56 protein-coding genes, 1 tRNA gene and 1 riboswitch (1 of these 58 only partly in view) are annotated in these 57,671 nt (G+C 35.6%); of the genes, 5 read left to right on the top strand and 52 right to left on the bottom strand.

The window, feature by feature from the left end:
- The 7 genes from QMN76_RS07515 to QMN76_RS07485 all read right to left on the bottom strand — a co-directional run.
- A protein-coding gene (locus QMN76_RS07515) for an ExbD/TolR family protein (protein ID WP_051461904.1) crosses the window boundary here: on the bottom strand, positions 1-268 show its 5' portion. 188 nt of this gene lie to the left of the window's left edge; 268 of the gene's 456 nt are visible here — the first part of the coding sequence; it begins with the start codon at positions 266-268; its stop codon lies beyond the left edge, outside the window.
- Positions 265-1,206 carry a MotA/TolQ/ExbB proton channel family protein gene (locus QMN76_RS07510; RefSeq protein ID WP_282065942.1) on the bottom strand — a complete coding sequence of 314 codons (942 nt, stop codon included), beginning with the start codon at positions 1,204-1,206 and terminating at the stop codon, positions 265-267. The genes QMN76_RS07515 and QMN76_RS07510 overlap by 4 nt, the downstream gene beginning before the upstream one ends.
- Positions 1,207-1,326: 120 nt before the next feature.
- Positions 1,327-2,007 (bottom strand): energy transducer TonB, encoded by a 681-nt coding sequence (locus QMN76_RS07505; protein ID WP_034338022.1) that lies wholly within the window; start codon positions 2,005-2,007, stop codon positions 1,327-1,329.
- A gap of 64 nt (positions 2,008-2,071) precedes the next feature.
- Positions 2,072-3,203, bottom strand: a protein-coding gene (gene prfB, locus QMN76_RS07500) for a peptide chain release factor 2 (RefSeq protein ID WP_152534162.1) whose coding sequence is annotated in 2 segments (ribosomal slippage) — positions 2,072-3,133 and positions 3,135-3,203 — 1,131 coding nt in all. Because the reading frame shifts where the segments join, the coding sequence is not laid out codon by codon here.
- A gap of 71 nt (positions 3,204-3,274) precedes the next feature.
- Positions 3,275-5,803: a penicillin-binding protein 1A gene (locus tag QMN76_RS07495; RefSeq protein WP_034338023.1), complete on the bottom strand. Its 2,529-nt coding sequence runs from the start codon at positions 5,801-5,803 to the stop codon at positions 3,275-3,277.
- Positions 5,804-5,914: 111 nt separating this feature from the next.
- A complete protein-coding gene (locus QMN76_RS07490) occupies positions 5,915-6,829 on the bottom strand; it encodes an aldo/keto reductase (RefSeq protein WP_282023391.1) in 915 nt (304 codons plus the stop codon).
- Positions 6,830-6,888: 59 nt separating this feature from the next.
- The gene (locus QMN76_RS07485) at positions 6,889-8,430 is read right to left on the bottom strand and encodes a TerC family protein (protein WP_034338029.1); all 1,542 of its coding nucleotides are present in this window, start codon (positions 8,428-8,430) and stop codon (positions 6,889-6,891) included.
- Between the two features lie 144 nt (positions 8,431-8,574).
- Here QMN76_RS07485 and rdgB point away from each other — a divergent pair, with 144 nt between their 5' ends.
- On the top strand, positions 8,575-9,177 hold the full coding sequence (rdgB, locus tag QMN76_RS07480; protein WP_282023392.1) for an RdgB/HAM1 family non-canonical purine NTP pyrophosphatase: 603 nt from the start codon (positions 8,575-8,577) through the stop codon (positions 9,175-9,177).
- 20 nt (positions 9,178-9,197) lie between these two features.
- On the opposite strand, the gene QMN76_RS07475 is transcribed toward rdgB, so the two are convergent.
- Positions 9,198-11,801, bottom strand: a complete 2,604-nt coding sequence (locus QMN76_RS07475) for an MMPL family transporter (RefSeq protein WP_282023393.1) — start codon at positions 11,799-11,801, stop codon at positions 9,198-9,200.
- Between the two features lie 325 nt (positions 11,802-12,126).
- Between QMN76_RS07475 and QMN76_RS07470 the strand changes: the two genes are divergently transcribed.
- On the top strand, positions 12,127-12,420 hold the full coding sequence (locus QMN76_RS07470; RefSeq protein ID WP_282023588.1) for a carboxymuconolactone decarboxylase family protein: 294 nt from the start codon (positions 12,127-12,129) through the stop codon (positions 12,418-12,420).
- Positions 12,421-12,492: 72 nt separating this feature from the next.
- Here the strand turns inward: QMN76_RS07470 and ribH are convergent, their stop codons facing one another.
- The 4 genes from ribH to ribD form a co-directional block, all read right to left on the bottom strand.
- Positions 12,493-12,972 carry a 6,7-dimethyl-8-ribityllumazine synthase gene (gene ribH, locus QMN76_RS07465; RefSeq protein ID WP_282023394.1) on the bottom strand — a complete coding sequence of 160 codons (480 nt, stop codon included), beginning with the start codon at positions 12,970-12,972 and terminating at the stop codon, positions 12,493-12,495.
- Positions 12,973-12,999: 27 nt separating this feature from the next.
- Positions 13,000-14,274: a GTP cyclohydrolase II gene (ribA, locus tag QMN76_RS07460; protein WP_152534163.1), complete on the bottom strand. Its 1,275-nt coding sequence runs from the start codon at positions 14,272-14,274 to the stop codon at positions 13,000-13,002.
- Positions 14,256-14,876 carry a riboflavin synthase gene (locus QMN76_RS07455; RefSeq protein WP_282023395.1) on the bottom strand — a complete coding sequence of 207 codons (621 nt, stop codon included), beginning with the start codon at positions 14,874-14,876 and terminating at the stop codon, positions 14,256-14,258. The genes ribA and QMN76_RS07455 overlap by 19 nt, the downstream gene beginning before the upstream one ends.
- Positions 14,858-16,033 (bottom strand): bifunctional diaminohydroxyphosphoribosylaminopyrimidine deaminase/5-amino-6-(5-phosphoribosylamino)uracil reductase RibD, encoded by a 1,176-nt coding sequence (ribD, locus tag QMN76_RS07450; RefSeq protein WP_282023396.1) that lies wholly within the window; start codon positions 16,031-16,033, stop codon positions 14,858-14,860. Before ribD ends, QMN76_RS07455 begins: the two co-directional genes overlap by 19 nt.
- A riboswitch (FMN riboswitch) is annotated at positions 16,031-16,187 on the bottom strand. (Overlaps the previous gene by 3 nt.)
- Positions 16,188-16,419: 232 nt before the next feature.
- Between ribD and QMN76_RS07445 the strand changes: the two genes are divergently transcribed.
- Positions 16,420-16,494, top strand: a tRNA-Thr gene (locus QMN76_RS07445).
- A gap of 229 nt (positions 16,495-16,723) precedes the next feature.
- On the opposite strand, the gene QMN76_RS07440 is transcribed toward QMN76_RS07445, so the two are convergent.
- The 22 genes from QMN76_RS07440 to QMN76_RS07335 all read right to left on the bottom strand — a co-directional run bounded on the left by QMN76_RS07440 (position 16,724) and on the right by QMN76_RS07335 (position 37,758).
- Positions 16,724-17,857, bottom strand: a complete 1,134-nt coding sequence (locus QMN76_RS07440) for a hypothetical protein (protein ID WP_282023397.1) — start codon at positions 17,855-17,857, stop codon at positions 16,724-16,726.
- Positions 17,858-17,952: 95 nt separating this feature from the next.
- Positions 17,953-19,032, bottom strand: a complete 1,080-nt coding sequence (locus QMN76_RS07435) for a hypothetical protein (RefSeq protein ID WP_282023398.1) — start codon at positions 19,030-19,032, stop codon at positions 17,953-17,955.
- A 118-nt stretch (positions 19,033-19,150) separates the two neighbouring features.
- On the bottom strand, positions 19,151-19,669 hold the full coding sequence (locus QMN76_RS07430) for a hypothetical protein (RefSeq protein WP_282023399.1): 519 nt from the start codon (positions 19,667-19,669) through the stop codon (positions 19,151-19,153).
- A 143-nt stretch (positions 19,670-19,812) separates the two neighbouring features.
- A complete protein-coding gene (locus tag QMN76_RS07425) occupies positions 19,813-20,307 on the bottom strand; it encodes a phage neck terminator protein (RefSeq protein ID WP_408869463.1) in 495 nt (164 codons plus the stop codon).
- A gap of 364 nt (positions 20,308-20,671) precedes the next feature.
- Positions 20,672-21,370, bottom strand: coding sequence for a hypothetical protein (locus QMN76_RS07420; protein ID WP_235176780.1), 699 nt, complete (start codon positions 21,368-21,370; stop codon positions 20,672-20,674).
- On the bottom strand, positions 21,324-22,040 hold the full coding sequence (locus tag QMN76_RS07415; RefSeq protein ID WP_282023401.1) for a hypothetical protein: 717 nt from the start codon (positions 22,038-22,040) through the stop codon (positions 21,324-21,326). The genes QMN76_RS07420 and QMN76_RS07415 overlap by 47 nt, the downstream gene beginning before the upstream one ends.
- Positions 22,041-22,079: 39 nt before the next feature.
- Positions 22,080-22,238 carry a hypothetical protein gene (locus QMN76_RS07410; RefSeq protein ID WP_282023402.1) on the bottom strand — a complete coding sequence of 53 codons (159 nt, stop codon included), beginning with the start codon at positions 22,236-22,238 and terminating at the stop codon, positions 22,080-22,082.
- On the bottom strand, positions 22,225-22,638 hold the full coding sequence (locus QMN76_RS07405) for a hypothetical protein (protein ID WP_282023403.1): 414 nt from the start codon (positions 22,636-22,638) through the stop codon (positions 22,225-22,227). The genes QMN76_RS07410 and QMN76_RS07405 overlap by 14 nt, the downstream gene beginning before the upstream one ends.
- On the bottom strand, positions 22,619-22,867 hold the full coding sequence (locus QMN76_RS07400) for a hypothetical protein (protein WP_282023404.1): 249 nt from the start codon (positions 22,865-22,867) through the stop codon (positions 22,619-22,621). Before QMN76_RS07400 ends, QMN76_RS07405 begins: the two co-directional genes overlap by 20 nt.
- An 87-nt stretch (positions 22,868-22,954) precedes the next feature.
- Positions 22,955-26,572 carry a phage fiber-tail adaptor protein gene (locus QMN76_RS07395; RefSeq protein ID WP_282023405.1) on the bottom strand — a complete coding sequence of 1,206 codons (3,618 nt, stop codon included), beginning with the start codon at positions 26,570-26,572 and terminating at the stop codon, positions 22,955-22,957.
- Between the two features lie 203 nt (positions 26,573-26,775).
- On the bottom strand, positions 26,776-27,240 hold the full coding sequence (locus QMN76_RS07390; protein ID WP_282023406.1) for a hypothetical protein: 465 nt from the start codon (positions 27,238-27,240) through the stop codon (positions 26,776-26,778).
- A 3-nt stretch (positions 27,241-27,243) separates the two neighbouring features.
- Positions 27,244-27,741 (bottom strand): phage fiber-tail adaptor protein, encoded by a 498-nt coding sequence (locus tag QMN76_RS07385; protein ID WP_282023407.1) that lies wholly within the window; start codon positions 27,739-27,741, stop codon positions 27,244-27,246.
- A 21-nt stretch (positions 27,742-27,762) separates the two neighbouring features.
- On the bottom strand, positions 27,763-29,259 hold the full coding sequence (locus QMN76_RS07380; RefSeq protein ID WP_282023408.1) for a hypothetical protein: 1,497 nt from the start codon (positions 29,257-29,259) through the stop codon (positions 27,763-27,765).
- A gap of 11 nt (positions 29,260-29,270) precedes the next feature.
- Positions 29,271-30,116: a baseplate wedge 1 family protein gene (locus QMN76_RS07375; RefSeq protein ID WP_282023409.1), complete on the bottom strand. Its 846-nt coding sequence runs from the start codon at positions 30,114-30,116 to the stop codon at positions 29,271-29,273.
- On the bottom strand, positions 30,109-31,539 hold the full coding sequence (locus QMN76_RS07370; protein ID WP_034338083.1) for a baseplate J/gp47 family protein: 1,431 nt from the start codon (positions 31,537-31,539) through the stop codon (positions 30,109-30,111). The genes QMN76_RS07375 and QMN76_RS07370 overlap by 8 nt, the downstream gene beginning before the upstream one ends.
- On the bottom strand, positions 31,526-31,903 hold the full coding sequence (locus QMN76_RS07365; protein ID WP_282065941.1) for a hypothetical protein: 378 nt from the start codon (positions 31,901-31,903) through the stop codon (positions 31,526-31,528). The genes QMN76_RS07370 and QMN76_RS07365 overlap by 14 nt, the downstream gene beginning before the upstream one ends.
- Before the next feature lie 64 nt (positions 31,904-31,967).
- Positions 31,968-32,150, bottom strand: coding sequence for a YqaE/Pmp3 family membrane protein (locus QMN76_RS07360; RefSeq protein WP_034338086.1), 183 nt, complete (start codon positions 32,148-32,150; stop codon positions 31,968-31,970).
- A gap of 83 nt (positions 32,151-32,233) precedes the next feature.
- Positions 32,234-32,983 (bottom strand): Gp138 family membrane-puncturing spike protein, encoded by a 750-nt coding sequence (locus tag QMN76_RS07355; RefSeq protein WP_282023410.1) that lies wholly within the window; start codon positions 32,981-32,983, stop codon positions 32,234-32,236.
- Positions 32,980-34,083: a hypothetical protein gene (locus tag QMN76_RS07350; RefSeq protein WP_282023411.1), complete on the bottom strand. Its 1,104-nt coding sequence runs from the start codon at positions 34,081-34,083 to the stop codon at positions 32,980-32,982. The genes QMN76_RS07355 and QMN76_RS07350 overlap by 4 nt, the downstream gene beginning before the upstream one ends.
- Entirely contained in the window at positions 34,083-34,400 is a 318-nt protein-coding gene (locus tag QMN76_RS07345; protein ID WP_034338091.1) for a phage baseplate plug family protein, read from the bottom strand. The genes QMN76_RS07350 and QMN76_RS07345 overlap by 1 nt, the downstream gene beginning before the upstream one ends.
- 16 nt (positions 34,401-34,416) lie before the next feature.
- Positions 34,417-35,097 carry a phage baseplate protein gene (locus tag QMN76_RS07340; RefSeq protein WP_282023412.1) on the bottom strand — a complete coding sequence of 227 codons (681 nt, stop codon included), beginning with the start codon at positions 35,095-35,097 and terminating at the stop codon, positions 34,417-34,419.
- A gap of 75 nt (positions 35,098-35,172) precedes the next feature.
- A complete protein-coding gene (locus tag QMN76_RS07335) occupies positions 35,173-37,758 on the bottom strand; it encodes a hypothetical protein (RefSeq protein ID WP_282065940.1) in 2,586 nt (861 codons plus the stop codon).
- Between the two features lie 108 nt (positions 37,759-37,866).
- Between QMN76_RS07335 and QMN76_RS07330 the strand changes: the two genes are divergently transcribed.
- Both QMN76_RS07330 and QMN76_RS07325 read left to right on the top strand, forming a co-directional pair.
- A complete protein-coding gene (locus QMN76_RS07330; protein WP_282065939.1) occupies positions 37,867-38,337 on the top strand; it encodes a hypothetical protein in 471 nt (156 codons plus the stop codon).
- Positions 38,338-38,348: 11 nt separating this feature from the next.
- The gene (locus QMN76_RS07325) at positions 38,349-38,819 is read left to right on the top strand and encodes a hypothetical protein (protein ID WP_282065938.1); all 471 of its coding nucleotides are present in this window, start codon (positions 38,349-38,351) and stop codon (positions 38,817-38,819) included.
- A 286-nt stretch (positions 38,820-39,105) separates the two neighbouring features.
- On the opposite strand, the gene QMN76_RS07320 is transcribed toward QMN76_RS07325, so the two are convergent.
- From QMN76_RS07320 to QMN76_RS07235, 18 genes are all read right to left on the bottom strand, one after another.
- Complete coding sequence (locus QMN76_RS07320) at positions 39,106-39,693, bottom strand: hypothetical protein (protein WP_034338112.1); 588 nt, start codon at positions 39,691-39,693, stop codon at positions 39,106-39,108.
- Positions 39,694-39,781: 88 nt separating this feature from the next.
- Positions 39,782-40,300 carry a phage tail fiber protein gene (locus QMN76_RS07315; protein WP_034338113.1) on the bottom strand — a complete coding sequence of 173 codons (519 nt, stop codon included), beginning with the start codon at positions 40,298-40,300 and terminating at the stop codon, positions 39,782-39,784.
- Position 40,301: 1 nt separating this feature from the next.
- Positions 40,302-41,864 carry a DUF3383 family protein gene (locus tag QMN76_RS07310; RefSeq protein WP_282065937.1) on the bottom strand — a complete coding sequence of 521 codons (1,563 nt, stop codon included), beginning with the start codon at positions 41,862-41,864 and terminating at the stop codon, positions 40,302-40,304.
- Positions 41,865-42,037: 173 nt separating this feature from the next.
- Positions 42,038-44,818: a hypothetical protein gene (locus QMN76_RS07305; RefSeq protein ID WP_282023417.1), complete on the bottom strand. Its 2,781-nt coding sequence runs from the start codon at positions 44,816-44,818 to the stop codon at positions 42,038-42,040.
- 135 nt (positions 44,819-44,953) lie between these two features.
- On the bottom strand, positions 44,954-45,313 hold the full coding sequence (locus tag QMN76_RS07300) for a hypothetical protein (RefSeq protein WP_282023418.1): 360 nt from the start codon (positions 45,311-45,313) through the stop codon (positions 44,954-44,956).
- A 200-nt stretch (positions 45,314-45,513) separates the two neighbouring features.
- The gene (locus QMN76_RS07295) at positions 45,514-46,308 is read right to left on the bottom strand and encodes a LysM peptidoglycan-binding domain-containing protein (protein WP_282023419.1); all 795 of its coding nucleotides are present in this window, start codon (positions 46,306-46,308) and stop codon (positions 45,514-45,516) included.
- 222 nt (positions 46,309-46,530) lie between these two features.
- Positions 46,531-46,944, bottom strand: coding sequence for a hypothetical protein (locus QMN76_RS07290; RefSeq protein ID WP_051461909.1), 414 nt, complete (start codon positions 46,942-46,944; stop codon positions 46,531-46,533).
- Between the two features lie 169 nt (positions 46,945-47,113).
- On the bottom strand, positions 47,114-47,677 hold the full coding sequence (locus QMN76_RS07285) for a hypothetical protein (protein ID WP_282023420.1): 564 nt from the start codon (positions 47,675-47,677) through the stop codon (positions 47,114-47,116).
- Positions 47,678-47,687: 10 nt separating this feature from the next.
- Positions 47,688-48,131 carry a DUF4054 domain-containing protein gene (locus QMN76_RS07280; RefSeq protein ID WP_051461910.1) on the bottom strand — a complete coding sequence of 148 codons (444 nt, stop codon included), beginning with the start codon at positions 48,129-48,131 and terminating at the stop codon, positions 47,688-47,690.
- Complete coding sequence (locus tag QMN76_RS07275; RefSeq protein WP_282023421.1) at positions 48,128-48,487, bottom strand: hypothetical protein; 360 nt, start codon at positions 48,485-48,487, stop codon at positions 48,128-48,130. The genes QMN76_RS07280 and QMN76_RS07275 overlap by 4 nt, the downstream gene beginning before the upstream one ends.
- A 3-nt stretch (positions 48,488-48,490) precedes the next feature.
- Positions 48,491-49,561 (bottom strand): major capsid family protein, encoded by a 1,071-nt coding sequence (locus tag QMN76_RS07270; RefSeq protein WP_282023422.1) that lies wholly within the window; start codon positions 49,559-49,561, stop codon positions 48,491-48,493.
- An 11-nt stretch (positions 49,562-49,572) separates the two neighbouring features.
- Positions 49,573-50,103, bottom strand: coding sequence for a structural cement protein Gp24 (locus tag QMN76_RS07265; protein ID WP_282023423.1), 531 nt, complete (start codon positions 50,101-50,103; stop codon positions 49,573-49,575).
- A gap of 2 nt (positions 50,104-50,105) precedes the next feature.
- Positions 50,106-51,353 carry a DUF2213 domain-containing protein gene (locus QMN76_RS07260; RefSeq protein ID WP_282023424.1) on the bottom strand — a complete coding sequence of 416 codons (1,248 nt, stop codon included), beginning with the start codon at positions 51,351-51,353 and terminating at the stop codon, positions 50,106-50,108.
- A 50-nt stretch (positions 51,354-51,403) separates the two neighbouring features.
- Complete coding sequence (locus tag QMN76_RS07255; RefSeq protein WP_282023425.1) at positions 51,404-52,273, bottom strand: hypothetical protein; 870 nt, start codon at positions 52,271-52,273, stop codon at positions 51,404-51,406.
- A 100-nt stretch (positions 52,274-52,373) separates the two neighbouring features.
- Positions 52,374-53,747, bottom strand: coding sequence for a DUF1073 domain-containing protein (locus tag QMN76_RS07250; RefSeq protein WP_282023426.1), 1,374 nt, complete (start codon positions 53,745-53,747; stop codon positions 52,374-52,376).
- Between the two features lie 54 nt (positions 53,748-53,801).
- On the bottom strand, positions 53,802-55,262 hold the full coding sequence (gene terL / locus QMN76_RS07245) for a phage terminase large subunit (protein WP_282023427.1): 1,461 nt from the start codon (positions 55,260-55,262) through the stop codon (positions 53,802-53,804).
- A complete protein-coding gene (locus QMN76_RS07240) occupies positions 55,210-55,398 on the bottom strand; it encodes a hypothetical protein (protein ID WP_282023428.1) in 189 nt (62 codons plus the stop codon). The genes terL and QMN76_RS07240 overlap by 53 nt, the downstream gene beginning before the upstream one ends.
- Before the next feature lie 363 nt (positions 55,399-55,761).
- On the bottom strand, positions 55,762-56,739 hold the full coding sequence (locus QMN76_RS07235) for a GlxA family transcriptional regulator (RefSeq protein WP_282023429.1): 978 nt from the start codon (positions 56,737-56,739) through the stop codon (positions 55,762-55,764).
- Positions 56,740-57,671 lie beyond the last annotated feature (932 nt).

Here is a 57,671-nt window from a genome sequence, read left to right as displayed (position 1 = left end):
GTTGCTCATTCCAATAAATTTGTCCTTCTGCATTAACAGCAAGAACAATATTTCCTTGCTTTACCATCGTAAGATGACTCATGCGCTCAGGCAAATTAACTTGAACCGAATGTGTTGCCACAGGAATAGTAATCAAGAAAATAATCAATAAAACTAACATAATATCAACCAGAGGGGTTGTATTAATTTCAGAAACGATTTCGTTTTCCGCGCCTTCCATTCCCCCATAATCCCCACCACCACGGGGGCCACCTAGGTGAATGCTCATGAAGCGTCACTTTCCTTATTTAATGTATTTTTTTGTTGAGGATTTCCCCCAATTAATACACATTGAACATCAGCTGTAAAATTACGTGCTTGATCCATAACAACTTTGTTGCGACGGACTAAAAAGTTATATCCTAGAACTGCTGGAACCGCTGTTGCCAAACCAATTGCTGTCATAATCAATGCTTCACCCACTGGACCTGCCACTTTATCCAAAGTTGCCTGGCCGGCAATACTGATTGCAGAAAGCGCATGATGAATACCCCAAACCGTTCCAAACAATCCAACAAAAGGTGCCGTTGAACCAACTGTTCCAAGAAAAGCCAATCCACTTTGTAAACGCCCTTGAATTTGATCCAATGCACGATGCAAGCTCATTGAAACCCAGCTATATAAATCAATCGAATCTTGCAAAGCACCTTTGTGATGTTGTACTGCCTCAATTCCATTTTCTGTAATATAACGATATGGAGATTGTGCACCAAGCACTTCAGCACTTTGTTGTAAATTCTTTTGTTGCCAGAATTTTTTACGATTCACTTCTTTGAAAGCACCAGACACACGATTTTGTGCAATGACTTTGACGACAATCACATACCAAGAACCAATAGACATAATCGCCATAATTAATAAGGTAATCCGAGAAACAATATCTCCACTAGACCATAATGCTTTTAATCCATAAGGATTTTCCGCAGGTTGGGATATAACCGCTGGGGTTGCAGAAGCTCCTTGTTGCTCTGGTCCTGAGGCTATCGCTGATTGAGGTGCGGCAGGGGCAGGTGCCGTTGAAGGAGACGCCTGAGCAGCAGCAGGTTGTGCTGGGGCAGCATCTTTATTGGGTTGCTGTGCCATAGTTGTTTGATTAGCTGCCACAGCCATTGCCAACACAAAGGCAATAGGGGCAATACGATGAACAAAATGATAACGCTTACTCATAATTCAAAAATATTCCTCAACAAAACAAAAGCAAATGATTCAAAGATAATTTAATCTTAATATTAATTTAGCATACACAAAATGATTAATAGATTTCTAACAATATCAACCAACTCAACCTTATAACTTGAAGTTAATCGTATAACGGTGCCCTATCTCTTTAATCGGGGAGCCATTTTTAGTCGCTGGTCGATAACGTGCACTATTCACATATTTCAAAGCGGCTTGGACAAAAGATTGCCCCCCAGAAGAGCTGATTACATGGCAATTACTGGTAGAACCCGTCACCTCAACATCACAAGATACAATCACACGCCCCTCTTTTTGCGCTGCTTCCATATCAGGTGGATATTCAATCTGAGCTCCATTCAAAGGACGACTGCCAGCACTTCGATCTGGTTTGCCAACATTAGGATTCCCTGATTGTCCCTGTCCCTCTGTTCCAGTTGGTGCACTCGGAGCGGGAGCAACGGTAGTTTTAGGAGGCGCCTTCTTAGTCGGTTTTTTCATCACAGGTGGCGGTTTTGGCTGAGGAGGCGCTTCTGTATTAATCGGCGGTGGCTCTATTTCAGGTGGAGGCGGCACAATCATCTCGGGTGCTGGCGGTTGTGCCGCAGCAGCTGCGGATTCAGAAGACGCAACGTCAACGATTTGAACCTGAACAGGTAGAGTATCAGGTTGTTGTTTTTTAGGAGCTGATAAAAATACCACCAAAAGCCAGATTACCAGAATGTGAAATAAAACAACCCCAATAAATCCAACAATATGTTCAACTGGATGGCGTTCATTCAAAGTGACCATCAATCAATGCTTCCTATTCATTTGTATAAACATAACCATCCACCCTTATATAGTATAACCTTACCTATGATGCCTGAGCACTCGCCTCTGAACGTGTTGCCCCAACGCGTAATGCCAAAGCCGCTGCCATAAACTCATCAAGTTCACCATCCAAGACAGCTTGAGGATTAGTTTTCTCAACTTCTGTACGCAAATCTTTAACCAATTGATAAGGTGCCAATACATATGATCGTATTTGATGTCCCCACCCAATATCTGTTTTACCTGCTTCAGTCTCAGCCGCCGCCTCTTCTCTTTTTTTCAATTCAGCCTCGTACAATCGTGCCTTTAACATTTCCATTGCTGTGGCACGATTACGATGTTGCGAACGATCTGTTTGACAGGCAACTACAATCCCTGTTGGCATATGTGTAATTCGAATTGCAGACTCTGTTTTATTAATATGCTGTCCGCCCGCACCAGAGGCTCTATACGTATCTACCTTTAAATCAGATTCATTAATATCAATTTGAATCGAATCATCAATTACAGGATAAACCCACACCGAAGCAAACGATGTATGACGACGTTTTGCTGAATCAAAAGGAGAGATACGTACCAACCGATGCACCCCGGCCTCTGACTTTAGCCAGCCATACGCATTCATACCACTTATTTGCAAAGTCGCTGATTTAATTCCTGCAGTTTCACCTTGCGTACTTTCCATAAATGTTACTTTATATCCACGCTGTTCAGCCCAACGCGTATACATGCGCAGCAACATTTCCGCCCAATCCTGTGCTTCTGTACCACCTGCGCCAGAATTGACCTCTAAATAACAATCATTACGATCAGCTTCACCAGATAATAGGCTTTCAATCTCTAAACGCTTAACTTCTTTTTCTATTGCTTTTAGATTTTTCAAAGCATCATCAACAATACCCTGATCCCCCTCAATCTCAGCCAATTCAATCATCTCAAGATTATCTTTGCAATCTTGTTCTAGCTTACAAACCAACGCGACTTGATTGGCAAGAAACGTTCTCTCTTGCATCATTTTTTGCGCTTTATCAGCGTCATCCCATAAATTAGGATCTTCAATCTGATGATTTAACTCAGCAAGCCTATCTTGTGCGACATCCCAGTCAAAGATGCCTCCTCAGCAGCTCTAATGACTGCTCTATCACTTGATAAATGGCTTCGCTTTCTGTGGACATGACCCCTCTACTTCCAATTGCAAATAATTCTTAATGTTAATAACAATAATTTTTAATTAATACAAGCCCAATTAATACAAACCACCCATACCAATATTTTCACCAGGGGCAGACGCTGGAGAGGCAGTTTTTGGTTTAATTGTGCCACCTTCATTAACATAATCCCCAGAATATCCACCTCCCATACTCTCTTCTGAATCTGGAACATTTTCAGCACCTGTATCTGCAGCACTTAACGCACCTGTTGCTATACCTGGGCTTAGGTTAATACTGCCACCTGGGGTTTGACCATCTTTAAATGCATCAGTAACCATACCCTTGCTGGTGCTATAACTGGCCATAAAAACACCAGCAGGTTTGATAAATTCTCTTTTTGGATAGGTTGGTAGTACTTCTTTCATATAAGCATTCCAAACAGGGCCTGCAATCACACCCCCAGCCATACCTTTACCCAATGTCTTTGGAGAATCAAACCCAAACCATACAATCGTTACAACATCAGGTGAAAACCCTGCAAACCAAGCATCATTGAAATTCTGCGAAGTTCCCGTTTTCCCTGCAATCGGGGTATCAATACCTTTGCTGGCAGAAAAACCAGTTCCTCGGCGCATCACATCTTCCATCATTGTGATAATTTGATAAGCGCTTTGTTCAGATACTGCACGCTTTCTATTATCTGTAAAAGTTGGTAATTGATTAGGATCGGTTACATTATTCGCTTGAAACGCATCAGAACGCCAAATCACTTTTCCATTTCGATCTTGGATATAATCCACCGTAGTAGGTTTCACAATTGCCCCACCCGAAGCGATGCTGGCATAAGCCCCTGCATGCCGCAAAACTGTTGTTTCAACAGCACCTAGCACAGCAGGCAGGACTTTCGGCATAGAATCTACTTCACCCAAAGCAACTGATAAATTAGCGATCGCATCCATCCCAATTTGAGCGGCTAGACGAATAGTAATAATATTTCGAGAATAACGCAGGCCATTATGCAGCGCAGTTGGACCCCAAAAACTGTGTTCATAGTTATTAGGATGCCAATCCCCTACAGAAAACGGGGCATCCATAAAAATCTGTGATGGTAAAATCCCTTTTTCCATCGCAGCTAGATAAGCGATTGGCTTAAACGAAGAACCTGGCTGACGCAAAGCTTGGGTAGCACGATTAAATTGAGACTCTGCAAAAGACCAACCACCAAACATAGCCAAAACACGCCCTGTTCGAACGTCCAAAGAAACCAAAGCACCTTCAACTTGAGGAATTTGGCATAACTCAACCTGATTTCCTTCTGATTGAGGCTCAATCATAACGATATCACCGTCTTTTAACGGACGACGTTTTGACCAACTCAAACTTTTTGATAAAATTGTTCCTTGATGAGTTGTCGCATTTTTTCCGCCATCAACCCAGCCAACAGAACCCGTTTTGGCATTTAAAACAATTGCCAAACGCCAATTAGGTAACATCCCAGTAGGCAATTTCTGTTTTTTAAGATTTTCAACCCATTGTGATATAGCATCGTCACCAAGATGAGCCACAGCCCCACGCCAACCATGATTACGATCATATTTAATTAAAGCCTGACGCATTAATTTAGTAGCTAGGGCTTGGTTTTTTAGGTCCAAACTTGTATGAACTTCTAGACCACCTTGCATTGTCTTTTCAAGACCATAACGATCAATCAAATCACGACGAACAGCCTCGCCAAACCATTCTGTACCTGCAGTTGGCCCACGTCTGCCACTAACATTTTTAGAAGATAAAGGTTCATTTTGTGCTGCAACCTTTTCTTGTTGAGTAATCGCCCCTGTTTCAGCCATACGGCTTAATACAAAATCACGTCGTTGTTTGGCAGCATCTGGCTTACGAAATAAATCATAATTATAAGGTGATTTCGGTAAGCCGCCTAAATAAGCAGCCTCCGCAGTAGTCAGTTGATCTAAATTTTTATGAAAATAAATTTGCGCTGCAGCTGCAACCCCATAAGCCCCTGCCCCAAGATAAATTTCATTAAGATAAATCTCAAGAATCTGATCTTTGCTAAGGGATTGCTCTATACGCATTGCCAAAATGGCTTCTTTGATTTTGCGTTCCAGCTTTCGATCGTTATTTAACAACATATTACGAGCGACTTGCTGAGTAATTGTTGATGCGCCAACTAAACGCTTACCATGCACACGAAACACATCTTGAATAAGCGCCCTGGCAATTGCCATAGGATCTACACCACCATGAGTATAGAAATTTTTATCTTCTGTTGCAATGAACGCATCCCTGACTTTTTGAGGAATAGCACCAATAGGAACAAACAACCGACGTTCGGCAGCAAGTTCTGCAACCACGTGATCATCATTAGCGTATATTCTGCTCATCACTGGAGGAGAATAATTGCGAAGCCCCTCAATCGTAGGCAACCCCTTAACCGCACTTGAATATTTTATCCATACAGCCAGCCCGCCTCCAACAAGAACAAAGAGAAATAGCCCCGTAATACTGCCAATCAACAAGCGCCAAAACCGATAACGAGGGCGGGGCTGTATTGAAACGGGACGTTTACGTTTAGAGTTGGGTGGTATATCAGGGGTTTCAGGAGACATATGAATTAGGCTCTATTCTCAAAATAACGATTAAAATAATCCAGCTAATTGTCTTATATACAGATTTTCTTAAAAAATGAAAATAAGTCAAATAAAATGATCAGTGAAAAATTACTCATCCTTCAAATATAATTTGACCGAATCTTTCCTTTTCCCCCATATTTCTGCCCCTTCTTGGCTTAAATACTTATACTCCGCATCAGATAAATCAATATTGGCTGCTGCAACATTTTCCTCTAAATGCATAACCTTTCCGGTTCCCGGGATAGGAATCATAAAATCTCCACGCTTTAATAACCATGCTAATGCAACTTGACGTGCTGTTGCGTGCTTGGACTTCATAATTTCTTTTAACACATCGCCTTGTGTGAACTCCCCTTGATCCAAGGGCGCATACGGAATAAATGCAATATTATTATCTTGGCAATATTGCACAACAGCCTCTGATTCTCTGTTAATCAGATTATATTTATTTTGTACAGATACAACTTTAAAGAACTGTTGTGCTTTTTCAATCTGTTTAATTCCCACCGCAGATAACCCAACATGACAAATTAAACCTTCTTGCTGCATTTTAGCAATCGCTTCAAATTGCACTTCAGCTGGCGTATCTTCTGCCACACGGTGTAACTGCCAAAACCGAATTTCATTCAATTTTAATCGACGCATGCTCATTAAAACACACTGACGCAAATAATCAGGGCTGCCAATAGGACGCCAAATATCAGGGCCATGACGCGTATGACCACCTTTAGTGCCAATTAATAAAGAAGAAGGATAAGGATATAAAGCTTCACAAATTAAATCTTCACTGATAAAGGGGCCATAACTATCGGCTGTATCAATAAAATTTACACCTAACTCCACCGCACGTTTGAGCGTAGCAATAGCCTCATTACGATCTTCGGGTTCGCCCCAAACACCTTTACCAACAATACGCATGGCACCAAAACCCATACGATTAATTTCTATTTCGCCACCAATTTTATACGTGCCTGCTTTTGATATATCAATCGTTTGAAGCATTTCATTTTCCTCTTTTACAATATCTTGATCATCATTAATGCGTTAAGAGTAGTATGTTACTACTCATTTTCGTTCGATGCTTGTATTTTCGTAATGCGAACTAATTCAATACGATAATCCTTCATTTCTATAACTTCAAATCGTAACCCTTGAAATTCTATGATTTCACCGATGGTCAGAATTCTTTTATACTGTGCAAAAAGAAAACCTGCCAAAGAAACGTACTCTTCGTCATGATCAAAAAAAGCATCACAATTCAAAGTCATCATCACTGAATGAATATCCGTAGAACCTTTAACTAGCCAACTATCCCCATCTTTGATAATTTTCGACGTTTCATCTTCATCCAAAAACTCTCCAGCAATGGCTTCTAATACATCAACAGGGGTTGCAATTCCTTGAACCGTATCGAATTCATTAGTAATAACAACTAAACGTCCTTTGGCTTTTTTCAAAATTGGCAATAAATTAATAACGTCAATCATATCGGGAACGATAATCGGAGGATGCTGTGCTGCAAATTCTACTACGTCTTCTTTATTATTTACAACCATTAATAAATCTTTGGCTCTGACTACACCGATAATATTATCCAAATCCCCTCGGCAAACTGGAAAAATATTATGAGGTGTCTCTAGAATTTGTTTTTTTATTTCCTCTGGTGAATCTTCACAATCAATCCAAGAAACTTCAATTCTAGGGGTCATAATACTGCGTAAAGAACGAGACGCTAAGGTTAAGACCCCATTAATCATGTAACGCTCTTCTTCTGCAAAAACTTCTTGAGATGCTTTATCAGAGTTCCCTTCTTGTTGCTCTGAACGATTTGATCCAATTAAACGCAGAATTGTTTCAGCTGTACGATCACGAAATGGCCGCTTTGATTGGTTTTTAATAAAATTACGTCGTGCAATTTGGTTAAAGAATTCAATAAGCAAAGAAAAGCTAATCGCAGCATAAATATACCCTTTGGGAATATGAAACCCAAGCCCATCTGCAACCAACGTCACGCCAATCATCATCAAAAAACTAAGGCAAAGCACAACAATCGTCGGATGTGCAATGACAAAGCGCGTCAAAGACTTTGATGCATAAATCATCACCATCATAGAAACGATAACTGCTGCAAACATAATTGGCAGCTCGTCTACCATACCGACGGCAGTAATCACTGAATCCAACGAGAATACAGCATCCAAAATAATAATTTGAGTAATCACTACCCAAAATTTAGCATTGCCTTTACCTTGATTATCTTGATGCTCATGCCCTTCAAGGCGTTCATGTAGCTCTGTTGTGGCTTTAAATAGCAGGAAAATACCACCAATAATCAAAATTAAATCTCGAACTGAAAGCGTAAAGCCTCCATATTCAACTAGTGGCTTGGTCAGTGTTACTATCCATGAAATAATAGAAAGCAACCCTAGCCGTGTAATCATTGCTAAAACCAAACCTAATATTCTGGCTTTGTCTCGTTGATTAGCAGGTAATTTATCAGCAATAATTGCGACAAAGACAAGATTATCGATCCCTAGGACAATTTCTAAAACAATCAGCGTTATTAACCCAGCCCAGGCCGAAGGATCAAGTAAGAGTTCCATATATCTTTCTCATAATAGTAAAAAGGCAATTTCATTATTATTAACATAATAATACAAAAAAATATTTATATCTCTCTATAGACCATGCCAGTATGTTAAAAATAATCAAGTTGATTTTATTTATAGAATAAAGAAGAAATTTTTATGACCAATTATCGTAAAATAGAGCATGGTTCAAAACTGGTAGTTGCCACCCACAACGCAGGAAAAGCACAAGAAATCAGAAGCCTATTGGCCCCTTTTGAAATTCAAACCTATTCGGCTGGGGATTTAAACTTGCCAGAACCTGGGGAAACAGGATCAAGTTTTTATGAAAATGCAAAAATCAAAGCTTTGGCTGCTACGCAAAAATCAGGATTACCCAGCTTGGCTGATGATTCTGGTTTTTGCATTAATGCACTTAATGGAGATCCTGGAATTTATTCCGCGCGTTGGGCAGGCCCAAACAAGGACTATTCAATGGCAATGCGCACCATGTATGAAAAACTAGGAAAAAGCAAAGATCGCTCTTGTTATTTTATTTCTGTACTATGCTTGGCTTTTCATGATGGTGTTACTTTTGAATTCGAAGGAAAGATTGACGGAGAATTCATTTGGCCAGCAAGAGGGCAAAATGGCCATGGTTATGATCCTATTTTTCAACCCAAAGGATATTCTGTCACTTTTGCAGAAATGACAGAAAAAGAAAAGAACACAATCAGCCACCGTGGGTTGGCTTTTCAACAATTTATTAAAAACTGTTTCTAAGCCATTAATGTTCCTGCCCTTTATTTCTCGTCAATATCACGTTTCGGTAATAACGCGGGAACTAACCCCAATGTCACAGCTAACGTACATCCTAACGAAATCAACAATAGAACTCCCATACTGGCTGTTCCAGGGTGTGCAGAAGCTGCCAGTGCACCAAAAGCTGTTCCAGTTGTCAAAGCAGAAAATAAAACAGCTCTGGCAGTAGGGGACGCCAATGGCTCTTTTAATTGTTCACGCCAATTCATTACAAAATAAATATTGAAAGATACACCAACACCTAAAAATAACGGTAAAGTAATAATATTGGCGAAATTCAAAGGTTGACCAATCACAACAATCACAATGATCGCCATTAACCCTGATAAAATCAAAGGAACCAATACTAAAATCATATCTAACACACGACGTAATGCAATAAATAAAATAATTGCCAACGCAACAATAGCCATAATTGCCGCGATGATAAAAGAATGAACAACCGTTTGCGCACTTTCGACGATATCAACAACGGTGCCTGCTGCTTTTGGGGCTACAGTGCGAACTTGCTTAACAAAAGCAATAATTTGATCGGTTGTTAGATCAATACCTTTAGGATAAACTTCTACTCTTAATCTTCCATCTTTTGTTTTATATTGATCGGCAAGCTCAGCTGGAATATCTTTAGAAGTTGTCAATGTTGGTGTTAAAATCATTTGCAGTCGTTGCAATTGATAAGGCAAAAATTTTACCAAATTATCATTCATAGCAATTAATTGATCATCTGGCATTGTTTCAATTTTTTTCAAGGCAACTTGCATCCGAAGTAAAGGACTATCTTTAGGTAGATCGTTTTGAATTGAATCCAACTCTTGAACCATCTTTACAACAGATTGACGCAACTCTTGTGCTGTAGGTTTAGCCTTAGAGCTTTGTATAGACAATGTAGGTAGTAAAATAGAAGCAGCATCTTGTAGCATCAACATTTTTTGTTGTTGCTTCTCAGGAATAAACGAATCTAGCCAAACAACACTTTTAACTGTAGGAAGTTTTTTAAGCTTTTCAGCCATTTCTTTGGCTTCCTCAGGGGTATTGACAATAATATCTGCGGTATAAGGCGATGTATTAGGATCACCCATCATCTTTTTCAAAGCCATCATTCCTTCGGAACGAGGATCTTTGGTATGAAAAGGATCTGCATCAAAAACAACTTTTTGATCAACTAATAAGAAAATACCAATTGCTCCCAAAATGGCATATACGGTAATAATTCCAAAACGATATTGACGTATTTTTTTATCTAGAGGCTTCAACCATGGGAAACCAGCATCTTTTTGTACAACACTCGGACGTAACACTGAGAGTAACGCAGGTAAGAAAGTAACCGTGCAAACAAACGCAATGAACATCCCAATACCAGCAATCAAGCCTAGCTGCTTCACACCAATAAAGTTCGTTGGCGTAAATGCTAGGAAACCTGCCGCTGCTGCAACCGCTGCGGTAAAAATTTGATGTCCAGCCTCGTATCCTGTATGTGACAAAGCGTGGGTTAAACCATCTTTTTCATTCTTACTAATACGATCCTGCCCCCTAAAACGAACGCAAAATTGTATTCCAAAGTCAACAGCAATACTTACAAATAAGATAGCAAATGAAATTGAAATAAGATTTAACGTTCCCACCGCTATAGAGGCAAACCCCGTTGTCAGATCAAGACCAATAAACAATAACAGCAAAATTGGAATAATTAATCGCCAAGTGCGAACAGCCATAAACAGCCATCCTGCAACCAAAACAAAAGATACAAATAATCCAATAATCATCCCATGTAAAACGGTCGAGAACTCTTCATCATTAATCTGAGCATCTCCAGTCATGTAGACTTTGACAGCACCACTTTTAACATAAGGTAAATTATTCATTGCATTGCGCAAGATTTCCGAAGAAACCCCTGAAGGCCTAATTGAATTTAAATCCAATTTAGGTTTCGCAACAACCAATTGATATTTACCACCCAACTCTGACAATTTTCCTGAAAGACTTCTTTCCCAAGAAAACGGCTGGATACGGCCTGAGGCGTTTTCTGTTATAACATCTGCAAATCCATTTAACGCATCATTATATTGCGCCAGATCTATTTGTTTTTCTTTTACCCCTATGGTTACCATTCCCAAAGTATCAAATAATCCACGAGCAGACGGATCTGCGGAAAGGCTGCTTAAAAATGGTTGTGCTTGAATAATATTATTCAAAGTTGTTTCAAGCAATTTAGGAGGTAAAAATAACAGCCCATTTCGAACTAAAAACGGATCATTTTGTAAAGACTCTACGAAATCAAAATGTTTTTTATCATCTTTTAATTGTTTGACCAGCGCTTGAGCGCTTAACTCACCCTCTTCTGGTATTTTAGATTCAATTAATGCCACCAATAAATTTTCTCGTTGGGGAAAATCTTTACTCATCTGATCAGAACGTTTTTTCCAATCCATACTGGCAGAAAACATCTTGGTTGTATCGGTAGTAATCTCTAGGTTTTTATATGCTACTAAGGCAGAGGTTATTGCAATTACAATATAAAACAAGATAACAAACCAAGCATGGCGAGAACAAAAAGCCACCACACGCCCAATAAATGTGGACATCATTGGCAAAAAACCCCTTTAACCTCAATATCGATATAAAATTAATAAGCAGAAATAACCGCACAAGTTAGATATATAAAAAACAAAAATATCCTTGCCTTATTAAATAGAAATAAAAAGAAAATAAAACAACCATTATATCTACTCAATTTTAAAAAATAGCACAATTAAAATTAAATATATAACCAGTAATGATCTTATTTCATAAAAATGTTGAATATTCTATGACTAATTAAATATTCGTAACATTATTATACTATCATAATTATTCATTTAACAATAAAGTCGCCTTAATCACAGGTGGCTAGGAACTGAAGTTCAGACACAACTGGCTAGGAAAGGGCCCTTATTTGACTTTGCTCCAACGTTAAATCAATTTTTACGTGCCCATTTATTTGGTGATATTTTTATACGCGATGTTCTTAACCATCAGGACAGAGAAATTGCTACGATTGCAGCCTTGGCAACCATACAAGGTGCCGACGCACAGTTAAAAGCGCATTATGGAATTGCATTGAATACAGGATTAACACAAATACAATTACAAGAAATCACTCAAATTATAACTTCTAAAGTCAACGAAGATACAGGCAACTATGCTAAAAGGATTCTAAAACAGTAAAATTTTTACCATAAACAAAAAAACGGCCACGCTCATTAAAGGCCTGACCGTTTTTAAATAGACTGTTATATTTTAGATTTTTTGAAGTAACGCCAAGCTTTCAACACAAGCGGCAACGGCTTCACGACCTTTGTTTTCTTCATTATCTTCAGAACGATCTTGCGCCTGTTCTGAAGTATAAGTTGTCAAAATACCAAAGGTTATCGGTGTTTCAGTCGCTAGGGATGCTTGCATAATACCAATCGTTGCGCCAAGACTGATAAACTCGAAATGAGCCGTATCCCCTTTAATCACACAACCTAAACAAACAACACCATCATACTTCCCACTTTTCGCCAATTTTTGTGCAATTAATGGTAACTCAAAAGCACCAGGTGCATAAAATAGATCTTCTTCTGCGTTAAAAGGGATTTGATGTTCTGCTAACCATTCCTGAGAACCTTTAGCAAGACCACCCGTAACTCTTTTATTAAAACGACTGACCACAATAGCAATACGTGGCATTGTTTTAAATTCAAAATTCGTCAAAGACTGTGGTGCTTGTTTAATCATTTTAAAAGACTTTCGATATAATAAGAATTATTGATCAATTTTTTTAGAGGTCAAAGCATGTCCCATACGATCTCTTTTGGTTTTTAAATAAGATACATTATGAGGATTAGCTTCAATTTCAATCGCAACACGATTTCTTACAGAAAAACCTTGCTTCTCAAGCATTTCGACTTTGTCCATATTATTCGTAAGCAAATCAAGCCCTTTAATGCCTAACTTCTCTAAGATCGCTCCAGCAACTTTCCAATCACGCATATCCGCGGCAAATCCCAAGCGATGATTAGCTTCTACTGTATCTAGACCTTGGTCTTGCAAAGCATAAGCTGAAATCTTATTAAATAAGCCAATCCCACGCCCTTCATGTCCACGTAAATATATTACAACACCTTTGTCAGATTCACCAATCATCTTCATAGCCTTGTGCAACTGAGGACCACAATCACAACGCAAAGAACCTAATACATCCCCAGTCAAACATTCTGAATGCAACCGAACCAAGGGTATTTTAGCATCATCAGAGGAAAAATCCCCTTTCATAATGGCCAAATGTTCATTCCCTTTCAAGTCAACGAAAGACTGAACCGTAAAATCTTCCCCACCGTAATAATTCGGTAAATTAGCAACCTCTCCTGCCCTTACAAGTGCAATTAAAGGATCAACGGGTACCGCATCATATTGTTTACGCCATTCAATAATAGCAGATACGCTCACCAAAGGAATTTGGTGCAGTTCAGCAAATTCCTTTAAATCTGCCATTCTAGCCATTGTGCCGTCTTCATTTAACACTTCACAAATAGCAGCAACAGGTTTTAACCCTGCCATTTTAATTAAATCAATTGAGCCTTCTGTATGACCATCTCTCGCTAAAACCCCATTTGGATCAGCAACCAAAGGAAACATATGACCTGGACGAACAATATCGTTGGCTGTGACATCATCCTTCATCACGACTTCAAAAGTTTTCGCGCGATCATCAGCAGAAACACCTGTGGTAATTCCCTCTTTAGCTTCAATAGAAATCGTAAAAGCTGTTTCATGAGGTGACGTATTATGCTGTGCCATTTGATATAAATTAAGCTGTTGAGCTTTTTCAGCCAACATCGGCATGCACAAAATCCCTCGAGCGTGGGTAATCATGAAATTAATGATTTCAGGGGTTACAAACTCACCCGCAGCAACCAAATCACCTTCATTCTCACGACCTTCATCATCAACCATCAATACCATTTTACCTGCACGTAAGGTATCAACAGCAATTTTAAGCTCAGGACTTAACGTCTTGATCATTTCTGGACTAAACATAAATTCTCCACATACTTTGCAATAATATCTACTTCCACATTCACCATATCGCTAGGGAATAAATGCCCCAACGTCGTATGTTCCCAAGTATGGGGAATAATCATGATATGAATAATAAACTCATCTGAACCAGCTCTATCTGCACCAATTTCACCAACACCATTTAAGGTCAAGCTAGTACCATCAATCGCAATGGAGCCTTTTTCCACAACATATTTTCTTAAGGATGCAGGAAATGCAAAGAATACTTTATATGCATCCCCACTTTGTTCTGCTTTGATGAATCTAGCAGTCGCATCTACATGCCCTTGGACAATATGACCCGATAAACGCGTTGAAGGAGTTACCGCACGTTCTAGGTTAACACGCTTACTTTTTTGTAACTTTTCCAAATTGGTTCGGTTTAACGTTTCAGAGCTAATAAAAAATGTCGCACGCCCTTTATCATCATATTTAATAACCGTCAAACAAACACCATTCACAGCAACGCTTTCACCCATGGAAAGATCTGTAATACCCGTATCAACCTCAACGACTATAGCCTCAGGTTCATGCGTTACACTGTGAATCGTTCCCAATGATTCTATGATACCAGAGAACATAACTCTTCCTTTTTAAAATGGAACTGAACATCGGACAAAAGCTGACGTGTTGGGAAAGCCGTATGCTTGGAAATAATATTCACATCATCTTCACCTTGTGTTTGCTGGCGAATAGTCAACCATTCATCCCATAATTGACGTTGACGAAATTCTTGTAATAATAAGGGGCCAGCCTCTACCATTGCCCACATGACTTTATGTGCATATAGAAGCTCTGGCAATCTTTCCAAATCATTACAAAGCAGCAAAGAAAAACCATTTGCTTTGGCTTGCTCTATATATTGTTCAGACAAAGCATCTTCTAATTTTTCTTTGGCTTGGCTGCAAATTACCAATAAACGGGTTTTTTCTGGATGGTCAGGCACATGGCGAACGGTAAAAGATGGAATATCCATTTTAATCGTATTCACCCCTGTAATAATTGCTTCTGTCCCTCGACGCAGTTGATGTGCCAAAGTTAAAGATCTAGAAGAAGTAAAGGTTTTTTGACCTTTGGGTGGCACCATAGAGCCTGAAACGTTCAAAGCTTGTTTAACAGTAATCCAAGCTTTGTGTTCAAGCATAAATTTAGTAAATGGTGCCAACAAATCTACACATTGTTGATGCCAATATTGCGCCATTATTGAAAGGATATCTTCAAGTAAAAAGACCTCTTTACCTCCTTCTTGTAACCTTACGTGACCTGCTCCACAAACATATGGGTTAGGATCTTTTACCCCAATCCATATTCTTTTAGCAGGGCTTTGCAATAATGCTTCAGAACAAGGAGGTGTTCGCCCAGTATGGTTACATGGCTCCAAAGTTACAATAACATCAGAAATCCTATCCCACACTCCAAGATCTTTACATTGCTGCAAGGCCAAAGCCTCTGCGTGGAGTGTACCTGCTTGATGATGAGCTGCAACCGTTAAGAGATTCCCTTGTTCATCCAAAATAGCACAGCCTACGGGGGGATTGGGCGCAGTACGCCCTACATATTGCAAGGCTTCATTAATTGCACATTGAAACCCATTTACAATTTTTTCAGAAAATTCAACTTTATTGAATAAAGTAGAATGAATGCGTGCTTGCATTTTAAAATCAGTCCTTTGCTCTGGACGCACGCGGGCACATATGCCAAAACTCGTCGCATATTTTACTATGAACAGCCTCAGCATCGTTCTTTCTCATCCGGACTATGACCGTCGGCTTCGGAATTACACCGAAATCTGCTTGACCTTATGTTATTTCTTACATAAGCGCTCACGGGCTTAGAAATATTGCTATTTCATCACCGCCGGTGAGGAGTTTCACCTCGCCCCAAGAACGTCGTATTAATTTATATAATTAAGAGTCGTCATGACTCTTAATTATTAATCTAGGTTTATTTAGCCAAATGATCAATACTTATAGCTATAATTTGATTAAAAACGATCAAAAAAAATCGCTTCCCTCTCAATTTTACACTAAACTATAAAAAAAATTACTTTTTTATCATTTTTTACTTGTGTTCGAACATAAAATATTGCATAGAACAATCCAACAAGCGTTATAACGATGAAATGCCGGATTAGCACAGTGGTAGTGCAGCGGTTTTGTAAACCGAAGGTCGGGAGTTCAAATCTCTCATCCGGCACCATAAATTTTCCACCCCTTAAAAATATTATAATTTTACTTAAATATATTTTTCTCAAGCTTAATATAAAAATATCAGATTTGATGCTTATAAAACACAGCAGGTATTACGCCATATATACAGCATATCCTTAAAATTTCACTCTTTAGAACATCTCAATAATAAAATCAAAAAAAAGCCACTCCAAAAGGAATAGCTTTCTAAATATTTCATTTAATTTGGATAATTTAAATTAGTCTGGAATATAGACGATACCGACTTGGGCCTCAACATTCACATTTGTTCCTGGGCCAGTTGTACTTCTTCCTAATGGAAGCATCGCTTGAACAACACAATCACCATCATCCACATGAACGGGTAAGTTACTGTTCCCAAACGCATTCCCAACTACACTATCCCGACCATTACCAACGAGGGTAAAGTCAGAAATAATTGTAGATGTTGGCCAAAGTACTGCCGTTGGGTTAGGGGCTGAACCTATTCCGGCATGATCTTGTGTTTGAAAGCTCTTTGACAAATCTTGTCCTTGAGTATAATTTTTGAATCCAACTTGACAACTATTATTCTTTACAATAGCAGTTACATACCTTACAGACCAATCTCCCTTATTTTTAATATAAGTTCCTGATGCAGAAGCATTCCCATTAACTGAAAAGATAGTTCCTGGTCTAATCACACGATTACCTTTACCTGATCCACTTGAAACTGGGTAAACATTATAGGCATTAGCCCTTGCTTGTGCTGCGTAAGTATCTACGTCAAGAATAAATTCTCCACCTAATTGAACATGAACAGGCTCAAAAGAATATTTCAATTGAAGATCAGCTTTCATCGTATAAGGTTTACTTTTGAAATCAGTCCCATCAAAATAAACAACACCGCAACCACCATCTTTAAGATCAATTACTGTATCATAATGATTCATAAAATCAATATGATACACTTGCGTTGTATTCCCTTTGGTTTGTTTGACAATGCCTCCTAAAAGCGGTATATGATTGTCTGAACCGAAGTTATCCATAGTTAATACTTCCGCCCCTTCTTCAGGGACACATGTTTTTTTCAAAAACTCTACACTAAATAACGTTTCTGAATACGTAATTTCATTACCATTTACATCAAAAGTCGGCTGCGTTGTTGTTGAAAGTTGGCCTATTGCACCTTTAAATACAGGCGTCCCTGGTAAATTATCAGGGAACTTAAAAGGGAAAACCCATTTTTTTGTAAAATTATCCGTTGCTTTTGTCTGTTCTACTTTTACATCTAATGTGCGATAATGATCAGGAAAATCAATCGCCTTTGAAGCTGTAGAACCCAAAAATAAAGAAAAAGCGCATAATGCGCTTGTATATAGTAATTTATTCATAGTTTTATCCTTAAAAAAATAGCGTTTAATAACGCATTATAAAAAAAAGCCACCCCGAATGGAGTGGCTTAAAAAAAGTAGTAATTACAATTTATTTAGTCTGGAACAGTCCTTATATAAACCTGACTTTCCATATTCATGTTACTTCCTGATCCTGTTGTTCGATCTCCATAAGGAAGCGCTGCTTGCACAACACAATCCCCATCTTCAACATGAATAGGTAACTTTTGATTTCCATTGGCTTGTGCCATTATACTATCTCTATCTTTACCTGCCGAAGTAAAATCTGAAATAATGGTTACATCAGGCCAAAATACAGAGGATGGATTAGGATCATTACCTGTCCCTGTTTTATCATTCCAAAAAAACTTTGTAGGACCATGTTTCTTAAATGCAATTTGACAGCTATTTTTTTTATAAACTGCAGTTATATACCGGACAAACCAATTCCCTTTATTGTGAATAGAAACAGCAGAAGTCGCAACATTTCCATTTACAGCATAAATAGTTCCTGGTCGTAACACACCATAACCTTTACCTGAGCCACTCTTTACAGGTAAAACGATATATGCATTTAAAGCAGGATTTTTTAGATTATAAGCACCAATAATAAACTCTCCGTCTAGGCCGTTTGTTATTGGTTCAAATGTATATTTAAGTTGTAAATCCACTTTCATCGTATACGGATAACCTGTGAAATCCGTACCGTCAAAAACAACTATTCCACAACCTTTATCTCCAGTATTAATATGAATACCTATATCCTTAGGCAGCATATAATCTACATCAGATAGTTGTGTGCTATTTCCTTTTGTCTGTTTAATAATATTTTGCACTAAAGAATATCGGGTATATTTATTAGCTAAATCTTGATAACTTGATACTGCTTCTCCAACTTTGGGACAGTTATTTGAAGAATAATCAACAGCGAACAGTGTTTCTGAAGAAGTTATATCTTTACCATCCTTATCAAACTTAGCCTGAGTAGTTGTCGAAAACTGACCCTTTACCCCCTTAAAAACAGGCTCTCCTGGCAAATCATTAGGGAAATTAAAAGGGAAAAGATGCTTGACTTGAAAGCTTTTCGTCTGTTTTGTTAACTCAGCCTTTACATGCAACGTTCTATAATGTTCTTTAGGATTTTCTGCATTAACAGATGTTACCGAAAACAACATTCCAAAAAAAAGACTATATATATATAATGATTTTACCATAACGTCCTATTTCTCTTAATATTATAAGATAAATATCATGGACGAAAATTTAAAAATTAAAAAGAAATTCTTTATTTAACTAGGCATCAATTGCTTGCTGAAAGCGATCGACATTATCCTGCCAAACGGCTTTCCCTAGTGCTGTATTATAATATTTTTTATGATATTGCGCCATTGCAATGGCATCATTCCCCAAAGGTAATGCTGTTGGAAACCTAAGATAAAAAACTCTACACATAGCAGCTGCAAAAAAGATATTACCTGTCATTGTGGTTGGTTTAGGAATACCGTTTGCGTCCGTATTCCATTCACCCGCGATATTTTTGAGTAATGCTGCAAGATGGCTACGTTTAGGGCCAGCCAAAAAATTCTTCCAAATATCATTATAGGTTGCAGGTTCCATTTGCATCGCACCCACCGCAGGTCCTTTGCCAAGCTGTTTTAAATAAGTTGATCCACCAGCATATCCTTCTGCAAGGAATGTACCTGTAACTTGGTTAATCGCTCTGACGCCACCCAAACCTAAATAATCCAAGGCTGGTTGAATAATTTCATTTTTTAAATGAGGAATATAAATCCCTCCTGTGACTTTTGCCATTGTATATAATCCTTTTGATTTTAATAAAAAAAAGCCACCTATTTATTAGGTGGCTTTTGAAAGTTAGTATGACTAGTAATTTACGACGTCGAATTTAATACCTTGTAATTATATACAAGCTCTAAAATAATAAATAAAAGTTCTTAATCCACTATATCAACATCCATCACAACCTCTTTTGCACTTGCTGCACAAACACCAAGTTCTGGATGATATTCAAAATATGCATTAACCGAATATGCATCATCCACTTGATCTTCTGAGTTAATAATTTGACCTGCAGAGTTTACGTCATCACTATACAATGGAAAAAGAATATCGCTATATTGTTCAAACTGTTCGCTTGCCCAAGCATCATTAAAACGCATATCAAAAGCATGCGCCATTTCCAAGGCGGGGATTTTATCTGTACCCACAAATAAGATATGAACCGAAACCTGGGATCTGCACCATATGATTTTATATTTATCTGTATAACGTGTTTCACTGGAAGATAAGCGTTTCTTATCGGTAATTTTCAAAACTATGTAAGGGGGTTTAGGCGTTGATGTGCGGTTTTGAGAGTCATTAATAATTGATAATTTTTCCCCTTTGACAGGAATAGCTTTGCGCATAAACTTGGCAATTAAATTATAAATATCTTGGTGACTAAGGCTTTTTAATTTTGGAACGCCTTTATCCTTAGGGGCTTTTGCGGTTACTTGACTTGACTTTTTTTACCATTTTAATACTCGTGTTGATGTTGATGGGAAATTTATCCCTTAAGCGCAATTAGGGTGTTAAGTTGTTAAATAATTTTCTTTTTGAGGGGATATTGGGAAGTTACCCAAAATATTTAAAAATTTTAGGTAAAATAACGAAATTTTAATATAAAAATATTAACTTACTGTTAATTATCTTAGCTTTTATGAATAATTATCAATATTTTTTATAAAAACAATAATTTAGATAAAAAAAATACAACGAACATTATTTTTCTTTAAATAGAAATATAGACTGTAACTACTTTTCCTCTAGCTCTTTTTGCCTTTCTCTTGCTCGCAAATAAGGAGCATTTTTACGTACATATTCCTTCCATTCTTGTTGTTCTTTTTTACTATTAAACATCCCTATACCTATATTCGTAGCACAATCAGGATAATCTGCTGTTATACCCATAACAAAAATCCCCCGTCCATTTGTAGTATGAAGTGCAATCGGCGCATTAGCAACAGGATGAAAAGACAGCAACTCAGGAATTATAAAACCAAATTCCTTTTTTAATAATTTAGTATTAACACATTGTTTTTGATCTAAATCAAAACCAAAACCTACAACTTTCCAGCCAGCCTTTAATCTTATTTTAACCCCTACATCTTTTACGATTACACCATCTAATGTTCTATATGATCCTAATATATAAGATACAGAATTTTCACTTTGTTCCACAATACGCAATTGATTATTGAATATTTTTTGAATATTTTTTAATTTTACAGGTAAAAGTTTAGGTGTTACTCTGAGTAAATCAATAAAATTATAAGGTAAAATAGGATATTGTTTTAAAAATTTTTCTGACAAAGCGTTTTTAAACAAAGGTATTACTTTAGTATCTACTCTGGCATAAGAAGGCAAAGAAAGTGCCAAACTCAATACATAGAAAAAACAAATATTTCTATATTTTCCGGAATGCTTTAATAGCATCTCTACAACTATTCCCATAATAATCCTTATATTTTTGTGGTGGATTGGTGTTGCTGGTATATTTTTCTGAATATAAATCAGCAATTTTTCTTTTTGCTGTTTTCATATCATTTGTTCTTAATCCATCACGATAATATTGAATCATATCTATTCTTAGCGAATCAGGCTCTCTTGCTTCCGCAAAAATATCAATACAAGCTGTCTGTAAAATCTCTGCCCTAACAATAATCTGATTAACAATTGCATCAGCCTCTCCACCTTTACCTATCATATAGTTATCTATACAATTTTCAACAGAAGAAAAATTATATCCCTTAAAAAACAGAGCATGCCCCACTTCATGAGCAACAGACGACGTTGCCTGGGCGATAGTTGTAGCTTTATCTGATCTAAATTCAGAAGCTATGATAATTTTAGCCTCTAATCTCTGATCTTTATTCGGGCGTTGCGTTGTTGTACCTTTACCTGCTGCCCCCCATACAAATTGCCAATTATCATGTTTTAATTGTGTTACTTGCCTTATTAATGTTGGTGATTGTGAAACATAACGGTCAACATCACTTCCTAATCCTGTTGTAACGATAATTTTCAACTCACTTCTTCGGCGCGCCATTTCTTGAATGGCATCGTCTGAATCAGGATTGAACAATGGAGCATGACATTTTTTAGACATGTTTGGGCTGATCAAAATATCAATCTCCTCTATTAAATATATTTACTAAAATAATTATTTCCCTTTCCAAATTTTTATTACCGCACCAATCGCGCGAATAACAAAGGACAAAGGAATACATACAGCGACAACAGGAATAACCCAAGGATCGTGAATTTTAATCCATTCAGCATTACTTTCCCACCACCACCGCAAGATCTCAAAGAGATTCATAGTTTTTCTCTAGCCCCCGCAAAATTCTGGAAAGCGCATAGAGATTTATTGCCGAAAATATTCCCCAAGCAAGCAAGCTAAAGTGCCATTGCCCATAAATTGCAATATTCAATGTTCCCCATATTAACAAAGAAGAAGCAAAAAATGCAGCCAGCCCTCTGCCGAGTAAACTTTCACAATTCAATGCACAACATTGAAATAACCCAACGATAATAAAAAGGGATTCCCACAGATAAATTGGTATCACTTTGACAAACCCATCAATAAAGGATTGTTGAATTATAAAGTGATCTGGTGCACAAAACCCGTAAATTCCGACAGAAATTAACAGCATTGAACTCCACCATTCAGCAAACCAATGATCTCTTTTACGCAATCGTTTAACTAGACTTCCCCCCACTACCTTTCTCCTTCACTTCATCTGGTTTTTTAAAAGAGGCCAATACATGAAGAAACTGCCATAATTTATGACTTTTCCGATCCTGTGCTGGCTCTTTCCAAAACCTCATAATCAATGTACAAACTGTTACTATTACAGTCACCGCAGACACAATATTTCCTGTAATATCTCCAGGAATTATCCCCATAACATATTGAAACAGTTGCATTAATAAATCTGTATTTTCCATATTTTCCCTCATGTAAAAGGCATAAAAAAAGACGCTTATCGCGCCCCACTTTATGCCTCTTATAAATTTCTTTTACCCTAATTCTTTTTAAACTCTGTTAAATGCAAACTGAAACGAAAATGCAAGTGTTGCTTCAGTTAAAAAGTTTACTCTTTTTCCAGTTGTTGTATCAATAATTTGAACAATCACAGTTCCTTTTTCTTGGTTTTGCTGCCCACAAATAACACTATATTTAAAATATTCATCTGGAGCTGTATTCGGGATAATTAAATCAATATTATAAATCAATCCATTATAATCGTTTGCTTTATTAGTAAATAATGGAGAAGAGAGGATGACTGAATTTGTACCGTAAGAAATAGTAACATTTCCATAGCTAGGATAATTATCATTAAATCTTGGGATACTAGGTAACGTTCCAGCCACTGAAGCATTAATACCTATAACACCTGTAGCCACGATTCTACACAATGGGTTCCATACTTTGTTTGTATCATCATATACTCTTAAACCACCTTTATCATCCTTAGCAATAGCACCATCTTGTAAAATACAATCGTTAGTTAAAGCACTAACTTTACCTGGATTTAAAGACCCTGTCGTAATAATCGAACCATCATAATAAAAATTATTTAAATTTACATAATTATTTCTATTATAGAATTGAATCACATTATAACCAGTATATAAACCTACACTTTTTGAATCTGTGTAAGTTTTATTAGCTATTTTTTCTAATTCTGCTGCTTTCTTGGTTGCATCAGTAATTTCATTCGCTATTTCAGTTTCAATCGCTTTGCGTTCATCTGCGGTTCTTGATTTTTCAAAATATTTTATGGTAATGCCATTATTTTGTGTTCTACCACCATATTGCGCACCCCACATATTTGGAATACCAATACTACAATTCCAACTATCAATAAATTGAAAATTATATCCTTTTAACGAAGTAGCTACAACTTGCTCTCCTCTTTGACCATCAAAAAGAGGTTTATCCCAACTTTTTCCATTCCACCAAACAGGTTTTTTATCCGTTTGGTTATAAGACTGAGTGCCAATCACAATATTGGATGTACTAGGCAAAGTATCTTTTTTATCAGCAGGAATATAAGGAACACCTAATGTCCTTGCCTGCGCTGTATCATCTGTATTTGTATCCCAAATAACAGGAGTAACAAAACCATCTTGTTTTGTATCATCATCAGATCTAGTAAAATAGTTTGTTGATAACCCAATCGTTCCAGATAAATAACTGTTAGTTATACCTGAAACACCTAAATTTCTATTTAATTTAATATCAGACAGTTTATTTGGATTAATTCTTAAAGTTCTTGAGCCATAGTACCAAGGTCTTTCTGGGTTTATTGAAGACGCTCCTTGATAATTAACCGTATCATGCCCTAACAAACCTTCAGTACCAATAATACCCAAACGCTTGTTTACAGGAGAATTGTGCGTCACTAACTCCGTTTCTGGATCATATTCTTTAGATAGATAAGCTTCAAAAAGTAAGTTTAAACTATTATTATTATTTAATTCAGGTATACTCTCACTTCTTAAAAATATTTCATATTCTAGATCTAACTCTGGGTTTTGATAGAATATTCTATTATCGAGTATTTTCCATCCATACATAGAAACATAAGGTAGTTGCTTATAAAAAATCTCACCTACTTTATAATCTGTAGTATTTGTATATACACCGCCATTTTCTGATTTAAAATGCTTTGCCTGTAAATGTCCGTCACCATCTGACTTAATTTTATCACCATCTGATGATACTGATCCAGTTATTTTTAGATCATTAGACATGTTTACTGTAGATGCAATTATATTTAACATACCAGAACCAGCACTAGTTTCAGATGTTCTATCTTGTACCAAAAACCGCACATCGTAATCTAAAATATTTTTTGCATTTTGAGCATGAAAATTCATATAAGCAGATTGTTGACCATTACCTACATTATAATATTCAGCAAAAACATTATTAGCTGTTATACTTTTATTTACAGTAAGATTACCAACACCATCTGTTTTAACTAGACTTCCATCACTAGTAATAGTCTTTACGTTTAAATCAACAGTACCATCATTATCAAAACTTGATCCTCTGGGTATCCCAACATCAATAGTTACAATATCATCAACTGTATTCGTAATAAACGTCGCATCTTGTCCAACATCTAACGTTTTTACTTTTCCCGTTTTAATAATAGGTGTAAGGCCATCTTTACCTGGATTACCCTGAGGTCCTTGAGAACCCTGAACGCCCTGATTACCTTTTAAAAATCCAGAATTTTGCCAATCAGAACCATTAAAAACAAATAGCTCTTGTGTTGTCGTATTGACATAACAATCATGACCTTTAAAACAAGTAGATGTTATTGGATCTTGTTCTCCAAAAAACCATAAAGAGCCTCGCTCTCCTTGTTTTCCTTGTAAATTTGATATTTTGATCCATTGATTTTGACTGAAAGTATATAAATCGTTTTCTTCTGTATTAAAATATAAATCGCCAGTTTTATATTGATCATTATCAACAGGGTATACTTGACCACTATAAATAAAACTTCCTGCTTGGCCTTTTATTCCTTGTAACCCTTGATTCCCTTGAAGACCCTTATCGCCTTTATCACCTTTATCACCTTTATCACCTCGAGGGCCTTGTACACCTTGTGCTCCTTGTTCACCTTTGGCCCCTTTATCACCTTGTTGCCCTTTTACGCCTTGATCACCTTTATCACCTTGTTGCCCTTTTACGCCTTGATCACCTTTATCACCTTTAATACCTGCCTCACCTTTTAAAGAAATCGACTGTTGCCAACCGGTACCATTAAAAACAAATAGCTCTTGTGTTGTCGTATTGACATAACAATCGCGAGCTTTGTAACATTTAGAGGCTATTGGATCTCCTTGACCATAAAACCATAAAGAACCTCTTTCTCCTTGTTTTCCATGTAAATTCGATATTTTTACCCATTGGTTTTGACTAAAGGTAAACAAGTCATTACTGGATGTATTAAAATATAAATCACCATCTTTATAACTATTATTTGCTACAGGATAAACTGCACCATGATAAATAAAACTCCCTGCTTTCCCTTTTAAATTACCTAATTTGTTCCAGTATAATGTATTATTTTTATTCATTACCGTTTCATATAAATTACCAGTAATGTTATTTAACCAAATGACATTTCCCTTCACATCGTTTAAATCTGGATCTCGATTAAAAACTAAAATTTGAGTTCCATTTTCCCCTGCCTTACCCCTCTCTCCTTCAATACCTTGAATGCCTTGAGAACCAACAGGACCTGTATTACCAATTATATAATCACCAACCTCACCACTTTCTAAAATACCGGCGGGTGCTATCGGTAATGTTGCATCAAACTCTTGAATTGTATCAATATTTGTCGTGACTAAAAAACGAATACCAACTTTGGTATTCATTGGACCACCACTAACCCTTACTTTAAAAGTTTGTTTAGAATATGAAATTTGATCAATAACAACCTTGGGATCAACATCAGCTGGTTGTGCAGATACTTTGGTAATAACTTCACCACTATCTAAACGATTAACCATAGAAAATTGATAATACAATACCTCGGCGGGGGATTTACTTTGCATGTTGATTTCTTGATCACTCAACGAACCTGATGGAACAATAATGATGTGATCTCCTGAATTACTTGTCATTTTTTTGATATCCTCTTTAAATACAAAAAAACCGCCCAATATTTAGGACGGTTATAAAATATAGTTTATGTATTAAAATAATAATTTATATCTTAACTTAATTATCAGATATCGTAATGTATTTTAAAATACATTAATAAATAACTCAATTTATACATCTGATTTAGTAATATTTTTTTTTAGATATAATTAATTTTTTAATATTATACACCTGAGCCTTGCATTAATACTCCGCCATTTAACCATGGACTACCATCACCAGGATCACATGTTGGCAAATATTTAAACACCTCTTTTAAAGATTTTTGCAAAGCACTCGGTGCCATTGTTCCCAATAATTCTGGATCTCCAGAAGCTACACGAATAAATCCTTCATCCAACCATAGGCTTTTACCATCTGCTGGATCTGTACGGCTCATCACTTGAATTGCTTTTTCCATTATGAATAATGCAATATCAGGATCTAAATCATTGAAACTAGCTTTATAAATCTCTTGTCCGTTATTATTTACATTACGCAAAACTAAAATTTGATCTGTTGATAAAATTGTATTTGTCTTTTGCACGACTTGCGTTGCATTAGAGGATTCTGTATCACATGAATTTTGTTCACAGAATTCAAGATTACAAACGCCACTGCAATCTTCTTTAGATTTTGTAGTTAACATTGATTATACCATAATATATGAATTTTTATTATAAATTAAATAACGACCATCAATAGCCAAAGCATTTAAAGGTGGCCTAGGATCTGGATTATTACTTTCTTTATCTAACGCAATAAATTGATAATTTTGCTGAGATATATTATCAATGAAACAACCATATGTTGGTAAAATAATTTCTTGGAAAAACTCATTACCTTGATTTGTTTTGATAATAAAAGTTAAATAAAATGAACGATTTTCTTTTCCATCCGAAAGGAATACTGTTAACGAGTGCTCTTTAAAAAAAGAGGAATGAATTTGTATTCCACTATGATTACATAGAGTTTTTCCCTGTATAATAATTTCACCATCATTCATTTGGTTAGAAAAATCAACAGAGTAATCAAGATAAGAAGCAATATGTTTTGAAGGAAAAGTTGCAATCCCTTTTTTATTTTTAATACGCTTTGGAACCGTATAGATACGCAATGGATTTAAATTAAAACTTGATATAATTTCCATGATAATTTGCTATGCCTTTACTTAAATATGAGCTTGGACATAACAAGAAACCAACCCGACCTCTTCTGTTATTTTATTTTCTTTAGCTCGGCCAATAATAACATCATTTTTATCTTTACTGACAATTCCATACCCATCTTGACCAACAGTAATTTTATCACCGCATGTAACAACACCTTTGACCTTGACAGGAACTTTACCGTTTAATGCGATTAATACAGCATTTGGATCTTTTTCGGCCTTTCCATTCATTATATAAGCAGGGCAAGTTGAAATTACACCAAAAAAATTATCTAATTGATCAGAGTTTTTACACAATGTAACTTCACTATTTACCCCATGACACATCAACGTTCCTGGCTCGTAATCTTGACGGTCTGACTGGTAATACTCGGCCAAATCACCTTTTTCAACATTAAGAAATGATCCCCTAATAGCCTTAATATCACCATTTTCAGAAGATATCTCAAAAACTTCAAAAGAAGGAGAATCTTCAATATAACCTTGATTGAAAAAAGACATAATCAGATTTTTTGATGATTTATCTACTACTGTTGACCATGCAATCTTCTGATCTTTGGTTCTAAACATAAAAGGAACACCATCTACACTTGATGGAATATCCGTACTGAACCAACCTCCACTTGCAGTAATTGAAGATGCATTAAATTGACAAAAACTTTTATATAGTGGTTTATCATTTTCATCAAATCCCCAACCACCCAAGATAGATATAACAGGGTTTAAAGGGTTATCTTTCAGATTAAAATTCATTCGATTATCACAAAAAAAATCTATGGATTTTTCTTTTTGTGTGATGTATCCATCTCCTTCATCTGGTGAATTACAAAAACGATATTCTCCTGCTTTCATCGTTTTTGCATGGAAAGGAGTATCACAACTCCCTTCTTTAGCCGCTTTTGTACCAAGCTTATAATAAACATCACCAAAGGTTTTAATATTCTTTTCATCATTATATTCATCACTATTAATCATAACGATATGATTTTCGGCAGCTTTCAATCTTTTCTCTAAATCTGCAAAATCAAGTTTGACCCATCCATTATCTGGGCTGGTTGTTGTATTGGGATCATTCAAATTCGAATTAATTGTAGAGAACCATAATAAGGGCACCTCTATAGTTTCATTTTTTTCATTTTTCTCTATCTTTTTCCCCTGAAGCATCGCTCCTTTTGGGTACCCTTTTATTTTATCGCATAATGCTTTATTAAAAAATGCGCAACCACCAGCCTGCATCCATTGTATAGCATCAGTAATTTTACTAAGAATTTTATTATGATCTTGACCCCAAGGTGGAACACCACCTCTCATTGCTGATTTCATCGTAACTTCAGGAAAACCTTCTTCCATTGTAGCTCTCGCAGGATGGAATGGTTTGCCATTTTCATCTTTTGTTGTTTCTTTATCCTTTGCCAACTCTGGGATAAACTTAAATTTTTGCCCGTTTTCTGCCCATATTGTTATAAACGGAGTTGGTCCATTATCTGATGTTGTCATTATAGCCTCTTTTAACTTTCTTTAACTTGAATATCGATTTCATACATTTCAACGCCCGCAGGCCTGGACAACAATCCAGTATTATAAATGAGGGCTACTTCCCTTTTAGTTGGCGGCCAATTTAACTTTACGGTAAGGCTCATATTCAAATTATCTTGAATATAAATCGAGCGTTTCGTCTTACATTCTTTGCAACATGTTTCACAACTATTTACACAACAACAGCTCTCACCCAATAATGTCATCAGTAAATAATTAATCTTAGAAATGCTAAAATCACTAATATTAGCGTATGCTTTGGCCAGAATTAATTTCCGGAAATCATCATCATCAAATGTATGTTCCTGCATTAAGTCTTTACCAGCACCATCCGTTATATCTCCATCTTTGCCTTGAAGATCTCGAAACATACCCACAGCACCATAATATTCCTCGGGCTGTTGATTGTTTGGCAGGTTAGAATCATATAAAGAAGAATTATACCCCTCTATATCGTAATACGGTCTGGCAAGTAATAAGCTTTCTTCATAAAATCCCCAGTAAAACCCCATAAACGTACGTGCGGTACGGTTAACCCCAACAATAACTCCCCAAATATCTAGACCAAACCCTTGGGCAGTATTGACATTCCAAATGTTGCGATAAAAATTATCAAAAAAACCACAAACTTTAATCCTGTGATCAATACTATCCAGTAAAGCAAGCATTCTAGGAGAGTTAGAGTATTGAGCAATAACCGTTTTTTTATAGTCTAAACATGCTGGACCTTGTATTTTATCATCCACATCAGTGGTTTTACCGGTATTACCTTTGCAACAGTGACAACTTTTTTCTTGCTCAACTTCTTTATCACTCATTAAAAACATCCTTTTTCTCTTCTTCAAATGTCACATTAATATGCCTTGGGTCCAGAGTTGGTATTTGATTAATCGCAACTCGAATAACATCCTCTGTTGGATGTATTAACCCTGTTGAAGAACTTGGATCTGCTTGAAACTCTTTTTGATCACTTAAAAAGCCTACTTTGATACTAAGAATACCGATCCATTCACCTAAAGATTGTACTGGACAATAAAATTGAGATGCTAAAATTTGACTGCCAATCCGTGGTTTCCGAGCCCCATCTTTACCCATAAAAACACTATAAATTTTATTTTGAACAAGCGTTACAGGATCACCTGTTATAGGTTTTAATTTTGCAATATTAACTTCGATACAAATTGGTTTAGGCTCTGCAACATCAAAGTTAATGACATACTCAGGAGCAGTATCAGGACAATATAACAAATTACCATTTATATCTTTGGTATCATCCTTAATAACAACTGTTTCGTTCCCATTTAAAGCACAACCAGGTGGCTTTTTGCTCCATATTGATCTTGCAATTTGATACTTAATACTTTCCACTGAGCTGCTATTTTTGTTTGTGCTTTGAGTACGAAGAGAAACACAAACATAAACACTGTGTGGTTTTAACGTAATTGGAAGTTGAAATTTATTTTCTTTATCTTTTTCTAAAGCCTTGTCTATATAATTCTCGATAACATAAGCATCATCTACCACGTCTAAGTTAATTAATGCCGCCATAATACTATCAACACTATTTAAAGAATTATGGGCTACGGATTGGCGACGTCGTTGTTCAAATTGTGCTTGACTTTCATCTTCTATTCCGACAATTCCATCTTGTAAATTAGTAATAGATTCCCATCCTTGAATGACCTGATATCGTTCTGTTAGGGTCTTTATTGGACAGGTAATTGCCCCTTTTTTAAGACATTCAAAAACAATATCAACATAAGCATTTGATTGTTCATCTAGGTCTTTAATAGTGGCATCTGCTAAAGACTTATAAACATTTCCTTGCTGGTCTTTGACCATTGTTCCTTCTAGAATTTTAGTGTTAATTTTCCCATAACAACGGCCAACCACAGTTGTATTTGTAGCTCTTTTACGTTCAATAAAATAAATACGACCTATCCCATCTTGCATACGACCAACAGCATAATTAGGATCTATTTGATTCACATAATGGGCCAATAAACGGTTTCGATCAGAAATAATTGCGGCAATAGAAGTCACCAGTTGCCCTTGAGGTGTCGACAGTAAAAATTCACCATTTTCTTTTTTAAATTGCAGTTTGGAATCAAATGCATTTTGAAAATCTTGAATAATAGCATCCAGAATCTCACTTTCTTCAGGAAGCGTAATACCACTAGTGGTAAATTGTAGCTCTGCAAGGTTTGTTTTAAATGTATCATTTTGATTAGTAGACGACATTGATGGTTTCTCCACTGTTACTGGTTATAAAAATATTTCCATGCAACACGCGTGAACTGTCGATATACATATCTATATCGCTACGCATTACATTATCGACCCCATTTACTCGGGCTAATAAAATATTACGGATTAATCCTAAATTACTATTGATACCCAATATTTGCGCAAAATGAGGGGTTCCTTGAGAACGGTCATACCATCCTTCGCCTTCAAATAATTTAATTTCATTCGCAGCTTGTTGTGCAATGGAATAAGGTGCTTCACAAATAGCGATATTACCATTCACATCTACTTTTAAATCCCACAATTTTACATTCGGATCTACTTGTAAATCCTCATCCGTAGTTAATAATAAATCCATCACTTTACCCAATAAAAAAGCCACCCAATTTAGGTGGCTTGTTATTCTTATGTTCTCAATAAACTTATTGATACTTTCTTAATTTTTGATCCGTTCGCCAATTACTTAACGTATAAACAGCCCAAATTGCTGCTGGGATCCAACCGATTAACGTAATTTGTAATAATAAACAAAAGAACCCTTGAAAAGGCTTTCCTATTGTGAAAAACACCGTAAATGGCAATAAAAGAGCCAGTAATAATCGCATTATATTTCCCTTAAATAATAATATCGTTTAATTATAAGAATTAATTATTTTAAAAATCAAGTTTCTTTTTTCTATGGCAATTTTTAAGAGGCTATAGGTCCTTTTGTCGGTAGACCCTCTTCAATGACTTTATGCACATGTGTTGAAAAGGCAATTGTACCAATTGTCGCGTCACGGTTTATTGTTGCATCTTTACCAATCGTTGTATTTCCTGTGATTTCTACATCACCTTTAAGAGTAATTTTTGTAGACTCTATTGTTAAATTATTATTTTTAATAGTAATATTGCTTGATTTTCCACCGCTACCAACAGCAACATAAACACTATTTTTTGTTACTTTGATACTTGTGGCATCTTTGCCTGCATCAACATTTCCATCATTCCCTATTGTCGGGACATTGATTGATACAACATCTTTTGTTATTTCCATGTATGTCTTTGGCTCTTCATATAACAAAGACGCAATATACATACCATCAGACATAGAATGTTTTCTTAAACTTGCAGGTTTTGCTTTTCCTTTACTTTGCACGACATCAGAAATGTCGCGGGATGCAAAAACAACCAACCCTTTATCACCGACTTTTGGCTTAATAATTAACCCATACTCCCCCCCTTGCAAACGCGCATAGGGAATACCACTAATAGGAGCGTGCTCTACTGCATTTCCTTCGTTATCCAGCATATCAATCATTGGTGCGACATCAACGGTATGATTATCATAAACTTGAATAACAGTAACTGGCATCGCAGTCGAAACACTGCTTAACGCATTATCAATAATACCAACCAAAGTATTTAGGCTGCTATTCCCTTTATTTGGATTCATCATTGCTTTTTACTCAACTTTGCTTTTTCTTCTTCAGATATTTTAGATAACCCTATTGTTGTTGTCCAAGCACCATTGGGCGTAAAACAAGAAAGTTCATGTCGCATAGAGATCATATATTTCCATAAACCACACGCAGGTTCATAAACTGACTTAACCTCAATCTCTTCACCATATAAAAGATCGCCAGAAAATATAGAGCGTACAGTGATACCATCATTAGCATAAGCAGGATAACCAACCATTCCCGTCGCATTTGAAAATAATCGTGTTTTCATTTGCTTTATTTGTGTTTTGTTACCTGAACCTGATTGCGCCAATGCTGCATTCAAAGACATATGCATTGGCCAGATATATACTGTTCCATTTTGTACACTAAATCTTATATGTGCATCATTCGTACATTGACGAATTTGTTCAATCACATCTCCATGATAATTCGAATTATTTAGGGTCGCAGTAACCCCACAATCTTTTAATATTAAATATAATGGACTTTCAGGAGTTAACGATAATTTACGATGATAATTATCAATAATAGATTGAATGATCCCTGCTACAGAGCCTTTACCTCTGAAAGACAGAGATTTAGCTGGATGTAAATTTAACCCTGCCAAAGCCATTGCTCTTACATGAAAAACCACATCAGGCGCAGAACCATAATCTGTATATGCAACACTGATCCCTCCTTGAAATACTTTGGTAAAAACAGGGTTATCAGGATTTCCTGAATCATTACTGGCATAAACAATTAATTGATTGCCATATCCTTTTTCATTTTTTTGATATTGTCCTAGTGTCGTTAACTGGTTTGCTAGCGTTTCATCCATGTTATAAATCGTACAGTCACACTCTGGTAAACTGGTACCACCATTATAACTGATTGAAACAGTAGCTTGCAAACGTTCAATAGTGGCGATTATTGACCCTTTTTTTAAACCTGTTTGTTTATCTATTTCTGATTTTTTTTTTGAAAAATAAATTTGTTTACCGTTTTGATCTACACCACCAACAAACTCGAATTTAAGATAACGTTTTACAAATGAATGATGATGTATATTAGGTTTTGCAACAAAGTAATTTAAATCTGTACCATTAACCATTACATTCCTGCTCCATCATCATCTCCTTCTGCTAAATAATATAATAAATACCGAGAACCAAAACCTGTATAAACAGGATGCGTAAAGCCTTCTTGATCCACAAACATTAAATCTCCGGGAAAATTTAAATATGCAGAACGCACCAAACGCACCCGATCCAAACATAGTATCCCTGTTAATACGGGATCAACTCCATCATAAATATCTAAAAAAACACCTGCTTCACCTTTATCAAGCAAACGAAAATTATAAGCGATCCCACCTAAATTAGATGAGAATTCTTGAGCATCAATAGAGTTAAGAGATATGATTTTCATGATGATTATTCTTCTTTTATTGTTTTTTTTTGGCGGCCTGAAATTGACTGCCACTAGGTGTATTTGTTTCCAGCTGCCCTTGAGCTTTAGAGTTATTATAAGTATCAGTAGCGCCACTTAACTCCACTGTATTGAGCACAACCAATATTTCTTGGAATGTAATTTGATATTGCACCATTTGAGCACCTTGGCTAGGACTGCGATTAACAGAATATCCCGTAATCTTGATATTTTTCATAGTGCGCTCTGCAGTATGCAGCTCATATAAAGTCGTTGTACTTTGAGCTGTTTCCAAAGCTGTTTCAAAAAATTTACGTTGTTTTTCAGTCCCTGTAGAAACATAAGTAATTTGACCTTGTCGAGGTTGTTCAACAAGGTTGTAAGCCATCGTTCTACCGCCCTTTATTTGACCATCTGCGCTTTTACTGCTTTCAACAGGGGCTGTCGTAACATTATAATTTTTACTATAATTTAATGCAGTCACTCCACTTTCAGTTGAAGTATCTACACTTAACACCTTGAAATATTTTGCTAACCCTTGTAATTCGTCCGCACTTAATCCCTTTTCGTAAAACGCATTCCCTCTAGCATCAAAAATACCAAAACGGGAATTCGCATTAATCAGTTGATTCAGTGCTTTCCACCCAGCACTTTGTGCGTAGGAACTCAACACATTCCCTACCCCTATTTTTGCCATCTGGCCCTCCATAAAAAAAGCACCGTAAAAGTGCCTATTTAATTTATTCATTACCCACTAAAATTAATTAAAAAACTACTTAACTGTTGCCCTTTGCTCATATTTTCTATCTCCCATTCCACTCCCACATGTATGACGTTTTAATTGTTCACAAACTTGTTGTGCAATTTTTATTGGGTCTCCACTGGGTGGATTAACTGTAATTTTTACATCATATTTATAAGTATTACTCAAATTTTCTATATGAGAGCAGTCTTTACCCATTTTTACATCAGCTGCTGTAGGATTTTTACCGATATGTTGTTTTCTTTTTGCATCTAACTGATGGGGCTGTTTATCACCTGTTATACTTACTTCATTTACTTGCTGATAGGATTTGCTTACCTGCGCCGCTGGACTATTTAAATTAGTCTTGGGCATCCCTCGTTGTGCTTCAGCTGGAGCAGCGATTACACTTTTATTTTTCCCCTCTGATACTGTCTGATTTTTACTGATCTGTCGTTTTCTTTTTGTATTTAGCTGATTGGGCTGTTTACCAACTGTTATACTTACTCCATTTACTTGCTGAGACGGTTTGCTTAGTTGGATCGCTGGGCCATTCAAATTAGTCCTTGTCATCCCCTGTTGTGCTTCAGATGAAAAAGAAATAATGGTTTTATTTTTTCCTTCTGATACTATCGAATTTTCATTGATATATTGTTTTCTTTTTGCATCTAACTGATGGGGCTGTTTACCACCCGTTATACTTACTTCATTTACTTGCTGAGACGGTTTACTTACTTGGGTTGCTGAACTATTTAAATTAGTCTTTGGCATCCCCTGTTGTAATTGAGATGAAGAAGAAATAACGCTTTTATTTTTCCCCTCTGATACTTTCTGCTGATCGTCATTTATGTTCTTTTTGAAATTATAAACTTCACTCGATAAATCCTGCTCATTTTGCTTTCTTTTTGGTCCCCAATAATCCTCTTGCCATTGTGATTTTACAGCATTATCTACACCCCATTGAATATCATCAAAAGAGCCTTTTAATTTTTTGCCAATATCTGCAACCATCTTTCCTTGAGCAGTAAACAACCCAATCTCTAATGTTTTCGGATCCACATCAACCTTATATCCTGACCAAGTCTCTAACTGTTTAATTTTTTCCTGATTACCAGGGGCTCTTAATTCATTCACACGCTTCGTAAGATCCTCTAACCTTTCCCCTGAATTTCCAACGACTTTTCCTTGCTTATCACGAATATCAAATCGAAACATTTCATTATTATAATCGACATTCCAACCTTTTTTTTCTTTTAAGTAATCTAAGGTAACCTGATTTTCTTTTTTCTCTTTTTCACTATTGGCAAGCAATAACTTTTCTTTTTGCTCTTGAAGAGTATATTCTGGTGGTCTTTCACCATAAGGTTTCATTGCATAATTCAGAGCATTAGCCTCTGTAACCATTAATAACCCCGTAGCTTTGAGTCCTTCAACTGTTAAGCCCAAATATTTTGCAAAATCCGACATCCCCTCACTGGCTTTTCCAGCACTTCCACCTAACCCTTCAAACATAGGGGAAATACCCCCCAGTGATTGATTCATAAAAGCTAGAGTTTTATTGAAATCATCTACTCCACCATAAATTGCGGCTGCTTCATCAGGGTTTCTGAACATCTTTTGTGATGCTTCTCTCAGTGCATATTCTTGAACACCAGAAGATCTTGTTACCCCACCTTGTTCAGTAATGGTTACATTATTTACATATTCACTTTGAGCATCAGACACACCCAAATTGGCTGATAAATTTCGATTTGATTGCTCTGCGTGTTGCTCTGCCATCCAAACAGCATCCTGCTCTCTTTGATGCCGAAAATCTTCACTGGTAAAATCACTTCTTCTTTGACCTTCCAATACTTGAACTAACGAACTGGTCATATAGGCAAAAATATTGGCATCTTTACCAAAATAATCTTGTCCCGTAGCCACAGCCTCTTTGTTTCCCGCAACATTTGCTTTGGACATTGCTTCAATTAAGACAGGAATTAATGCTTTAGTATCCTGTGCCCCTGAAATCTGTTTTAAAATTCCTTGATCTTGCTGATATAATGCATTGATCACTGGAATTTTTAATAAAGCATTCTGATCATTCTTAATATCAAGAATTGCCTTACTTTTTTCCTGAAAATTATCTGCATGTTCAGCATCCACACCAAACTTACTTGACATATACCGGTTAAACATGAGTTCTTCATAACTCACCCGCATCGCAGTGGCCGTATTATTATCTGCCTGCATTGTTTGTGAAACCGTCATTGGCGTTAATTTAGAAACGATTTGTTTAAGTGAAATATTGAACTCTAGAAATGCAGCATTTTGATCTGCCAGTAATTGAATATAATTCTTTTGTAAATTAATTTGCTGTTGAGAATCTGCAACCCCTTTGTTTTCTGCTTTTTGAGAAAAATCGTCATTTGCCAGACGTTTTACAATCTCATCAATATTTTGTTCATAAAGGACAAATAATTTATTGATATGGTTATATGCATTCGTTACGGTTTGATCTAATTTTGCAATAGAGGCAGCTAACTGTTTTCCATATTCCAAAGTATCAGAGTTAATTTCTTGATGTGTTGGAATTACTCTGGGAACAGATGTGTTTGAAGATATATCAGCCATAGTCCTATCCTGTTTTTAATAAATAAATGCATCATCGCAATAGCTTGTCAAAAATAATAAAGTGAAATAAAGTGAAAACAATTTGTTAATATAATAAGGCTGCGTAAAATGAAAAAAATCCTTTTTCTTCTATCTCTCCTAACTCTTCCCTTCTCCGCTATGGCTCAATCAAAACCAGAGAGAGCACCCGATGCCTATATTAAAGAAACTGCAGAACGCTTTTTTCCCAATTTATGTAAAGACAGCTTAGAAGGATTAATGAACGATGTTTACGATTGTTACCAACATACTAAAGATACCGATCCAAAATATCTGCAATGTATGATCGGAGATGTTTATGTCGTTAATGCTGTTTCTAAAGCTAACAAAAAAGCTGCAGCTCTTGGACGTCCGATACCTTTTAATGTACCATTCTTTTCGCAAGAAAAATGGGCTGGTCGTTCAGGAGACCTAGTCACTATACCTCAATTAAGTGGCTATATATTGGGAGAACGCACTCCATATCTTGTCAAATCAACAAATAAATTTATTGATGATATTAACATAATGTATGCAGATAAAAACAATGTCTGTAAATAAAGCTATATAAAATGAAAAAAATCCTCTTTCTTCTACCCCTCCTAACTCTTCCCTTCTCCGCTATGGCTCAATCAAAACCAGAGAGAGCACCCGATGCCTATATTAAAGAAACTGCAGAACGGTTTTTCCCCACTTTATGTAAAGAAGGGGAAGTAGGATTAATGAATGATGTTTATGATTGTTACCAACATACCAAAGATACCGATCCAAAATATCTGCAATGTATGATCGGAGATACTTATGTATTTGCTGGTGTTACCAAAGCAAACCAAAAAGCTGCAGCTCTTGGACGTCCGATACCTTTTAATGTACCATTCTTTTCGCAAAAAAAATGGGCTGAACGCACAGGAGATCTAATCAGAATACCGCAATTAAGTGGCTATATATTGGGAGGGCGCACCCCTTATCTCGAAAAATCAACAAATAAATTTATTGATGATATTAACATAATGTATGCAGATAAAAACAATGTCTGTAAATAAAGCTATATAAAATGAAAAAAATCCTCTTTCTTCTACCTCTCCTAACCCTTCCCTTCTCGGCAATGGCTCAGGATAAAACAATCCTTTTGCTATATTAAACTTTTCATACATTATTAAGCCCATGAACATCGCTAATCTCGCTGGGCATTAATTTTCGCCTGTTCCATAAGAACCAGTTCATTGTAATTATTAACCATAATGATTTCCAAGAAATCATATAAGTCTTGTATTCCATAAATAGTTTTTAGCTCGTTTAATGTAGCAAAGCCAGAACTCACCACTTGCCCTATAGCTTGGGGGATGTTGGGGGTGTATCGGATAACTGATCGGTCTGAGAGTCCATTTGATTGATAAATTTGCTCAAGTGACGCTTGGCGCCGCTGGTAAAAAAATCAGTATGAAGTTTAAATGCCTCCCGTTTTAATCCAAAAATAGTACTTGCTTCTTCAATATATTGGGTTGGATTATTTAACACTGGTTCAGTCATCTGAGTTTGCCCTGGATTTAAATAAATCGAGCAACATTGTAGCAAAGGATCACTGACCACACGTAACTCATCGTAAGGCAGTTGAAAAAACATAGATGCAAAGTAAATTGCAAGACTTTCTGTTGCTTGATTGATCGCAGCTTTACCTTCTTCACGCTCTTCAACCACTTCCTCAAGAGATTTATCTTCATTCACTTGTTGAACATAGGAATAAACCAATGGTAATAATACTGACAAATCTTGGGAGGTTGCATTACGTAAAATCGCATTAATCGCCCGTTCTGCCCAGCTTTCGGTATCAAAAGCGGACATTTCTGTGATTTTAAAAAGTTTACCTTGGTCTCTGCCTTTTTCTTCAATTTTAATGTCAATTGAACGACGTGCCATCTATCTTTCTCCAATAAAAAAGACACCTGTTACAGTGCCTTTCAATGTTATGTTATAGTTTTACAATTAATAGCCTAAAGACTATTAATTAAACTTCCAAAACTGAATCCACTGATTCAAAACGAAATTTACATGCAATCGGTTGTAAGATTTTTGCGTGAGTAGGTATTGATTGCCATTCTATCCAGTAACCATTATTCAAGCTGAACGTTTTTCCTTGTGAAGGAACAATCATAGTACCGTTAAACTTCATGGCTTCACGTTGAACCTGCATAACTTTTGCCAAAGCCTGCAACGTTGCCAATGAATCAGATGCTGCAATAAAAGTAATGGTTAATTCGACAGTATTTGCAGTAGCTAAATATCCACCGTATAAATTACCTTCCATTGATGTTGCTGTTTCAACCATCGTTTGATGAGAGAAACTGAAGGGATTATCAGAGGTCATTCCCTCTAAACTCAAAGGAACCCCTACCAATGGAGATACAAACCCTGTTGCTGTTGATCCCAGACCCACAGCATCTGCTGCTGTATTATTCATCCAAGGATTAGACGCAATTAATGTTAATTTTGTATTAATTGCCGTAATTGTTCTATTTGCTGCCATGTTACTGAATCTCTATGCTATTCATGTTAATTTGTTGAACGGATTGTCCATCGGTATACCAAAAATTAATCGGTGGAGAGTTACGTTTTACTCGAGTTTGCGGAGAAACACGTTCCATATCCACTTTGAGGTAATAACCTACCGTTGTAATACTGTTGATTTGCGACTGATTTAATCCTGCTTGTTTAAGCTGTTGAATTTGTTCATCAGCCAAAGCAACACCTGGGCGAACAGCACCAAAATTCATATATTGATCAATAGCAGGTTTGATCGCTGTCGTTAAAATTCCTTTACCATCTGTATTATAAGGAATTTGCCCTCGAGATAGCAAAGTCATAACAAAATAATATTGGAATTGTCGGCGCATCCAAACTTGGCAGAACCAACTATCTAACCAAATATATTGTCCTGAAATACGGCCTTCATACATAAAGGTAAAGTTACTCGTTGAAGACGCCCACACACCATAAAAATTATAACCTTTATCTTTTAATGTTAATGCTTCTTGCTCGTCAAAAACATTGGCAGTTAATAACGAACTACGTCTAAATGCAGCCGTAAAACGTCCATCTGTTTTGGTTAAATCCCAGGCTGCAGGATAACCTGCAATAAATGCGCATAAATTAGGATTGTTATATACACAAACAACACCTTCATAATTACCGTTTTTAACTATGTCAGAAAGTATTAACTTCTTATCTTTATCGTATGTATCATTTAAAATAACACAGACATCATCTTTGGTAGAATTAGCCCACTGTGCAAGTTCTAATTTTTCAGCTTCACTGCCCTCCCATGTTAAAAAAACAGAACAGAAAGATAAGTTTGTTTGTCGTAACTCATCTAATAAACTAGAAAGATTTGGTGCATTACTTCCTGCACATAACAAACCATTTGTAAGCTTTAATTGATCAGCCAAAGTTCCTGATACACTAATATGATCTCCTGTAGTTTTACTATTAATAATCATAGATTGCGTAGCTTCAGAATAAGTTACAGATCCCTCAGGGTCTGATCTAGTATTTGTATTTGTATTTGTATCTGTATTTGTATTTGTATCTGTATCTGTATCTATATCTGTATTAATTATAGATACTGGAGGATTTTGATCACCAAATATTGCTGAACTTAAAATACTAGCTGCATGGCTAAAACTGGTTGCGCCACTTAAATCAATTTTTTTTACATTTGATAGTTGTTCATAATTAAAGCTAACATGAATATCATTTGAAAAGTTACGCAACTGTTCCAATGTAACTTTTTGTAAAGATCCACCAATTAAGCTTGAAGGTGTAGTTTCTTTAAAATATGGAGCAATATATAATTGTTCAGCAACACGATCTGAGTTTGTAAAACCAGAAAAATAAACACTAGCCAGTTTATATTCTTCAGACTTCATACCAAAAATTATACCAACTTGATTTGCACTGGTAAAAGCTGTTGTTTGCCCTGCTGGGACACCAACATTTTGGGTTAACATTAACCCAAACAGGTTGTTTCCATTATTCCCGACGTCTAATACGCCAGGATTAATCTTTACAATATTATTTAAAGGTATAGACATAAATTTCATAATCCTTATTTTATTTTTGGATTGTTATTTAAATAAAAGGGCATATTCATATGCCCCTAGTTTCTTGACGGGCTTTATTTTTCCCGTAATTTTTGATGATTATTCCAATAAAAAAGACATCTAAAAAGATGCCTGACCTAATTATGAATAATATTTATAAATGGTTAAAAATCAGATAATGCTACGCGTTTCCATTTATTAGCCGCTACACAAACATAATGGTAATTTGTATCATCTTTAAACTCACCCGCATTACAAGAAACGGTCGATGATGAAGGAGTAGAAAGCTGCCCTTGAAAACTCTTCCCTATAAATTTTGAAGCTGAAATTTGATTACTGACACCAACATTACCTATAAATTTATAATTATTTCCATAATGGTTATTTGTGAAGTAAACAGTATTCGCATCTAGTTGATTTTTCCATGAATCGATTTTTGCATCGCGGTTATAAAAAAAATTAATATCTAAATTATTAGTATCAGTACTATTGGTTAAAAAACGAATGGAACCTGTATTGGATAACAATATAAATGGTGAGTATACTTGTTTACTATTAATATTAGCAGTTACCTCTTTATTTTCATTTAACCCAGCAACACCATTAGCAATATCAATATTGGATTTAGGTATAGCTTTTTCTACTTTATCAATAGCATCATTCACAGATTTACCATTAACACTCAACTTGTTAATTATATTTACGTTATTATCTTTATCAACGATTAACCCAAGTTTAGTATTTTCCCCTTGACCAGAACCAAGTGCAATACCACCTTTATAATTTAACGGATCAAAAATCACTTGCCCCAATACAGAGCAAAGAGTTTTATCTTTTATATTTTTATCATTACATGTCGGAGAATGATTATAGGCCAACGAATTATATGCTGGTGATTTTGTTGCTCCAAAATGTAACGAATAATTTGCTGCAGCTTTACCCATTGCAGTTTTTGGATTATCATTAGACATATATGAAAACAGCTGATATGTATCCCCTCCTGGAATCATAGCAGAACCCAAAGCACTTATAACTTGCTCTTCATTGTTATTTCTTAATGAATCCTTAGTCTGACCCCAGCTAAAAACAGAAAAACCAGCATCTGTATCAATAACTTTTCCTCCACCTTTAAAAACACCATCAACTTTTAAACCAATTGGCATATTATTAAACCCAGCCAAACGCAACATGTAACTACCTGTTGCGAAAAGTTTCGATCCACTGTGACCCCAGGTCATAGTTAAACCTCGTGTAACAACTTCACCATTATGATCATTAGGAATCCAAAAATCCCACTCATTATCATAATCTCTTGTAATAGAATCAGGTGCTTTCGTATAAGATTGTAAAGAAAAAGAATTGAAATTTTTCTTTGTTAAACCAAGGAATAATGTTGGTTTACTGTATCGATGATAGTTAGTGTTATAACGATCCGTATCAGTACCAGGATACTTATAACGTAACTGATAGTCATATTGGTCATTTGTATGAATTGCATCCTTTATATTCCCTGGCGTGCCAGCGGTTCCAGTCTTAGAAGCATCATTTAATGTTTTCCAACCTCCTGACTGCCCTGTTCCTGGATAATAATAAGTTTCTATGTTTATAACTGAATAATCAGCAGTTTCAGATCCACCAGCTTCATATCCATAATAATAATTTGGCATATCAACATTTGCAGCATCTTCATTATTACCACCTTCAGTACTATGCATACCATTAGCAATATTGGTCCACAAAGCCATCCGTGAGTGAATAAGAGCAGCCTCTTTAGCGCTTAGTTTAGGATAAATTTTTACATTTGAATTTCCATATTCTATAGCATAAGCAGTACCATCAGAAGAATAAAATTTAATATTTACGTTATCTGTAGTTGTCAAAGAATTTGCTAACTTGTAGTTAATCGGTAATTCAACAATAGTAATATCTTTACTTGCGTCATATACCCCTGGTGTTACTTTGACAGGTATTATTTTCCCATGTTCATCAACCAAAGCTTTCCCTTCTGCATTTAATACATTAACACCATCCATTTCACAACGAGCTTGTCCACTATCATAACCAATACCACATCCAAATGTTCCTTTAACCTGAAAAGTATTAGCACCAGAAGCCTGTGCTACAGCTATTTGATAATCATTTCCTGTAACAACATAAGATCCATCAGAATTTTTAACCAGTGTATTTCCACCAATGACATCTAATGGTGAATTATCAGTTGTACGAACATCCATATTAATAGCCTCTGTTTCTCCTGCACCACCACGATGTGACGATTGAATACCAGCCATATTCGTAAATTGATAACAACTTCCACCCAAGTCTCCTCCACCTGTTGTTTGACAAGTAGCTTTAATACCAACATATCCGTTTCTGGTTCTTCCACCCATTTGCAATGTATTTCGCCGAATATATTGGTCATCGGGAATAAAAATTAAGGGTAACTCAGCTTTATCATTATACGATGAAATATTCTCATATTTACCTGCTATTGCAAGATTTGCCTTATTAATAGCAGAAAATACACTTTGATTTTTTAAGATTATATCGCCTGTAGTAGCAACACTGCCATTAAACTTATACTTATTACCATACTTGTTATTGGTAAAGTAAAATGTATTTGCATCTAATTCATTACTCAGATTATCCTTATTACCAGCATCACGGTTAAAGAACATATCTATTTCATTGTTATTGCTATCAAGACTATTTGTAACAAACCGTAATCGATCATTTTTCTTGTTTAACTGAACACCATCTGTTAAAATTTTGCTATTGTTAACATCTGCTGTTATTTGCTTACTGGCATTTAATCCTGCCACACCATTAGCCGCATTAACTTGAGATTTTGCCACGTAATCTTCTGCTTGCGCAAAAGAAGACATAAGGCCAGCACAAACCACCATAAGGCTTGTACTAAGTCCTAATATTCCTCTTAAATTCATTCTGAAATTCCTAAAAAATTATAGTTATTATAAAGTGTTAAAAACATGTATTTTAACCATAAAAAAACGCAATATATTTACTATATATTGCGCAGCATAAATTTGATTAAATTGTCTATATTGATATGAGATATCTTATAGTTTTTCTTGGTCTTTTCCCTGTATTGTTTTTTGGGCATCACAATAATAAAAAAGAGCCCCCATAATAATTGCAACTGAAGGTGCTAAAGAAAATAAACAAGCATACATTGTAAATTTATCTAGGGCGGATGGAGTAGATATTTCTGTTACTGAAGAAAAATACCAATATGCTATCCCTAATTCTATTAGAAATACAATTAAAAAAACTATAAAAGAGGGTAGTTTACGAGCCTGGACAGAAGCTTCTTGTAAGGATTTTGAAACTGAGATCAATAATGTCATAACGACACCAATTGCAATAACAAAACCAAAACTGCCCACTATTCCTGCTTTTAAAAAAATTACTAAATCCATAAACAACCTACTGATTTTAAATAAAAATTATTTTAATAAAATTATTAAAAAGTCGCAATATAATTAATCAAGTATCGTTTAAATATATATTTATCTTTAATTAATTAAACTATATTTTTTTAAATTAGTTTAAATTTCTTAAAAATATCTTAATCACTTGCCTACAATATCAAATCTAAATCAATTCTGGTTATAACGAATTAATAAACTACTTTAAACCATGAAGACTCTATATTTTGGAAAGCATAACGTAATTTTTGCCGATATCGATAATCACCTTTAGCATTATATTTCCTTGCAACACTAGAAAACGTCATTGGCACCCAACCTTTAATAGTTTTTTTTACAGTTGCTTTTTTATATCTAAGTTTTACACCCATATGTAAATTACACTTATTGATTCCTGGATTTAATTGCTTAATAATTCCAACTGTTGTTTGATGTGTCACCGCAATTTTATTTAAACTATCACCTACTTTGATAGTTACAATATGTTCCTTGGCATCATTATCTGCGACGGTTTTATAACCAATTTTCGCATGTCGCATTAACAGATAAGCTACACCTGCTTGAATATTTAATTGTGGATTATAACGTATTTTTTCTTTATTTTTAATGGTTAAGTTAGATACATATTCAGGAGGAATAACTAACTCTGCACCTTCACTTTGAATACGAAAATTACCATTCTTTAGGCGTATTTTTTTAAGATGTAACAATGCTATTAATCCAGCATCTCCATGATTACCAATTTGCATAGGACGATATCGCCACGCAGAATGTTTATGCCCGCTTTCGATCCATATCATTGCCTTGACCAAACGCCAGTCTAAATCATGATAATTTGACTTTGGATATTTATTTCCAAGATAGCGATTAAACACCTCTACGATTTGACGAATATCAGCATCATATTGGTTACGCATATCCGTTGTTTGATAAAAACTATCTGGCCAATGAATATACTGTGTTGCGGGCATGTCATAAGAAGACATGTCCAACCCTTTATTATAAAATTAAATTTTTTTTTATAAATTAAACAATAAAAAAGGCTTTTACTCGTTTGTAACAAACAAATTAAAAGCCTGCGTTCAAAATATATAATTTTGTAAGTCAAATACAATTATCTATTATGTAATTAATATAGCATCTTTCATCAAAAGAGACAATCTATAATTTGACAATTTTATTACTTTCACCGTTTTTTACAAAGGAATTTAATCTACGTAATCTTCAAGCACAGCATCATCATCTTCTGGTTTATCAAGCTGCGCAACAACAGCAACTTTGCACCAATCAGAGTTTTCCCATGCCTCAAGACGCTGTACCACTAACCAACGCCTCCCATAAAACTCTAATAAATCACCCCCTGCGCCACGCACACGATCAATGCCAAAAGCTTGCCCGTTGACATACACAACTTTGCGCTCACCTTGTTGGTTTAAAAAATGAGAATGGCTCAGTTTATCTCCTGGAACAGATTGGATTTGCAGCTCAACTTGAATAGGGTCTTCGTAAATCGGCTTTTGTTGAGTTCCATCTAACTCATACCCTTTTGACCGATACAAAGACCCTATAATATTGGGGTTAACCACCCCAATCATTCCTCTGACTAAATCATGAAGCTTCATGATGGTGTCTTCCCTTTTTTCTTGATTCATCCTATTTTAAAAATAATGCAGATTTTTTAAAATAGGATGAATAATTATAAATAAATACATATTTACAATTATTCATCATTAATAAATGACTAAAATTAATATATTAAAAATACTGATAAAATATTCGATTTGAAATCTATTATTTTCTATTCATCACAAAAACAGACCCATTTAATAAAGGTGGCCAATTTTTATGTGTTTTTAAAAAACTGTTCCATACAGGTCTAGCAATCTTAGTAAAACCAACATTTTTGTCTTGCTTTGCCTTATCTTGATCTGACATATCATTGATACCGCGCAATAATATTTTATTATTGCCAATATTCACAACAACCCCATTGGGAAAACGACAACCAATTACGATATAATCTTGATTATCTTCTTCAATTATGGATACGGTTTTATGAATATCTGAAATTTTATTATGAACTTCAGATGTCATTAATTTATCAATAGGTTGAAAATTATCTATATCAACGTTATTTTCAGAAGTTTCTTCTTGCTCAAAGCAAGCATTTTTCAAACTTAAAGCTGTACGTAATAAACATTCTGTTTCAAGTTGGTCAGTATCGTCCTCTTCATCAATCAAATCCCCATCAACCGCAGCAGAGGTTTTGTCTGATGCTTTAAGTTTTTTAACTTTGAGCGTTTTTTTAACTGAAGCAGCTTTTTTTCTTGTAGGTTTTACCTTAATATCAGTCATCAACTGTTCCTTATGGAAAAATTCTTAATCTTGGATCGGGAATAGGTCGAATATAAAATGTGCTGCGATATCTTTTGCTAAGCGCCCAAAATTCTTGACCATATCGGGTCTGGGACAGCCAAGGATCAATTTTTCCAATGCTGCCTTTGGTATCGACAGACATAGAAACGCTGCCCTCTGAAACAGAAGAAACAGGCCCCATCAATTGGTCACCATCTGCGGTTTTCTTTTGTAATAAAACCAAATGGGAAACCAATAAATTTAATAAAATACGACGCTCTTTTGGACAGCAGACAACCCCTTTACTGCTGGGGTTGAAATAAATTGCAGCACGCTCTGCAATTTTTTGCACATTATTAGGTCGAAAATAACTTTCCAATTCTGGAAAACTTGCTGCCCATTCCGACCACTCAAAAACGACTTCCCGATCCGTTACTTCGGATCGTTCACTCATCCCACTTGTCCTGCTTTGACTTGCTCTAAAGAGTTGGGTAATTTAGAAGGATTAATCCGTTCTAAACCGCTTTTAAACTCTGATTTTTCATCGGCTTCATCTAACAAACGTTTCTTTTTATCAGATGCAAAAATCAGACCCTTTTTAATAGGCTCGAATTCCTGATGATCCTTGATCCATGCTTCCCAAAAATCACGAGGAACTTTGGTTAATCCGACAGACTTTGCAGGGGCCGTAAAAAAAGGCGCTTCAAGGCGCCCACTTTGCATTACTCCATTTAATTTTACACGCTGTTTACCAACATCTAAATAGATCCCGTGCGGTAACTTGCACGCAACCAATACATCATCACTCATTCTTTATACCCCAATCATTTGTGCGACTAATACAGGACGAGTTAAAATTGTTCCCCAAGACCCTTGTGTCAATTTTTCTTTCATCGAAGAGCTTTCACGAACAATACCGTGACTTCGCAATTTTTCAGAGAATGCACAAGTAAACGTATCAATTCCTTGATAGTTCTCTACAAATAATTGTACTAATTCAATTTTAGAATTATTATCATCAGCCCCTTTAGCATCCAAAGAAAGCTGAGGTGCACTCATTTGTGTTAAATTAGGAAAATTCTTTTTCAGCAAATCAAGAACAGAAATACCATATTCATTTGTTTTTAATAAATATGCTTGCACATTATTCGAGATTACTAATTTTAATGGACTATCCATATCCACCGCACTATCTAAGTTGACAACACCTTGTGTTTGGGATTGTAACTGACGATATAAAGCTTGGATATCTTCATAGATCTCCAAGGCGGTTGCTTTTTCCCAAACTGGACTGTTGCTAGCCTTGGCCTGTGGAGCAATTGGCGTTAAAAGATTTGGATCATTTAACGCACCATAATTTTGAAGATTAGCTACCCCAAAGAAATAACTTTGGTTTTGCCAGTGATTAAGCAACAAAGCTGCTGCTAAACGCTTACGAGAAGGCAAATCAATATTGGCAAGGCCTGCACGACCTACTTCACGATCTCCCCATTCAGCAAAAGCTTGTACCAAGAATTGTTGACGTTGAGGGAAATTAGTATTCATACGACTGTAACCAGCTTGATGAAAATCACCGTATGCAGCCACATCACCAGCAGGTTCAACAACCGTAAACATCATTGTGTCATGTAACCAATCACCTTTTTTTGCTTCTCCGTAGATCTGAGCAGCTTTTAAAGGGGCGGTTAAAACATCAATAATTTGAGGATCAATATAAGTCGTAAATTGTGATGGAATGGTGTTATTGGCAGCTGACACAGGTGCAAATGCACTATCTCCCACTCTGGCATTCGTGCTATATTCCATGACATTCGGCAAATGAATACCAAATTCACTTGCTAAAAGTGCTCTGTCACGAGCCCATGATTTTGTTTGAATTGTCATTGATATATTCCTTAAATCCATGCCGAAATGGCAACCAAATCGCCACCTTTGGCGCTCGCCACATATTTATATTTTGTCTCTGTACCACTACCCACGCTTACGTTTCCTGTTGTTACATCGACATTCACAACTTCACCGCGTTGAACCGCAGATGATTCTTTTGGCAAAGCCACTAAAAATTCCCCTTTGTCGTAAACGGTTACCATAAAACCAGCAGGAATGTTCATAGATGCTTCTTCTAAATATTGTGCTGGAACACCTGTTAATTCACGCCCAACAAAACCCGCAGGACTACCCTCACCTTTATTGACAATAGTATGTGTTTCTTCATCTACCCAAACAAAAGACCCCGCTTTGACACCATCGGTACCCGCTTGATAATATGCACCTTTTTGCATAAAATATGCAGGAAGATCACCATTCATAACTAATACTTCTTCTGCTTGAGGATCACCCAGAAATGAAACTCTGACATTGCTAGATGCAAAATCCCCGTGCCAGCCTTTAGCTAGACCTAAATTAACTTTTTGTTGAAAAGACATTATTAAATACTCCGTAACCGTGTTGCGCCAAAACGTTGCAAATCACCTTTTTGCATTCTTTTACTATCGTTTGCTCTACCTTGAGACTTATGAGATAAAATCAAATCAACCGCGTATTTTAATCCGTTATATCCCATAGATGCTGGTGGGGCTTCACCTGTGATTTCTACAAGCACACTGCGCAGAATTTCCTCACCCTCATCTTCGGTGATTGCCCATTCACCAACCAGTGGTTTAACAAGTTGACGAGCTTCTTGAGCTTGTTTGGATTTAGCTTTCAGTTTCTTTTCAATCGAACGTTCCAAAGAAGCTGCATCAAATGCTTGAAAACGTTTTTTTAGAATTTTTTTACCTAAATGATCACAATCAGATACATCTAAATCAGATAAATCTTGATCTTCTGTAAAAACAGTATCTACAGGCTCTTCATCACCGATATAATCTTCACCCTCATCCACCACACGATCTACAGCAGCATCAATTTGATCGTCTTTTACACAATCACAGTCTGCTGCAGTCATATTATTGGATAAAATAGCTTGTAAAATTTTACCGAGATTTTTACGACGTGTACCACTTGCAATTGCTACTGCGTCCTCGACATCACTGCGATTAAGCCCTGTTTTTCCTAGTAAATTTGCCAGAGCTGTTGTTAATTGCAGCCCTGTGTCATTAAGTTTTGGCATTGTGTTATTTAACCTTTCATCTGAAACCCTAACATCTGGACCTGCCCGTCCTTCTGCCACTAATGCGACGTGATCGACATAAATTTCTGTCATAATTCCGTCATATGCTTCCCCATCGAATTCACCCTTATCCATAACTGGTGTAAACGCATAAGAGGCCGATAATTCAGCTTGTGTATTATTTTTAATTGCCTCAATATAATCTCCATCCCAAATCGTGATAGAAGATTGAATATAAGGATAAGAAAAAGCAGGGTCAGAACCCGTTGTTCCAATAACTTTAGAGTTATCCAAACGATCAGCATCTGCTGCTTTATGAACATAAAGAATAGGTCGCTCTTTAAAAGAACCTACCGCTTTTTCCAAAGCGTCAGGTGAACGTAAAAAACGATATTTTTTATTAGGATCTAACCCGTATTGTTTATGGCTGTTAATTTCTGCGCCATAATATTCACAGACATTTGCTTTGGTTAAATTCGTATTATGTACGCGCAAATGCCCGTTCCAGTCTTCGAAACGCATAGACTGCGCATCAAAAACCAAAGTTCTGTTTTTTAATGTCATTGAATTTGTTTATTTTTTATTAATGGCTTTGACTATAAATAATTATGATGTTAAGAATCCATGAAATAAACACCTATTGTTGGGCTACGGTACTCAACTCTTACAACAGGAAGATAAATACCTGTTTTATAATAATAACTATCTCTCATATTAAATGCTTCTGCCCCCCCTTTCTGCATATTTTCTGTTAAATAGAAAAATGCTTGAATTGGCATTGATTTAGCATCTGTTAAAGGTTTAACAATAATTTCATTATAACCAGAACCAATATTTGGATACATCTGAATTGCTCTTAAATTCTGATTAAATAAATCTGCTGTATTGGCTGGTTGTGCATATAAATCTAATGAACCTATACTCATATCAAATGCGCATTGATATTGTTGTTTATGATTTTCATCACCACCTAAAGACATATAATTTTGATACCATAACTCTGCTGTTGTAACAGGATTAAAACCAGCAAAAACATTTTGACATCGTCTATTTGAATCTGGGCGACCACAAGAATCCCCTCTGCCATCTGTCCAAGCATCTGTTGGAAAAGCACAGGTTATTTCAGGTTTAACTTTATCTAATGGTGCTAACATGTTGGGATAATAAATAACCCCAGATAGTTTTCCACCGAAACCCAAACGTGCAGGAATATCTTTACGTATATATGTAAATGAAACACCTTGCCTTTTGATAGAAGCTGGACTTGGATCCCATGCGTTATAATCATTACTATACCCTGTAAAACGAATCATAACTCCTGAACATAAAAAAGCTGGTCTTTTGGAAGAGCCGCAATTATTAACAATTTTGCTATAATTTGCATTTAAATCATCAGCTGTACTTGCACGTGCTTGATAATTTCCACTTACGCTCAATATTGCAACAAATAAAGTTGCAATTGGCGTTATTTTAAACAATTTCATTTTTGTCTCTTTTTATATAAAATGTAAAAATTGAACAAAAAGGCATAAAAAAACCCCCCATAAGGGAGCTTTCAAAACCGTCTTTTGTTCATTGTAAATTTTAGAGATTTTTGTGACTAATTATCTCTTTAATCTGCTTGGTATCAATTGCACCGACACCCAGATAATCTGATAAAATTTTTGCTGTATTTACATCAACTTGTGATTGTTGGACTTCATCTAATTGCCATAATGAGTTGAATTCAAATGTAATATTTTTATCAATCAACCCAAATAAATGTAATTGTACAATTTTTAATATAATATCAATTGGTCCACGCAATACTGATTGCTGTAAAGCAGAAATTTTGTCATAAAAACAGCGTATTTCTCCATCAGAGGAAGCATTTAATCCAGAAGGAGTAATCCCTAATAATTTCACCAGTGGGATACCAGAAATAGAGGCTAAATGTTCTTGAGATTGTGCTTGTAATTTATCTAAACCCGATAAAGGAGTAGAAATATTAGCTAGATCTTCACTATCTTTATCAACAATTTGTAAGCCACGATTATCTCGATAAGCAGCCATTAACTCTGCTCTTTTACTGAGTTCTTCACATCCAGGGCTTAATAATTGTGATAGATCCGTTTTTAACACCATGGTTGAAAAGGATTTAATTAAATCTGCTACTGACTGGCGTGTGCGTAACCAATTATCGACATAAGGTTTACACATAAATGCCAATGGCACACCACCGAAATTATAAGCAGGTTTCAAAATATCAGGCACGGGCTGAGAGATCATTGAAATCAGACGAGAGGCATGAATTTGTTGTCCCAAAACCCACCATACAGAAGGTTTGTAAAAATCTTCACTAAAAGGATCAATAGCATCATAATTCACAGGGGTTACCCAAGTAGGGTCAAGTAATTTAATCGATTTCAGCTCACCTTTTTTAATTTTCTTGGAGGTTAAAAAAAGTGGACTCAATTTTTCTTCATGATCATGCTGTGCTGTTTGCAAATCAATATATAAAAAAGATTGCCCAAAATAGCCTTCTGTGCAAAGCGCCCTACGCATTAATCCTTGAATATCCAAACGTTTAAACTCATTATTAATTTGGTCTATTTTATCGGAATAATTAATTGACTTGTTTAAACTTTTAAAAGTAATCCACTGTCTTGTTGCTTCTTCTGCTCTTGTTTCCACAACCATACGATATTCTCCTCGCAAAGAAAGTTGAGCAAGATAAGGGTATCCAGGAAATCCAATCCCCTCCTCAAACAATGTTGTTATTGGATCATTGGTAACATTGAAATTACGAAATTGATCAATAAAGACACTGTCACTCACGATCGCATGATGAGAATCATCTTCCTCACCAACAATTCCATCTGGAACTTCATAAGGTGCAAACATATCTTGTTTATTTATAAGATCATTTTTCTTCATTCCAGAGATATGAATTTCTCTAAATCTATTTTTTTTAACCATTATTTATTTTCTCAACTATTTTTGAATTGCCAAAAGCAAATGCTGGTCATTAAATCAGCTTTGTTGTTTTTTAATTGCTAATAATTTTGCAAAAGAAGGCATTTTGGGTAAGTTTTTCTTGATCGCAATAAAAGAAAAAGCTCCAGCTGCAGCATCAACCTGATCATCATGAGCTCCCTTTGGAAATGTGCCAAGCTCTTCTAAAAACGATCTATTCCATGGTGCCCTTACTAACGCCACATTCCCCATATTTACCTGAGCTGCAAAAGGATCTGCCCTAGTTGCCTTGTCCCCAGTTTCCCTAACTGATTGAATTTTATAACCAGCAAGTAATTTTGTATAATATTGAACCTGTGCAACACCTGCTTGCCCTGGATCTTGTGGTAATATAATACGCACATCTATTCCATCCTGACTGGCTACACTCATGACCGTTTGTGAAACCTCATCGGGACAACCCCGAAAACGCACCACATCAAGAATAGTATAACCGCCATCCTCATTACGCTGCATCTTGACCCCAACCGTCCAATCAGGATCATATCCTCTTGACGCTTGGCTAGCTGCAAAATCCCAACGTCTGACAGTCTGAACAGATTTAGGAAGAGCATCAATCACAGGAACTTTGAGTGTTTTAAAAAATGATCCTGTCACCAAAGTTGGAATACCCTGATATAAAGATAACCAGTCGCGCTCCCCTACTGCTTTTTCAATTTGCAATAATTCCTGTTCGCCAAAAACATCAGCCCACAACGGTGCATTTAAAGGACGATTTAACGGATCATCTTCCATTGCTCTTGCAGGTAAATGTAAAATATCCCAAACTTCACCCGTGCCATTTTCCATTTCATTCATTAAGCGCCCTGCTAAATCATCAACATGCCAACGAGTAAGAGCCAAAATAATTGCTCCACCTGGCATTATTCTGGTACGTAATACTGATTTATACCAATCCCAGATATTGTCGCGTATGTTCAAACTTTCTGCATCCTGACGATCTTTTACAGGATCATCAATAATCGCCAAATCACCGCCATAACCAGTAATAGACCCACCAACACCAGAAGATAAAAAGACACCTCCTTGATTTGTTTCCCATAAATCCTTTGCTTTGCTATCGGAAGATAAAGAAACTGCGGGAAAGATATTTTTAAATAAACGAGACCCAACGATATTACGAACATCCTTACCAAAACTATCCGAAAGTTTTGCTGAGTAACTGGCTACTATTAATTGTTTAGTAGGATTTCTTCCCAAAAACCAAGCAGGAAAACGTTTGGAAGTAAGCTCACTTTTACCATGCCTAGGAGGCATAAAAACCATAAGTCTTTTTATTCTTCCTTGTTCTACAGCTTCGAGTTTTTCACACAATAAACGATGATGAAGTCCTGTAAAATAATCTTGCTTTGTATAAACTGTAAAATCAATTAGGTGTGCTCTGGCTGATCGACGCTTTTTTAATTCATGAAGGGCTATAACCCTTGCTTGCGCCGATAAAGATTTGCAGCTCTTCATCACTCATTTCCTCTGGCTGCTTTATATTCATTACTTCTAATTTCGACTCTGTTAATTTAGCATGAAGATATGGTGCAACCTTGTAAGCAACATTTAATGCTAAATCATAATTTTCTTCTTCGAGACTTTTATTCATAATAAAAATCATAACTTCTAGAGGCGTTTTTTGTATTTGATCAACTGTTTTACTAATTTTTTTTTTATAATTCTCTTTACAGTTTTTTTAGGTATTATACTTTTCTCAATATCAACTTTTACCACCTTATTAGCCTTTTAAATTCCACCACTGTAAATTTCACATTTACCTCAGCTTTAATTTTATTCCATATGGCAACGAAATTAAATACATCAATAAAAATTACTCTATAGTCATAAAAACAATACGAATTCATAATATTATCCATTTTAACAATTAAAAAAGCGAATGTAATTCACTGTACATTCGCCAACAGCTCATCAATAAATTTAAATCATCTGAACTAGTTTTTATCTATTTTTATCAAATAATAGTAAAAATCTGACGATAAATATTTGGTTTTATACCAACAATTCTAGTAAATACTTTAGAAAAAGCACTTTCATTACAATATCCAACATTAAAAGCAATCTGCTTAATTGATAACTCAGTAAATTCTAAAAATATTTGTGATTGATGGACACGATAACGTTGTAAATACTCTGTAATATTTAGTCCTGTCGCTTTTACGAAGCGCCTTTGTAACGTACGCATCTTTAATTTAGCAATCTGGGCAAGTTTTTTTAAAGATATTGTTTTTTTAATATTTGCATTTTTAATCCAATTCTGGACTCTTAAAATATCAATGTCCCCATGATATAAACAAGGATCGAAAATACAAAAATGACGTTGTTCTCTTCGGGAAGATTGTAATAGGCACATTTTAGCAGTTTCAACCATTACAACTGGCCCTAATAAGCGTTTAATCAAACACAGCCCCAAATCTCCCCAGCACACTCCACCACTCGACGTTACAATATCAACATCATCAATCAACAGCTGATCTAATTGTAATATAATATTTGGAAATAGATGCTTAAAAATATTTCCGTATTTCCAATGTGTCGTCACCACCCTATTTTCTAATAATCCTGTTTGTGCTAATAAAAAAGCCCCTGTGCCAACAGAGGCCAAAATAGTTCCTTTTTGATGATGAAATTGCAAAAATTTTATATATAAATTATCTTCAGAAATAGAAGGAATACCCTTCAAATCTGGGGGAATAATAATTACAGTAAATTCTTTATCTGGATGATACGTTTTTAAAAAAGCAATATCTGCATAATCAATTTTATCCTCCAAATCAATTATACTAACCGTTAAATCTGGAAAAGATTGCTCTGTTATTTTCCGCGCTAATTGGTTGGCTACCATAAATATATCTCTTAAACCCAAAATGGTTACCTCTTGGGCATCAGAATAGCGTAGAATACCAATATGTATTGATTGAAAATTTGTCATTTTTGCCATCAGTATTATTTAAGTTAGAGTGATTACTAAAAAGAAATAAAGGACTTAAAAAATCTCTTTATCTGATTATATTAATATTAAGAAAATGTGATATAAGTTGAAAATTCACTTTTCTTCAAAGATAGGATAAGCAATAAAGCATATTAAATTCAATGAGTTACAATAAAATTTGTTTTTAACACTTATCATTTATATTTCGTTTTTTTAGTTGAAAAACAGAATATAATTGCACAAAATATTTTCAAAGTAATTACAAAATCTCATAAGTTCTAAATTAGTTGAACTTTTTAAACTTACAAAATTTTGTTCAATATCAGATACATATGCATTTGATGAATAAAACTCATTAAATATACAAAATAAATATGTTATATAAAACAAGTAGCTATTAATTGTATTACATGAGCAATATATATAAAAATAGCCTCATTATATTAATAAAAATAATGAGGCTACATAAATAAAATTTAAAGAATATAAACTCTTAATAATATAAACATGGTTTTCTGGAAATAAATATAATATTAATCTTAAATAAAGACGCAATTAATATATTATAGAAACAATTTAACATAACTTTGACAAGAATACAAGTTATATTTACAAAATTATGATCTTATTTATTGATACAAAGCACGACAAAATATTAATGAGAACAGTTTTTTTTAATATTTGAATACATTTCTTAAAGGTTTAGATAAATACATTTCAATTTTATTTTTGAACCATAGTTTGTAGAGTAATTTACAATTATGAAGAATATTTATTTTCTCTTCATAAAACATATAAAATTAGTCTCTCAACAGCTACTTTTCACCTTTGGCATCACGATTAGGCAAATAATATCATCATGCGAAAAGCAAGAACAACCCTTAATGGTTTTGCTCTTGCTTTCATATATATATGTGTTCTGCAAATATAAA

The sequence above is a fragment of the Commensalibacter papalotli (ex Botero et al. 2024) genome (assembly GCF_947179115.1).
GTDB classification, from domain to species: Bacteria; Pseudomonadota; Alphaproteobacteria; order Acetobacterales; family Acetobacteraceae; genus Commensalibacter; species Commensalibacter papalotli.
This window is presented reverse-complemented; position numbering and strand designations above follow the sequence as displayed.

Excerpts from the sequence above, each read along its gene's own strand:
- QMN76_RS07320 (WP_034338112.1), bottom strand. The coding sequence starts at position 39,693 with ATGGCACGTCGTTCAATTGACATTAAAATTGAAGAAAAAGGCAGAGAC.
- QMN76_RS07395 (WP_282023405.1), bottom strand. The coding sequence starts at position 26,572 with ATGACAAGTAATTCAGGAGATCACATCATTATTGTTCCATCAGGTTCG.
- QMN76_RS07255 (WP_282023425.1), bottom strand. The coding sequence starts at position 52,273 with ATGAAATTGTTTAAAATAACGCCAATTGCAACTTTATTTGTTGCAATA.
- QMN76_RS07240 (WP_282023428.1), bottom strand. The coding sequence starts at position 55,398 with ATGAATAAAAGTCTCGAAGAAGAAAATTATGATTTAGCATTAAATGTT.
- QMN76_RS07360 (WP_034338086.1), bottom strand. The coding sequence starts at position 32,150 with ATGCGATTATTACTGGCTCTTTTATTGCCATTTACGGTGTTTTTCACA.
- QMN76_RS07250 (WP_282023426.1), bottom strand. The coding sequence starts at position 53,747 with ATGGTTAAAAAAAATAGATTTAGAGAAATTCATATCTCTGGAATGAAG.
- QMN76_RS07510 (WP_282065942.1), bottom strand. The coding sequence starts at position 1,206 with ATGAGTAAGCGTTATCATTTTGTTCATCGTATTGCCCCTATTGCCTTT.
- terL (WP_282023427.1), bottom strand. The coding sequence starts at position 55,262 with ATGAAGAGCTGCAAATCTTTATCGGCGCAAGCAAGGGTTATAGCCCTT.
- QMN76_RS07325 (WP_282065938.1), top strand. The coding sequence starts at position 38,349 with ATGAAAAAAATCCTCTTTCTTCTACCCCTCCTAACTCTTCCCTTCTCC.
- QMN76_RS07430 (WP_282023399.1), bottom strand. The coding sequence starts at position 19,669 with ATGGCAAAAGTCACAGGAGGGATTTATATTCCTCATTTAAAAAATGAA.
- QMN76_RS07285 (WP_282023420.1), bottom strand. The coding sequence starts at position 47,677 with ATGACTGATATTAAGGTAAAACCTACAAGAAAAAAAGCTGCTTCAGTT.
- QMN76_RS07260 (WP_282023424.1), bottom strand. The coding sequence starts at position 51,353 with ATGACATTAAAAAACAGAACTTTGGTTTTTGATGCGCAGTCTATGCGT.
- QMN76_RS07315 (WP_034338113.1), bottom strand. The coding sequence starts at position 40,300 with ATGGCAGCAAATAGAACAATTACGGCAATTAATACAAAATTAACATTA.
- QMN76_RS07420 (WP_235176780.1), bottom strand. The coding sequence starts at position 21,370 with ATGGGAATAGTTGTAGAGATGCTATTAAAGCATTCCGGAAAATATAGA.
- QMN76_RS07475 (WP_282023393.1), bottom strand. The coding sequence starts at position 11,801 with ATGATGTCCACATTTATTGGGCGTGTGGTGGCTTTTTGTTCTCGCCAT.
- QMN76_RS07380 (WP_282023408.1), bottom strand. The coding sequence starts at position 29,259 with ATGACAACATCAGATAATGGACCAACTCCGTTTATAACAATATGGGCA.
- QMN76_RS07280 (WP_051461910.1), bottom strand. The coding sequence starts at position 48,131 with ATGAGTGAACGATCCGAAGTAACGGATCGGGAAGTCGTTTTTGAGTGG.
- QMN76_RS07295 (WP_282023419.1), bottom strand. The coding sequence starts at position 46,308 with ATGTCTTCTTATGACATGCCCGCAACACAGTATATTCATTGGCCAGAT.
- rdgB (WP_282023392.1), top strand. The coding sequence starts at position 8,575 with ATGACCAATTATCGTAAAATAGAGCATGGTTCAAAACTGGTAGTTGCC.
- ribD (WP_282023396.1), bottom strand. The coding sequence starts at position 16,033 with ATGCTGAGGCTGTTCATAGTAAAATATGCGACGAGTTTTGGCATATGT.
- QMN76_RS07330 (WP_282065939.1), top strand. The coding sequence starts at position 37,867 with ATGAAAAAAATCCTTTTTCTTCTATCTCTCCTAACTCTTCCCTTCTCC.
- QMN76_RS07375 (WP_282023409.1), bottom strand. The coding sequence starts at position 30,116 with ATGAGTGATAAAGAAGTTGAGCAAGAAAAAAGTTGTCACTGTTGCAAA.
- QMN76_RS07345 (WP_034338091.1), bottom strand. The coding sequence starts at position 34,400 with ATGAAAATCATATCTCTTAACTCTATTGATGCTCAAGAATTCTCATCT.
- QMN76_RS07340 (WP_282023412.1), bottom strand. The coding sequence starts at position 35,097 with ATGGCAAAAATAGGGGTAGGGAATGTGTTGAGTTCCTACGCACAAAGT.
- QMN76_RS07435 (WP_282023398.1), bottom strand. The coding sequence starts at position 19,032 with ATGTTGTTTTCGGTAACATCTGTTAATGCAGAAAATCCTAAAGAACAT.
- ribA (WP_152534163.1), bottom strand. The coding sequence starts at position 14,274 with ATGTTTAGTCCAGAAATGATCAAGACGTTAAGTCCTGAGCTTAAAATT.
- QMN76_RS07270 (WP_282023422.1), bottom strand. The coding sequence starts at position 49,561 with ATGACAATTCAAACAAAATCATGGGCTCGTGACAGAGCACTTTTAGCA.
- QMN76_RS07350 (WP_282023411.1), bottom strand. The coding sequence starts at position 34,083 with ATGGTTAATGGTACAGATTTAAATTACTTTGTTGCAAAACCTAATATA.
- QMN76_RS07265 (WP_282023423.1), bottom strand. The coding sequence starts at position 50,103 with ATGTCTTTTCAACAAAAAGTTAATTTAGGTCTAGCTAAAGGCTGGCAC.
- QMN76_RS07400 (WP_282023404.1), bottom strand. The coding sequence starts at position 22,867 with ATGGAAAATACAGATTTATTAATGCAACTGTTTCAATATGTTATGGGG.
- QMN76_RS07335 (WP_282065940.1), bottom strand. The coding sequence starts at position 37,758 with ATGGCTGATATATCTTCAAACACATCTGTTCCCAGAGTAATTCCAACA.
- QMN76_RS07365 (WP_282065941.1), bottom strand. The coding sequence starts at position 31,903 with ATGGATTTATTATTAACTACGGATGAGGATTTACAAGTAGATCCGAAT.
- QMN76_RS07410 (WP_282023402.1), bottom strand. The coding sequence starts at position 22,238 with ATGAATCTCTTTGAGATCTTGCGGTGGTGGTGGGAAAGTAATGCTGAA.
- QMN76_RS07455 (WP_282023395.1), bottom strand. The coding sequence starts at position 14,876 with ATGTTCTCTGGTATCATAGAATCATTGGGAACGATTCACAGTGTAACG.
- QMN76_RS07235 (WP_282023429.1), bottom strand. The coding sequence starts at position 56,739 with ATGACAAATTTTCAATCAATACATATTGGTATTCTACGCTATTCTGAT.
- QMN76_RS07505 (WP_034338022.1), bottom strand. The coding sequence starts at position 2,007 with ATGGTCACTTTGAATGAACGCCATCCAGTTGAACATATTGTTGGATTT.
- QMN76_RS07440 (WP_282023397.1), bottom strand. The coding sequence starts at position 17,857 with ATGAATAAATTACTATATACAAGCGCATTATGCGCTTTTTCTTTATTT.
- QMN76_RS07355 (WP_282023410.1), bottom strand. The coding sequence starts at position 32,983 with ATGATGAATCCAAATAAAGGGAATAGCAGCCTAAATACTTTGGTTGGT.
- QMN76_RS07370 (WP_034338083.1), bottom strand. The coding sequence starts at position 31,539 with ATGTCGTCTACTAATCAAAATGATACATTTAAAACAAACCTTGCAGAG.
- ribH (WP_282023394.1), bottom strand. The coding sequence starts at position 12,972 with ATGATTAAACAAGCACCACAGTCTTTGACGAATTTTGAATTTAAAACA.
- QMN76_RS07300 (WP_282023418.1), bottom strand. The coding sequence starts at position 45,313 with ATGGATTTAGTAATTTTTTTAAAAGCAGGAATAGTGGGCAGTTTTGGT.
- QMN76_RS07490 (WP_282023391.1), bottom strand. The coding sequence starts at position 6,829 with ATGCTTCAAACGATTGATATATCAAAAGCAGGCACGTATAAAATTGGT.
- QMN76_RS07390 (WP_282023406.1), bottom strand. The coding sequence starts at position 27,240 with ATGTTAACTACAAAATCTAAAGAAGATTGCAGTGGCGTTTGTAATCTT.
- QMN76_RS07495 (WP_034338023.1), bottom strand. The coding sequence starts at position 5,803 with ATGTCTCCTGAAACCCCTGATATACCACCCAACTCTAAACGTAAACGT.
- QMN76_RS07290 (WP_051461909.1), bottom strand. The coding sequence starts at position 46,944 with ATGAAGCTTCATGATTTAGTCAGAGGAATGATTGGGGTGGTTAACCCC.
- QMN76_RS07305 (WP_282023417.1), bottom strand. The coding sequence starts at position 44,818 with ATGAATTTAAGAGGAATATTAGGACTTAGTACAAGCCTTATGGTGGTT.
- QMN76_RS07385 (WP_282023407.1), bottom strand. The coding sequence starts at position 27,741 with ATGGAAATTATATCAAGTTTTAATTTAAATCCATTGCGTATCTATACG.
- QMN76_RS07275 (WP_282023421.1), bottom strand. The coding sequence starts at position 48,487 with ATGAGTGATGATGTATTGGTTGCGTGCAAGTTACCGCACGGGATCTAT.
- QMN76_RS07310 (WP_282065937.1), bottom strand. The coding sequence starts at position 41,864 with ATGTCTATACCTTTAAATAATATTGTAAAGATTAATCCTGGCGTATTA.
- QMN76_RS07485 (WP_034338029.1), bottom strand. The coding sequence starts at position 8,430 with ATGGAACTCTTACTTGATCCTTCGGCCTGGGCTGGGTTAATAACGCTG.